The organism is Peribacillus sp. NPDC097295, from assembly GCF_044761665.1.
Classification (GTDB): Bacteria; Bacillota; Bacilli; order Bacillales; family DSM-1321; genus Peribacillus.
This window is the reverse complement of the sequence record NZ_JBIWCW010000006.1, coordinates 124,852-182,522: the sequence shown is the minus strand read 5'-3', so window position 1 is coordinate 182,522 and position 57,671 is coordinate 124,852. Positions and strand designations below refer to the sequence as shown.

52 protein-coding genes and 4 pseudogenes (1 of these 56 running past the window's edge) are annotated in these 57,671 nt (G+C 36.4%); 39 read left to right on the top strand and 17 right to left on the bottom strand.

The window, feature by feature from the left end:
- Positions 1–1,005 carry the 3' portion of a DNA integrity scanning protein DisA nucleotide-binding domain protein gene (locus ACIQXN_RS12990; protein WP_402966971.1) on the top strand. Its footprint begins 699 nt before the window's first position, so only the last 1,005 of its 1,704 coding nucleotides appear in the window; the start codon falls outside the window, past its left edge; its stop codon occupies positions 1,003–1,005.
- Between the two features lie 115 nt (positions 1,006–1,120).
- Here ACIQXN_RS12990 and ACIQXN_RS12985 read toward each other — a convergent pair whose 3' ends face one another.
- The 5 genes and pseudogenes from ACIQXN_RS12985 to ACIQXN_RS12965 form a co-directional block, all read right to left on the bottom strand.
- Positions 1,121–1,858, bottom strand: coding sequence for a tyrosine-type recombinase/integrase (locus tag ACIQXN_RS12985; RefSeq protein WP_402966969.1), 738 nt, complete (start codon positions 1,856–1,858; stop codon positions 1,121–1,123).
- A 3-nt stretch (positions 1,859–1,861) separates the two neighbouring features.
- Positions 1,862–2,050 (bottom strand): tyrosine-type recombinase/integrase, encoded by a 189-nt coding sequence (locus ACIQXN_RS12980; protein ID WP_402967133.1) that lies wholly within the window; start codon positions 2,048–2,050, stop codon positions 1,862–1,864.
- Positions 2,051–2,257: 207 nt separating this feature from the next.
- Positions 2,258–2,575: a DUF771 domain-containing protein gene (locus tag ACIQXN_RS12975; RefSeq protein ID WP_402966967.1), complete on the bottom strand. Its 318-nt coding sequence runs from the start codon at positions 2,573–2,575 to the stop codon at positions 2,258–2,260.
- Positions 2,576–3,673: 1,098 nt separating this feature from the next.
- Positions 3,674–4,371, bottom strand: a pseudogene (locus tag ACIQXN_RS12970) (DUF3987 domain-containing protein).
- 13 nt (positions 4,372–4,384) lie between these two features.
- Entirely contained in the window at positions 4,385–4,645 is a 261-nt protein-coding gene (locus ACIQXN_RS12965; protein ID WP_402966965.1) for a DUF3987 domain-containing protein, read from the bottom strand.
- Positions 4,646–5,212: 567 nt separating this feature from the next.
- On the opposite strand from ACIQXN_RS12965, the gene ACIQXN_RS12960 reads away from it, so the two are divergent.
- From ACIQXN_RS12960 to ACIQXN_RS12940, 5 genes and pseudogenes are all read left to right on the top strand, one after another.
- The gene (locus ACIQXN_RS12960; protein ID WP_402966963.1) at positions 5,213–5,953 is read left to right on the top strand and encodes a hypothetical protein; all 741 of its coding nucleotides are present in this window, start codon (positions 5,213–5,215) and stop codon (positions 5,951–5,953) included.
- 31 nt (positions 5,954–5,984) lie between these two features.
- A complete protein-coding gene (locus ACIQXN_RS12955; protein WP_402966961.1) occupies positions 5,985–9,227 on the top strand; it encodes an NACHT domain-containing protein in 3,243 nt (1,080 codons plus the stop codon).
- 154 nt (positions 9,228–9,381) lie between these two features.
- Positions 9,382–9,549 carry an AbiU2 domain-containing protein gene (locus ACIQXN_RS12950; protein WP_402966959.1) on the top strand — a complete coding sequence of 56 codons (168 nt, stop codon included), beginning with the start codon at positions 9,382–9,384 and terminating at the stop codon, positions 9,547–9,549.
- Positions 9,550–9,866: 317 nt separating this feature from the next.
- Positions 9,867–10,451, top strand: a pseudogene (locus ACIQXN_RS12945) (recombinase family protein).
- A 307-nt stretch (positions 10,452–10,758) separates the two neighbouring features.
- Entirely contained in the window at positions 10,759–11,262 is a 504-nt protein-coding gene (locus tag ACIQXN_RS12940; RefSeq protein WP_402966957.1) for a hypothetical protein, read from the top strand.
- Positions 11,263–11,350: 88 nt separating this feature from the next.
- Here the strand turns inward: ACIQXN_RS12940 and ACIQXN_RS12935 are convergent, their stop codons facing one another.
- Together ACIQXN_RS12935 and ACIQXN_RS12930 are read right to left on the bottom strand one after the other, a co-directional pair.
- The gene (locus tag ACIQXN_RS12935; protein WP_402966955.1) at positions 11,351–11,806 is read right to left on the bottom strand and encodes a hypothetical protein; all 456 of its coding nucleotides are present in this window, start codon (positions 11,804–11,806) and stop codon (positions 11,351–11,353) included.
- Between the two features lie 118 nt (positions 11,807–11,924).
- A complete protein-coding gene (locus tag ACIQXN_RS12930) occupies positions 11,925–12,293 on the bottom strand; it encodes a DUF1878 domain-containing protein (protein ID WP_402966953.1) in 369 nt (122 codons plus the stop codon).
- A 558-nt stretch (positions 12,294–12,851) separates the two neighbouring features.
- Between ACIQXN_RS12930 and ACIQXN_RS12925 the strand changes: the two genes are divergently transcribed.
- Positions 12,852–13,769, top strand: a complete 918-nt coding sequence (locus ACIQXN_RS12925) for a DNA/RNA non-specific endonuclease (RefSeq protein ID WP_402967131.1) — start codon at positions 12,852–12,854, stop codon at positions 13,767–13,769.
- Between the two features lie 450 nt (positions 13,770–14,219).
- On the opposite strand, the gene cyoE is transcribed toward ACIQXN_RS12925, so the two are convergent.
- Entirely contained in the window at positions 14,220–15,119 is a 900-nt protein-coding gene (gene cyoE, locus ACIQXN_RS12920) for a heme o synthase (RefSeq protein ID WP_402966951.1), read from the bottom strand.
- Positions 15,120–15,559: 440 nt separating this feature from the next.
- Between cyoE and ACIQXN_RS12915 the strand changes: the two genes are divergently transcribed.
- Positions 15,560–15,706 (top strand): SDR family oxidoreductase, encoded by a 147-nt coding sequence (locus ACIQXN_RS12915; RefSeq protein ID WP_402966949.1) that lies wholly within the window; start codon positions 15,560–15,562, stop codon positions 15,704–15,706.
- A gap of 570 nt (positions 15,707–16,276) precedes the next feature.
- Here ACIQXN_RS12915 and ACIQXN_RS12910 read toward each other — a convergent pair.
- A complete protein-coding gene (locus ACIQXN_RS12910; protein ID WP_402966947.1) occupies positions 16,277–16,555 on the bottom strand; it encodes an RNA polymerase sigma factor in 279 nt (92 codons plus the stop codon).
- Between the two features lie 429 nt (positions 16,556–16,984).
- Entirely contained in the window at positions 16,985–17,896 is a 912-nt protein-coding gene (locus tag ACIQXN_RS12905; RefSeq protein WP_402966945.1) for a DMT family transporter, read from the bottom strand.
- Between the two features lie 404 nt (positions 17,897–18,300).
- On the opposite strand from ACIQXN_RS12905, the pseudogene ACIQXN_RS12900 reads away from it, so the two are divergent.
- From ACIQXN_RS12900 to ACIQXN_RS12860, 9 genes and pseudogenes are all read left to right on the top strand, one after another.
- Positions 18,301–19,256: pseudogene (locus tag ACIQXN_RS12900) on the top strand (sugar kinase).
- A gap of 76 nt (positions 19,257–19,332) precedes the next feature.
- Positions 19,333–19,464, top strand: a pseudogene (locus ACIQXN_RS12895) (ureidoglycolate dehydrogenase); the annotation flags it as partial.
- Positions 19,461–20,480, top strand: a complete 1,020-nt coding sequence (locus tag ACIQXN_RS12890; protein WP_402966943.1) for a zinc-binding alcohol dehydrogenase family protein — start codon at positions 19,461–19,463, stop codon at positions 20,478–20,480. The pseudogene ACIQXN_RS12895 and the gene ACIQXN_RS12890, both read left to right, overlap by 4 nt.
- A gap of 11 nt (positions 20,481–20,491) precedes the next feature.
- Positions 20,492–21,112, top strand: coding sequence for a bifunctional 2-keto-4-hydroxyglutarate aldolase/2-keto-3-deoxy-6-phosphogluconate aldolase (locus ACIQXN_RS12885; RefSeq protein WP_402966941.1), 621 nt, complete (start codon positions 20,492–20,494; stop codon positions 21,110–21,112).
- Between the two features lie 12 nt (positions 21,113–21,124).
- A complete protein-coding gene (uxuA, locus tag ACIQXN_RS12880) occupies positions 21,125–22,201 on the top strand; it encodes a mannonate dehydratase (RefSeq protein WP_402966939.1) in 1,077 nt (358 codons plus the stop codon).
- Positions 22,198–23,034, top strand: a complete 837-nt coding sequence (locus ACIQXN_RS12875) for an SDR family oxidoreductase (protein ID WP_402966937.1) — start codon at positions 22,198–22,200, stop codon at positions 23,032–23,034. The genes uxuA and ACIQXN_RS12875 overlap by 4 nt, the downstream gene beginning before the upstream one ends.
- Before the next feature lie 145 nt (positions 23,035–23,179).
- A complete protein-coding gene (locus ACIQXN_RS12870; protein ID WP_402966935.1) occupies positions 23,180–24,181 on the top strand; it encodes a LacI family DNA-binding transcriptional regulator in 1,002 nt (333 codons plus the stop codon).
- A gap of 147 nt (positions 24,182–24,328) precedes the next feature.
- Positions 24,329–25,573 (top strand): MFS transporter, encoded by a 1,245-nt coding sequence (locus tag ACIQXN_RS12865; RefSeq protein WP_402966933.1) that lies wholly within the window; start codon positions 24,329–24,331, stop codon positions 25,571–25,573.
- Positions 25,574–26,065: 492 nt separating this feature from the next.
- Positions 26,066–27,082 carry a zinc-binding alcohol dehydrogenase family protein gene (locus ACIQXN_RS12860; RefSeq protein ID WP_402966931.1) on the top strand — a complete coding sequence of 339 codons (1,017 nt, stop codon included), beginning with the start codon at positions 26,066–26,068 and terminating at the stop codon, positions 27,080–27,082.
- 147 nt (positions 27,083–27,229) lie between these two features.
- On the opposite strand, the gene ACIQXN_RS12855 is transcribed toward ACIQXN_RS12860, so the two are convergent.
- Together ACIQXN_RS12855 and ACIQXN_RS12850 are read right to left on the bottom strand one after the other, a co-directional pair.
- Positions 27,230–28,480, bottom strand: a complete 1,251-nt coding sequence (locus ACIQXN_RS12855; protein WP_402966929.1) for an MFS transporter — start codon at positions 28,478–28,480, stop codon at positions 27,230–27,232.
- A gap of 82 nt (positions 28,481–28,562) precedes the next feature.
- Complete coding sequence (locus ACIQXN_RS12850; RefSeq protein WP_402966927.1) at positions 28,563–29,300, bottom strand: SDR family NAD(P)-dependent oxidoreductase; 738 nt, start codon at positions 29,298–29,300, stop codon at positions 28,563–28,565.
- Between the two features lie 141 nt (positions 29,301–29,441).
- On the opposite strand from ACIQXN_RS12850, the gene ACIQXN_RS12845 reads away from it, so the two are divergent.
- Entirely contained in the window at positions 29,442–30,329 is an 888-nt protein-coding gene (locus ACIQXN_RS12845) for a LysR family transcriptional regulator (protein ID WP_402966925.1), read from the top strand.
- A gap of 328 nt (positions 30,330–30,657) precedes the next feature.
- Here the strand turns inward: ACIQXN_RS12845 and ACIQXN_RS12840 are convergent, their stop codons facing one another.
- From ACIQXN_RS12840 to ACIQXN_RS12820, 5 genes are all read right to left on the bottom strand, one after another.
- Positions 30,658–31,578 (bottom strand): VOC family protein, encoded by a 921-nt coding sequence (locus ACIQXN_RS12840; RefSeq protein ID WP_402966923.1) that lies wholly within the window; start codon positions 31,576–31,578, stop codon positions 30,658–30,660.
- 13 nt (positions 31,579–31,591) lie between these two features.
- Positions 31,592–32,554 (bottom strand): fumarylacetoacetate hydrolase family protein, encoded by a 963-nt coding sequence (locus ACIQXN_RS12835; protein ID WP_402966921.1) that lies wholly within the window; start codon positions 32,552–32,554, stop codon positions 31,592–31,594.
- Positions 32,555–32,702: 148 nt separating this feature from the next.
- Entirely contained in the window at positions 32,703–33,455 is a 753-nt protein-coding gene (locus ACIQXN_RS12830) for an MFS transporter (RefSeq protein ID WP_402966919.1), read from the bottom strand.
- A gap of 62 nt (positions 33,456–33,517) precedes the next feature.
- The gene (locus ACIQXN_RS12825) at positions 33,518–33,919 is read right to left on the bottom strand and encodes an MFS transporter (RefSeq protein ID WP_402966917.1); all 402 of its coding nucleotides are present in this window, start codon (positions 33,917–33,919) and stop codon (positions 33,518–33,520) included.
- A 285-nt stretch (positions 33,920–34,204) separates the two neighbouring features.
- Positions 34,205–36,031, bottom strand: a complete 1,827-nt coding sequence (locus ACIQXN_RS12820) for a helix-turn-helix domain-containing protein (RefSeq protein ID WP_402966915.1) — start codon at positions 36,029–36,031, stop codon at positions 34,205–34,207.
- 353 nt (positions 36,032–36,384) lie between these two features.
- Here ACIQXN_RS12820 and ACIQXN_RS12815 point away from each other — a divergent pair, with 353 nt between their 5' ends.
- From ACIQXN_RS12815 to ACIQXN_RS12715, 21 genes are all read left to right on the top strand, one after another.
- Positions 36,385–37,584 carry an acyl-CoA dehydrogenase family protein gene (locus tag ACIQXN_RS12815; RefSeq protein WP_402966913.1) on the top strand — a complete coding sequence of 400 codons (1,200 nt, stop codon included), beginning with the start codon at positions 36,385–36,387 and terminating at the stop codon, positions 37,582–37,584.
- Positions 37,585–37,672: 88 nt separating this feature from the next.
- Positions 37,673–38,623, top strand: a complete 951-nt coding sequence (locus ACIQXN_RS12810; RefSeq protein ID WP_402966911.1) for a VOC family protein — start codon at positions 37,673–37,675, stop codon at positions 38,621–38,623.
- A 20-nt stretch (positions 38,624–38,643) separates the two neighbouring features.
- On the top strand, positions 38,644–39,495 hold the full coding sequence (locus ACIQXN_RS12805) for an alpha/beta fold hydrolase (RefSeq protein WP_402967129.1): 852 nt from the start codon (positions 38,644–38,646) through the stop codon (positions 39,493–39,495).
- A 49-nt stretch (positions 39,496–39,544) separates the two neighbouring features.
- Positions 39,545–41,038 (top strand): FAD-dependent tricarballylate dehydrogenase TcuA, encoded by a 1,494-nt coding sequence (gene tcuA / locus ACIQXN_RS12800; RefSeq protein ID WP_402966909.1) that lies wholly within the window; start codon positions 39,545–39,547, stop codon positions 41,036–41,038.
- Positions 41,039–41,049: 11 nt separating this feature from the next.
- Entirely contained in the window at positions 41,050–41,907 is an 858-nt protein-coding gene (locus tag ACIQXN_RS12795) for an alpha/beta fold hydrolase (protein WP_402966907.1), read from the top strand.
- A gap of 22 nt (positions 41,908–41,929) precedes the next feature.
- Complete coding sequence (locus ACIQXN_RS12790; protein ID WP_402966905.1) at positions 41,930–43,138, top strand: acyl-CoA dehydrogenase family protein; 1,209 nt, start codon at positions 41,930–41,932, stop codon at positions 43,136–43,138.
- Positions 43,139–43,159: 21 nt separating this feature from the next.
- Positions 43,160–44,113, top strand: a complete 954-nt coding sequence (locus tag ACIQXN_RS12785) for a VOC family protein (RefSeq protein ID WP_402966903.1) — start codon at positions 43,160–43,162, stop codon at positions 44,111–44,113.
- A 15-nt stretch (positions 44,114–44,128) separates the two neighbouring features.
- The gene (locus ACIQXN_RS12780; protein WP_402966901.1) at positions 44,129–44,596 is read left to right on the top strand and encodes a flavin reductase family protein; all 468 of its coding nucleotides are present in this window, start codon (positions 44,129–44,131) and stop codon (positions 44,594–44,596) included.
- A 10-nt stretch (positions 44,597–44,606) separates the two neighbouring features.
- Entirely contained in the window at positions 44,607–45,377 is a 771-nt protein-coding gene (locus tag ACIQXN_RS12775; RefSeq protein WP_402966899.1) for a 2-keto-4-pentenoate hydratase, read from the top strand.
- A gap of 9 nt (positions 45,378–45,386) precedes the next feature.
- Positions 45,387–46,274: an acetaldehyde dehydrogenase (acetylating) gene (locus ACIQXN_RS12770; RefSeq protein WP_402966897.1), complete on the top strand. Its 888-nt coding sequence runs from the start codon at positions 45,387–45,389 to the stop codon at positions 46,272–46,274.
- Entirely contained in the window at positions 46,271–47,272 is a 1,002-nt protein-coding gene (gene dmpG, locus ACIQXN_RS12765) for a 4-hydroxy-2-oxovalerate aldolase (protein WP_402966895.1), read from the top strand. The genes ACIQXN_RS12770 and dmpG overlap by 4 nt, the downstream gene beginning before the upstream one ends.
- A gap of 162 nt (positions 47,273–47,434) precedes the next feature.
- Positions 47,435–48,400, top strand: a complete 966-nt coding sequence (locus tag ACIQXN_RS12760; protein WP_402966893.1) for an SMP-30/gluconolactonase/LRE family protein — start codon at positions 47,435–47,437, stop codon at positions 48,398–48,400.
- Positions 48,401–48,515: 115 nt separating this feature from the next.
- Entirely contained in the window at positions 48,516–49,466 is a 951-nt protein-coding gene (locus tag ACIQXN_RS12755; RefSeq protein WP_402966891.1) for a VOC family protein, read from the top strand.
- Positions 49,467–49,489: 23 nt separating this feature from the next.
- Positions 49,490–50,272, top strand: coding sequence for an FAD synthase (locus tag ACIQXN_RS12750; RefSeq protein WP_402967127.1), 783 nt, complete (start codon positions 49,490–49,492; stop codon positions 50,270–50,272).
- Between the two features lie 12 nt (positions 50,273–50,284).
- Positions 50,285–51,154 carry an isocitrate lyase/PEP mutase family protein gene (locus ACIQXN_RS12745; RefSeq protein ID WP_402966889.1) on the top strand — a complete coding sequence of 290 codons (870 nt, stop codon included), beginning with the start codon at positions 50,285–50,287 and terminating at the stop codon, positions 51,152–51,154.
- Between the two features lie 17 nt (positions 51,155–51,171).
- Complete coding sequence (locus ACIQXN_RS12740; RefSeq protein WP_402966887.1) at positions 51,172–52,584, top strand: FAD-dependent oxidoreductase; 1,413 nt, start codon at positions 51,172–51,174, stop codon at positions 52,582–52,584.
- A gap of 18 nt (positions 52,585–52,602) precedes the next feature.
- Positions 52,603–53,337 (top strand): SDR family NAD(P)-dependent oxidoreductase, encoded by a 735-nt coding sequence (locus tag ACIQXN_RS12735; protein WP_402966885.1) that lies wholly within the window; start codon positions 52,603–52,605, stop codon positions 53,335–53,337.
- 19 nt (positions 53,338–53,356) lie between these two features.
- Complete coding sequence (locus ACIQXN_RS12730) at positions 53,357–53,803, top strand: GlcG/HbpS family heme-binding protein (protein WP_402966883.1); 447 nt, start codon at positions 53,357–53,359, stop codon at positions 53,801–53,803.
- Positions 53,804–53,807: 4 nt separating this feature from the next.
- The gene (locus ACIQXN_RS12725; protein WP_402966881.1) at positions 53,808–55,187 is read left to right on the top strand and encodes an FAD-dependent oxidoreductase; all 1,380 of its coding nucleotides are present in this window, start codon (positions 53,808–53,810) and stop codon (positions 55,185–55,187) included.
- 139 nt (positions 55,188–55,326) lie between these two features.
- Positions 55,327–56,634 (top strand): MFS transporter, encoded by a 1,308-nt coding sequence (locus ACIQXN_RS12720; RefSeq protein WP_402966879.1) that lies wholly within the window; start codon positions 55,327–55,329, stop codon positions 56,632–56,634.
- Between the two features lie 105 nt (positions 56,635–56,739).
- Positions 56,740–57,597, top strand: a complete 858-nt coding sequence (locus ACIQXN_RS12715; RefSeq protein ID WP_402966877.1) for an aspartate/glutamate racemase family protein — start codon at positions 56,740–56,742, stop codon at positions 57,595–57,597.
- The last annotated feature ends 74 nt before the right edge of the window (positions 57,598–57,671 follow it).

Genomic DNA, 57,671 nt, shown 5'->3' with positions numbered 1-57,671 from the left:
GCTGAGTCTAAGGGGGGAATACTAATTGGAAAAGTAAACAGTGAATATATAAATAAATTAATTGAATTTAAAGAGCCTATTAGTTTGAAACAGCATCGTACTATAAGAAAACTATTAGAGATGACTAATGATGAAGTTTATTTGTTATCAGACGGTGATACAGTGTATGGATTAGGAAAATTATCAAACTATGATAAAGCAACAGAAAGTATTTTTATTATTAAATTTGTAAAGCATTATTTATGGCAATTAGTAAATATGGATGAAGTATTAATGGAAGTAGAATATGGTAATCCTAAATTACCGATTGAAAAGATTGATTATGACCAATTTAAAGATACTTTTTTTAGAATCTTTAAAGATGTTAGTGATGAAAACATCCAAACAGTATGGTCAACTATTATAAGTGCCTCTAAACAAAAGCATGGAACGATGGTTGTTATTTCAAGTAATGCTAAAGAAGAAGCTACGAGATTGGGGAATCAATGTCTAAAAATAAATGAAACAATAATAGATTCTAACTTAATTGAATACGTAACATCCATAGATGGAGCTATATTAATCAATCCAAATGGTGAATGTGTAGCGTTGGGTGTTATATTAGATGGTGTAGCATCAAATAATGGGGATATGTCTAGGGGCGCAAGATATAATTCGGCAATAAGATATTTAGAAACTCAGCAAAACGATTGCTTAATAGTGGTAATTTCTGAAGACGGATATATCAATTTAATTCCTACTATGAAGCCCAGAATTCCTAAAGTGAAAATAGAAACGTTGATAGAGAAGTTAAGGGAATTGAATAGACAAGAAATAGTGGATATAAAATGTTTTAATTTAACGATGTCTGAATTACAAGCGTTAAAATTTTATCTTTTAGAAGAAGACTGTAATGAAATAAATGATATATTTCCAAAAATTCAAGAGAAAATGCAGACAAATATAAAAATAGTATATGAAGAATTTCAAGTTAATGCTTATATGAATGAGTCATATTATTTATAATATATATAGTAAGAAAAATATCTGAAGTAACTAAGTGGCATATGATAAAGGTCTCTTAAAGAATGAATCTTCTTTAAGAGACCTTTTTTTATTAAATTCAATTAGTAATTAAACATTAATAATAAATTGAATTTAATTTTAAAAACTCATTTTTGAAAAGCGATTCATTTAAATGCACATAATATTTCTCTGTCGTCTCATAACTTTCATGCCCCATCAAATACTGAATTGCTTCTCTAGAAATTTTAAGCTTCACTAGGTTAGTTGCATAGCTATGTCGTAATTTATGACATGTAATGCGCAGAATATTTAATTTCGAAAGCAGCAGGTCTAAGTTGTCATTATAAGCGCTATTACTTAACGCTTGAGCGTTTGTACCATGTTTATAAAATAAGCGACCTTCCTTATTACTTGTATATTCAGGTGAACTTTTATATGTTTTGAGTAATTCAACAAGCTGATCAGATAGCGGCAAATAACGTTTTTTTATGTCACCCTCATTTTTATAGCGTAATGGATCTTTCAAGCTTGTAAATCCATCGCCCTTCACATAGTCCCACTGTCGATGGATATGAACTAAGTTTTTCTCGAAATCGATATCGTCCCAGCAAATTGCACATAATTCACCGTATCGAGTCCCAGTTAATAAAGGAATTAAAATCATCAATTTCAACTTCAAATCAATTTTAGCATTGTACATAAATCGAGTGAAACGCTCGTATTCATCGGTCGTTAAGTATTGTTTAATAGCCATTGATTTCTTACCGGTTACAGTTACATCGGTAGTAAAGTTAGAAGTAATGAGCTGGCCTTCAAAAGCTGATTTTGCAAACTCGCGAATGTGCTTATGCATTTTTTAATTTGTCGTTTGATTTAAATAATCAAATGTTTTTAAAAACTCTTTATAAGCTTCTTTCGTAATATCTTTTAAGAGAGTATCTTTGAAATGATTTTCAATTTTCCCCTTTGTATTTATATATGCTTGAATAGTTTTAGGATGAAGATGCAACTTGTTTTCATTCATCCACTTCTCAAATGCATTGATAAAGGTACGTTTTTTTCATAACCGACCTTTAGCAATTTAAGTCGCTTTTTTTCTTCCTTAATCTTTTCTTCAACTTCTTTTGCGTCTATAATAGCCCACATAAGCGAACTGGTGGGTGAGGGTAGTTGCTCACTGAGAAGCCATATGATGTTACTTTGCCATGCTTATTTTGTCGTGCAATAATACTCGCCATTTTGAAATACTCCTTTATTTAAAAATATCCTTGAAATTGTCTTCTAGAAACTTCGCCATTTTCTTCGCTTGGAATGACCATACTTCGCCTTTTCCTTGAGGATAATAGACAAATCCATTAAGTCGTGAATCTAGTTTTTTGCGGAATTGAGATTTATATAAAATATGATCTTTAATCCATTCCTTTTTTTTATTAAACCGCTTTTCTAAATCGCGCATTGTCCAATAAACGCCTTCAAGTTGTAATTCTTTCAACTGTTCATACTCGACCCTTGTAATTAATACCGAATCTGTTGGAATAGGGATTGTTAAGTTTACCGTCATCTGTTGCATAAGTTACACTCCAATATCTTCATAAATTAAGAATCTAAATAGATTTGAAATATAATAGCCGATGATTTTTAATATTTTAAGGTGCATTTGAAAAAAATATTAAAATTATTTATTGGTTAATAATGCGGAAGCAACATAATGATGAAATGGAGACTTATCTTGTAATATTTGTGCGGCATAAGTGACACGCACAATAGATAGTGTGACGTATCCAATTGGATTTATAGGTGAAATGTTTGAGGTCAATTCTGTTAAAGGATAATAAGTAGATAAATGAAAACGTTATTAAATCAAGGTTTGTATTTTATGCGGCACAATCTAATTGAATTGCCTTTGGATTTACTTGATTGTGCGTATTGATGCGAACAATTGTGCAGCAGAAGTAATCCGCACAAATAACGTTTGAACTAAATAATATGTAATTTAGATGTTAAATGTAATATATACATAATTTGAATTGATATATTAAGAAGGTCAGAAAGAGTACTAAGATGGATCTACCCCTATTAATATCAACGTTTTAGTTAGTACATAGATTTATACTAAAGCGTACTAGATTACCTAATTTCATTGCAGAAAAATTACGAAAGAATATTTAATGATGGGAGAGCCGCTGGGGTAGTACGTTGAATGTGCCATTGAAAGTAGGAGGGAAGCCTAATATCTCAAGGTTTTTGCGGAAGATATATGTTGAAATTAAAGCCCACTAATTAATATGTAGCTACGTGAAAACAAGAGTAGTACCACATTATGGCACCAAAAATGGTACTGTAATGAAATTTGATATTACTGAGCAAATGAAGTTCTCGGAGGTTTTGTGGTTATAAGGAAAGCTATAGTACTGAATATAGAACTACAAATAGAACTACAAATAGAACTAAATCTATTACTCTAATGATATTTGATTTTATAGAGCTTACAAATAGTTAAAATAAAGATAAATTTAAAAAGCCTCTTAAAATGCTCTGACTTACCTTGTAGAATATTTAAAACAATTTACAAGGAGTTTCATACATGAAAATACAAAATGTAATAGAAAAATTGAATCAAGGAAAATCAATTACAGAAATGACGAGAGAATTAAAGCTTCAAAAAGAGTTATTTACGTAGAATTTGTCCTACGAATTTGCCTCCCCACTCCTTCAATTGCTTCGAAAAAATGCCGTCATGTAAATACTCAGCTTCTATAGCTGTGGGGAAAATATTTAGTTCTTTTATAGCTTCTTGAGATAAAAGGAGAGCTTTATTTTTTTGTTTTAAGTTTAATAATGAAGTGAGTAATTGTGAATAATCTTCTTTAATCTTTTCGTTAATAGGAGTACCTATATCACACTCACGATATCCAATCCCATCAAAAGGAATAGAGAAAAATCGTGGTATTATACCTCGATCAACTAGCTTTGCAGGCGTATTTCGAATGACTGCTGGTTGGGCTGAAATACAAATAGTAAAATTGGACTTTCTAAACGTTCTCCATCACGTGTAATACGGCTAACTCGTAAAAGCTCCCCGTTATAGCCCTTTAAGTAAATAGCCATTTTCGATTGGTCTAGACGATCGAATTTTAGTTTCCCGAACAAATCGCCTTCACTAGACATAATAGCTAATTGCTCATTATTATTCTTTAAATCGCGTATTAATGCTTCTTCTGTAAAGGCGTCAGCAATGACAATCGGCTCTGATTTTACTTCTAATTCTTGTTGTTCATTACGTAATCCTTCTAGTACTAATAGAAGCTCTTTTTTGCCGCTTTTAAGATATTCATTTTCAAGCTTATCAAAGCGTTTTTCGTTTATTTTTAATTCAAATTTATTTTTTATTATCAGACTGTACTTGTTTCATTAAAGCTGTTTCGTAATCTTTAATTGGAGCAGTCATCACTTTAAATACAGGTGATTTTCGGCTTGAAGATGGCAATAAGGAAGCCAAATATAAGTTTAAAGGCTCTTGCCAACCATCCCAAGGTTGAATAACAAATTTCCCTTGTACAGCTGTTGAAAGCGCCCCTAAGGCACAAAATGCTGCTAAATCTAAAGGCGTTTTATTGAATTCTGAAACGGCTAAAATCATTTCCTGAAATTCTTTAGAAAAGATAGAGACGTTAAAGTTTGGTAAGTTGTATTTGTCGAACTCGACAGGTGTTTCCCAGTGATGCTGTGGTACTTCAGGGTTGGCTGCATGATAAAGCTCATAAAATAGTTGCGTACTTTTTCCGATATTTGATTGTGGATTTTCTTGGTTTTTAAAAATACTTGTTTGTTCATTTTTTTTCCTCTTTCGATAGTAAAGTTTTGTTTGTTAATTGTTTTTTGATCAAATCGATATTTAAATTGCTTGTTAGAATTCCTCATTTCTTACGATTTGAAATAGTATAGCTTTTGATTTCGCTCGTTTGAATAGGGTGAAGCAAATTTTTTATATTGGATTAATCGATTAAATAGAGTCCTAGATTGTTTGTATAAAATTCTTTATTTCTTATGATTTGAAATAGTATAGCTGCAAGTTTTTTATATTCGAAGAGGGAAGAATAAATAATTATAACTTATTTTGGTGAATGATTTATACATCATTTTTATGTATAATTTTGGATAATAACTAGTTTGAAGAGATTCTAATTTATTGGAGGTATCTAGTATAATGCAAGGGATTTGTTATTGGTGTGGTAAGACCGCAGTGTCTATGGAACATGTTCCTCCTAAGTGTATATTTCCGGAAGATAAAGATATAAAAGATTTTTACAAAGATAGTTATAGAAAAAATTTAATTAAAGTTCCTTCATGTGACTTACATAATATTGAAAAATCTAGCTTGGACGAGTATTTAATGGCTACATTAACAAGTAAAGTTGGAAATAATTGGTTAGCTTTTATTCAAACAAAAACTAAACTAAATCGAACTCTCTCCCGAAATAAGAATTTATTAAATGTTAAACATAGTAAGATGATAGATCTTGGGAATAACATGTTTCCTGTTTCTATAATTGAGATAGATAATAAAAAATTAGCTTATGCATTTGAAGCAATAGCTAGAGGTTTATATTTTTATGAAAATAATAAGCCATATAAAGGTGAAATAAGAGTTGTTTCGGAAATATTCAATAATGAAGATTATAAAGAGGCTATGGATTTTACTAATAAAACAATCAATCTAATTGAAAAAGAGGCTGTTGATTGGGGAACAAAAGTTTTAGGTGAAAATCCCAAAATATTTACGTATCAATTTAGTCCAGTTGATGGATTCAACTGTCAAACACTTAAATTATGTTTCTTTGAAGGTATCAAAGTTTATGTGATTTTAAATGGTATGTCTGAAGAAAATAGACTTAAATATCAAAAAAGCTTCGAATTTATTCGAAAAAATTGTATTAGATTAAATTGAGATTTTAGATAGGCATAAGGGGATGTTCTAATTGAAAACTGCGAAAAATTCTATAATTGGTTATTCATATCAAAAACTTGTGGCTTTTTATATTTTAGCCCTAATGGATGTAGAAAAAGAAATTCTAGGAATAGAAATAGAAGCTGATGTGGAACACAAATTTGATGATTTAGTAATTATTAATAAAGATGCTACTAAAACGTTTTGCCAGATGAAAGATTTTAAAGAAGTAAGAGAATCTGATATTACCGTAAGTGATGGAGTAGCAAAAATAAAATCTAGTCCACATGCAACCGCAGCTACAGAAAATATTATTTTTGTTAAGAAAATCGATATAGAATCTAACTCGGAAATATTAGGTTTGCCAAGTTATTTGATTGACAATGTTTACATAGTTTCTTTATCAAGAGAAGAAATTAGAGCAAAGTTGGAAGAACTTTATGAAATAGATTTACCAAGGATAGCACTTCTAGAATCATTTTTTGAAAAAAGATTTGATGACAGAGAATTAGTAATTAGTCTTTATGAATTACCTACTTTACAAACCTATTCTAATCAATTAGTGGATCCTACTATTGAAGTGGGCGAGTTCCATCTTTCTAATCAAAAGACTTTGTTTATTGAGGGAAAGCCCGGTGTTGGAAAAAGCCATTTGGTAAATAATTTGAAAGTAATTGGAGAAAAAATATTCTATAGATTTTGGATATCTAATCAGGACTATGATTATCAAAATAGATTACGTTACAATAATTTTATAGGTAATTTAATAAAGGAGATTTTTAATAAGCTAGTTAAAAAGGATAGTGCTGAAATTGCTGCTGAATTAATAGCAAATAATACTACTCTAATTATAGATGGGCTAGATCATGTAGAAAATTATAATCCATATGAATTAGATAAATATATTCAATTTATAGAGAGTATGGAACATAGAGGCGTTAAGGTAGTCATACTTTCTAGACCATTAAAATATAGTGTTAAGTGGGAAATATATAGATTGCAAAATTGGAATTTTGACCAAACGTGTATCTTTTTGAATGAACAATATCATTTATCTGATTATTTGTTATCTAAAGAAATATTCCAAATAACTCAAGGTTATCCAATTTTAGTGAAGTTTGTAGCGGACTCTTATAAAATCAATAAAAATATACCAGATTTACCTCAATTAGAAACTGTCAATGAATATTATGATGTCATTACAGAGAAGTACAGTAATAAAGAGACTCTGGGATTGTTCCTAACATCTAATTCATATTTTATGAGATCAGAGATAGATACTTTAATAGGACCTTTTTCAATGTTTATTAATCAGATAATAGATGAGCATCCTTACTTATTTGAAATCAAGTTAAATAGGATATCCTTATTGCATGATAGTTTGAATACTTATTTAAGAATGTCTTTATCTGGAAATGCGAATATTGAACGATTTGCGAATGATATTAAATATAAGGTATATGAATCTATTATGTCGGGGGAAAAACAATTTATAAATAGATATTTACATTTTAATTTTGATGTAAAGGAACAGCTACAAATTACAAGAACATATGCAGATATTCATTTCTTTGATAACTGGGTTAAAGGAACAGTTGATATAGAAGCGGTTCAGGAGTTTTACAGTCAACTGAGAGTTACACTCGAAAACATTATCCCTAATGAATTAACAGTAAAGAATTATTATGATTTTAGTTTAATTGTGAATATTTTAGCTAGGGATCACATCTCTAATTTAAAACAGTTTTTATATATTTATATTAATTCCTTATTATTTAATGGTTACACAGAAGATGATATTACAAGTACCGGTTATCTTTTTGGGATGTTATTTTTTGTAAAAGAGGGAAATTACTCTTCTTTAGAAATAGCTGAAGCTAATAATCACTACGATACTACAAATTTTTATTTAAACATCATGGAAGAACTTGAAGTTGAGGATGAATATTTCAATATATTAGAAGCTAATGTTGATTTTAACAAGGTGAAACTGTTATTAAGTGAGAGTAGTGAATTAGATTTTAAGAATTTATTAGAAAAAATATGTGTAGCCCTTTATATTAATGAGGTTCCAAAAAAATCAGAATTTGAGATATGGAAGAAAAAAATACATGATTATATAGATCAGGAAGAAGATATAACTTTATTTATAAGAAAAATTTTTAAAGAATATGGTCATCGGGAACTATTTATTCAATCCGTGCTGGTATCTATAAAATACAAATTAAAGACATTAGGGTTATTAAAAGAGGAAAATGAATTTTTAAATCTTTCTTTAGAAGAATTTACCAGTCATTACAAAGAAGAAGATTCTTTTCAATTAATAAGTTATATAGAAGATTATTTAAGGCTAAACCTATTTTTGAAAAAATATATAGATATGGACTCTATTTATAAATTATTTACGAGTTATTATGCAAGGAAAGATTATACAGTCCATAATATTTGGAAGCCATTAATACTATTTCAAAGAAAAGGATATTTGAAAAACGAAAAAAGTGTTGAAATAATTAAAGAACTCCAATCTAAATCAGAAAAAGGAATAAGGCATATTCTTGATTACTATGTAGATAATTTAAATAATCAAGAGTTTAGTTATTTTATTAAAGAAATATATTCGAAGGATGAAGGTTTAAACTTGGATATTTTTCAATTAACACCCGATAAAATAAATGTGCTGAATTTTGAACTTGTCGAGAGAGAGTTTTTTAAAACGTTGCGCGCACATAACTATAGTAAAACTATTGAATATCACGAGTTAAATAATATCTTATATTCAATTTATTCAGATGAGGTATTAAGAGTACTAGAAAAATATCAATACAAAATATGGGTACAAAATAAAAGCTTCAATATTGGAGATTTTAAGGGGTACGAAGGAATTTTTCAAATAACTAACAAAAGAGATTCTAGTGACAATAGTGATATGGTTGGCAATTATGAAAAGGGTTATTTAACTAAACAAGATATACAATTCGTTATCAATGAGGGTCTATTACCAATAGAAGTAGCTAGTTTACCAGATGGATTTCATAACGCCTTTAGTGAGTTAGAATTATATCGACATTTTAATCAAGAAATACTTTTAAATAATGTGCAGACTATTTTACATGCAGCAATATGTAGTAAGATTTATAGTATAGAAATGCCTTCGAATTTATTTGAAATGGTAGGGAATGTACCTACTTTTTTAGATGAATATATTCAAGCAGATATAGATTATAATGATATATATATAAGTTTTGCTAAGTTTATTTCAATATCAGGGATATAATTATTTGAAAGTTCTTAGTAAAAAGATGTTTAAAAATTGAAGTAATTAATAAAAAGTATGGAGTGATTATGTGCAATCTGAGGTAATAAATCAGTTTGAAAGTGATTTGCATTTTTTGTAAGGAGAATTATATGAAATAAATAGTTATAGATTATTGCATAAACATTTATTAAACAAAACCTCTGATGAAGCATTTCTCAGAGTTATGAATAAGGCTCCTGCATTTTTTCAATTAACAATAAATTCATTTCAATATTCTACTATAATGGGACTAGCTAGATTATATGAACCAGCAGGTAGAAAGAGCCGTAGCATTTTTTAACTGTTAAATTTTATTGAACAACATCATACAAAAATTTTCTTAAATGATATTGAAACAAAACGTAAATTAGGAAGGGAATCTGATATAAATTATAAAGTTGTCAAATCTTTTAAGGAAGATTTAAGTAAATTAGACTCAGTTATAAGTAATTTAATAAGCTGGAGAGATAAATCATTTGCACATCATACCGTTTTGCATATTTATTTAATTGCTTTGAGATGGCATTATTAGTACTACTTGTGTTAATTGTTGTACCTTTCATCGTGATAAACAAGAAATCATTCTCTTGCTCATAAAAAGTTCGAAGTTATGGATATATTCGTGTATCGACCAAGGAGCAAAATTTAGACCGACAAGTATGAAGCATTAAAACAATATTTATCAAATGAAAAATATGTATACAGCGACAAGGCAAGCGGAAAAGATATGGAACGTGATGGATTACAAAATCTGCTCAAAGCAATGAGTGAAGGCGATACATTGTATATCAAATCCATTGACTGCTTAGGAAGGAACAAGGAATTGATTAAACAATACCTTGAATATTTCAAGAGTGAAGGTATCAGAGTTAAAATCCTTGACTTGCCAACAACAATGCAAGATGTTCCAGAAGGTCAAGAATGGGTATTTAATATGATTAATAATATAATTATTGAAGTATATACGTCTATGGCGGAACAAGAACGAAACAATATTAAGCAAAGACAATCGGAAGGAATAGAGTAGCAAAAGCAAAAGGGAAAGATTTAGGTCGACCAACAATACAACTACCTGAAACGTGGGATATATTATACAAACAATGGAAAGCGCGGAAAATCACTGCCGTACAATTAATGAATGATGTTGGAATGAAGAAGGGAACTTTCTATAAAAAAGTAAAAGAGTATGAACAATTTAATTAAATACCAAACAATAGGGTGCCAAGAATCGGACTCCCTTTTTTGTTTGCTCAACAAAGCCCCTAGGATCTACTTTTTATTTGAATAGGGGCTGAAGGACCAGGGACAGGTTGGTAAGTAAAAAGATTTTCCCAGAAGCAAGAATTTGAAAAAAGAGTATCCCCGCCCCTGCCTTATAAAAAAATGTGTTTAAGATGAAAGGACCAAGATAACATCTGTTGACAAGAAAGGTACCTAATCAACTTTTTTGTGTGAAATTTGTTGATAAATCATGATTGTTTTTTGGTATTATAATAAGTGGGGTGATAGAATGACTTGGCAAGATTTCGTTGATATTGTAAGTAATATTTTTAGTAACAGTTTGATAGCATCACTGCTCGGGGTAACAGTTGGTGGATTCATTACATATATTGTTCAAAGGCGTAGTATCGAAAAACAACAACAATTTGAACGTGAAAAAATACAAAATGAAGAACATAAAAAGAATCAAGAGATTAAAATTAGAGCTTACAACAAGATACTGCATTTAAGTAGTGTACATATTATTAGTGAATGGGACCATCACAATGGACAAACTGAATTGTACAGCGATAAATTTATAGAACATATTCAGCCAATTTTATATGAAATTTATCATTTATTAGATAATGACACAGCAAAAGATTTTGATTATATTGATGGTATACATGAAAGAATGTCCTATGATGGGGCCGAAGAAGAAGATAAATGGTTTTTAGGTGCTGCCTATGCGAGAATTATATCTAACATTCGAAAAGAATTTGGGAACATAAGAAATAGCCGTTCGTCTACGTGATGAGCGGTGTTTTATTTACTTTATAGGAATAATCAATACAAAATAAAAACACCAAGCTCGGTCACTTGGTGTTTTATCAATGTTTAATTTATTTAGGTTCAATACTTAAAACGTCTATTTTAGCTCTAATAAGTCTACTATCTAATTTTTTTATGAATTGTTCATCAATTTCATTAGACTCATTAGCATTTTTGATTTCTTTTATTAATTTTCTTGCACTACTTATATTTTTTGTAGATACCTCTGTGAGTCTATCTTCTTTGAAACTTGGCATTCTAGGTTCGTCAACCAACATTCTATCCAAATATGTATAATCTACTGTTTGACCATTTAATAATTGTTTTTTTATAAAGCTTAATTCTAATTCCACCAAATCTAAATATCGCACCATTTGTTGTATTTCTTCGCTTAATTCTTTTTTCCAATTTAATTCTTTGTCTTTTTTATTAAATTTACTTGTAACTAAAGAACCTGATACATACCCTGAAATTAAACCAGTACCTATTCCTATTACAATACTTAAAATGATATCACCTGTGCTCATATTATCACCTCCAACTTATATCATACGACATTAGTATTGGTGTTTCTACCAAATAATAGAACTGTGCATATATAAAGAAAAATCGCACTACGTGTAAGCAGTGCGACCAAGTAGGGTATTAAACTCTACTTTTTTTACTCATGTAACTTTGAAACTTTGGATCTTCGCGGTACAATGCGACAAAAACTTCTTCCCAACGTCTTTCTTCATGCAATTCTTTTGTAATAAATTCAACAAAATGATAATTTCCATGAAGGTGTGGCACAATTTCAAACATTTCCGATTCAAATTGGTGACTAAACACTTCTTGCTTTTCACCAATTTTCTTACGGTAACTTTCAAATAAATCGCCAATCGCTTGGTTTTCATTAGCTGTAATATTAAATTCGAATAAAAGTCGGTCATAAGGAGTATTTGAAAATAGCAGTTGTTGTCTATATTCAATAAAATCTAAACGGTCTTCTAAACTCATTTCTGGTCTGTTCATATATAACGCCTCCAATCTAGCATTTATTATATATTTTACAGGAAAAAATATCTATAAATATCATTCCGAATAATTACCATAAGCTTTTGATTCCATATATTTATGTCCTGACAGTTCCGCAATAGCTCTAATCAATTTTTCTGTATGCTCAAAATAGAATATTTGATATTTGTTCTTAGGATTTTTCTTTGTGTATTCCTTACTCCATATATTAGTATTTAAACAATTTAATTTTTATCATCGTGGTAATCCCTATTTAGGCCTGTCATAAGGTTCTTCTATGTTTTTTTTTGCGTGGAAAATTATCCTAAATCACACTGACGGAAATAATTTTAGCTGAGTATGTGAATTTGTACGTGAGTTATCGGGTGAATTGTACAGAGGAAAAGAAAAATAGAATAACATTATGTGATAAGATACAATTAAATGTTTTTAAAGTTATTAAGTTATTAAGTTATTAAGTTATTAAGTTATTAAGTTATTAAAGTTATTATACTATTATAAGGAGTCCTAAAAGTGAAAAGGATAACAAGTTATTTAGCATTACTTTTAACGATTATGTTTATGGTTGGTTGCACGAACGAAGAACATGCAACCATTACAGAAGGAGATACAGATTCACAAGAAGTAACCACAGTCAATCCTGATGAAAATAGTATAAAGGAAGAGACTATCAATACGGATCTTGACGGATCCATAGTTGAAGAAACAACAACCGAACCAAATGATGAACAGTTCTCAGGATACAAACGTATTGAAATTGATGGTGGTGATTTGTCTGGACATCGTGAACCCAACGTCGTCGTTGATATTGGCTATGGGGACCGTGAATATTGGGCATTTACTAATGAATATGGGCAACTAGTACGTGTCATTGCTGACGAAATCACTTTACAAGATGACCGTAACGAACCTGTAACATCGTCTGGAAGATACTATTCGGATGAGGCGAAAGTTCCAGGTGTCGAAAGCGATGTTCTAGATGAAGGACATATCATCGCTGATTCACTCGGAGGGGTATCGAATGCATATAATATTACCCCACAAGATAGTACACTTAACCGCCATGGTGACCAAGCTTATATGGAGAACGCGATACGCAGTGCAGGTGGAGCCACTAATTTTGAGTCGATTATTACATATCCAAATTCGAAAACGCAGATTCCTTCACATTATCAATACACCTATACTTTGAGGGGCAACAAGATTGTTGATTCATTTGACAATGGAAACCCTGATGAAGTAAATGCATCACTCGGTTTAACAGGCAGCAAACCTTCTAATTCGGATAGATCAAATAAAAATTCAACGAGTTCCAATAAAAACGGTGATATTTCTAGTGTTGATACTAACGGAAATGGACAAGTTACGATTAAAGAAGCAAAAGAAGCAGGTTTCAGTATGCCCATAACGAGGGATCATTGGTTATACCCCTATATGCGTGATACCGATAATGACGGTATGGTAGGTGAGTAAGCACTTTTGAGGTAAAGTATTTGATGAAAGGACATTTTTGATATTGGCAATTTGCAAGTGAGCTGTACAGGATCAACTTAAGGTAATGGTGATATCATTTATAAAATTTATACGGTGAAAATATAATTGTTTTTCACTGGCAGAAGGCTTTAGTCTAGTAACTTCAATGCAAAAGGGCGATTTTTTAGTACATAAATTCAATAAAAATAAACGGGGTTGTCCTAAAAGTCATTATCCTGACTTTTGGGACAACCCCGTTTTTTATTTTACCTTATTGATTGTAGTTCTCTGTGTAGACCATATAACAGATGAAACTACTTCATATTATCCACCTGTTTATTTATTTCTAATAAATAACCTTTTTTTAAGTTCTTTCAAAGAATCAAGTCGGTATACCAAACTAGAGAACAAGTTAACTCGACCATATAGAAGTATGTGGGTAAAGTACAATCATTCAAATGCGTTTAAAATTAACCCGATTGAAGCATAGATAATTACCGTAAAGTAGATGACCATCATGTGTACTAAGGAAAATATAAACATTTTATTTGCCCAAATTTTCATTTCGGTTTTACGTTGTCCGAATAAGCTAAGCCCTAACCAAATTAGGCCTAAGATAAGTGAAATTAAAGTGAGACCTAAGCTTAGTGGTAGAAATAAAAAGCTGGATAGCACCAATAAAATCAAATAGAAGTTGGTTTGAATATATGTCCGTTTTCCACTTTTGACAACGGGAAGCATTGGAATATTTGCTGCAGCATAATCTTTTTCCTTACGGATGGCAATCGCATAAAAGTGAGGCATTTGCCAAATCACCATGATTAAAAACAACGCCCAGCATGCTGGGTGCCAAATATCTGGAGCGACTGATGCCCAACCGATTAAGGGAGGCATGGCACCTGAAATACTCCCAACTTCCGTATTCCAGATAGTATGGCGTTTAGTCCACATTGTATAAGGGACAACGTAGAAAAATACCCCTAAAAAACCGAGTAATGATGCTAATGGAGAGTTTAAGTACAACAAAATTAACCCGATCACTAGTAGTAAAATGGCAGCTACTAGAACTTTTTTAATCGATATGGCACCTGTAACGGTCGGGCGAACCTTTGTACGAGCCATAATGGCATCAATATCACGATCGTAAATGTTATTGAATGCACCAGCTGCGGCTATAACGGCAGCTGTTCCTAAAAATGCAAAAACTACATTCCAAACGTTATCTACAAAACTGTATTGATACGTATATAAAGCGAGCATTAATCCTGCTATCATTGGAATAAGATTTGACTTAATAATTCCTGTTTTAACTACTTGAGCCCATAAGGTCATCTGTGATTGCTTTTTCATTGTATTTTGTAGCTCCTCTTTTATTCACAAGAACTAATATAACCTATAAGGTTAGCTAAATTCCATCATAATATTGCTTTTCTACAATCATTTTTAATTATATCATGTCTGTGTCTAATGAGTTAAAAATATAGATGAACTTTATCCATTTCTTTGTTTTACTGTATAGATTGCTTACTAGGGGTTAGCGGAACGAAATGATATCGACAAAAATACATATTGATATCCATTGGTATAGAATGTGCACCTAGTGACTTCTTTAAAGTAGTAATCGTAATAAAGGTAACGAAATAAAGAGAGATACTGTCAAAACTAGCCACGGAATTGGGAGATAATACAATCGCTCTCAAATTAGATGTTGCAAGTGAAGAGAACTGGGTAGAAGTTGTAGGGAAAAAGCTGGCGTAGGTTCTATTGTTAAAATTTCATCAGTAGATGGTTTGGTAAGTGCTCCAACTGCCATCGCTTATAGTGCTTCTAAACATGCTACAAAATGTGCTGCTGCAGAGCTTGGACCATACAACATCCGTGTGAATTCGGTACATCCGGAATCATTAAAACTCTTATGGCCGACCAACAGATGTTGAAGAATATCAAAAACAACTTGAACAAGATATTCCTCCAAGAAGAAGAGCGGGAGTAAAGGAAGTATCTAATTTAGTTGTGTACCTTATATCTGATGATTCTAGCTATTCGACTGGAGTTAATTTGTAGTAGATGGTGGAATGATTTCTGACCTATAAAAAGAGTGAATGATTATGCAAGCGAATTTTCAGATGAAATCTTTAAATCTTATTGCATATTCCCATTTGACGCAAGCAATTCTGAAGTGGAGTTGTGCTTTATTATGTTTTTAGGACTAATACTACCATGTAGCTGGTCCAGTTGAAGAAAAGAATAGTTTGTATACAAACAAATTATCACGACACGTTCTAAAAAATTCAAAAGGGTTAGGAATCAAAATACTTCCTAACCCTTTTTTCTGCAAACCAAAGGTCTTGTTGTTTGATGGATTTAATTTCCTAAGTGAAATGTTATATTATGCAAATATATTCTTTTTTTCAAAATCGAAAAAGTTCTGTTGAATCTACATAAAATCGATTTAATTTTATGGATGAAGAGAATATGGTGAAGTAGAGGAGACATTTGTGCGATTATTATTCCTTTTTAAGATAACGTTGATAATATACATGATTATAAACGACTCTTTTCATGAGAAAGGTAGATATCTTCGTGTCGCTAGAGGCCTTAAAGTATTGAGGGGAGTCCCACAATTCTTTAAAAACTTCTGAAATTAAGTTTTCTGAATATATCTTAGATCCATTCAGTTTTAAGGCAATACTCTTTAGCATATTTTCATGATCAGAGTATAATTTCCTGAAATACTCAGTATCTTTATCTAATAAATGAGTAACAATTTCATTTTTTGTATCCAATATAACACCTCATTTCTATGCTGCTATAGGCAATATGTACCCTAGTTTTATAGAAGGAAAACGTAATATCATAAGTAACAGAACTTTATACAGAATAAGGTTTAAGAAATTAGTATATTTGCAGCTAAAAAAGCCAACAAGATCTCATAGAATTTTGTTGGCCTTTTATTAGGTATAATTAAGTTTTTTCTTCCATTTTTCTATAGAGAATAAACTAGGACGGTATGACTATACTTCCAATGATAATTGTACGTCTCCTTTTCTAAAAGGTTGCTTCGTAATGACTAGGTGGAATAATCTTTTCCTTTTAATCTATAATTTCATATTTTTTTAACAGAACAACAAGTGATTGGCAAGAGACTCTCCGATTTAAGCCGGAGGGAACAGAACCTGGATTTGTATAATCAATTTATGATGAGCAGCTAGAAACTACATATCTTTATTTTTCCGGCGAAGTAACCATATTTCTAATGCTCCCGATCCAAGTAAAACTCCTGTAACAATGAAGATAAGCCCAAAAAAATGTGCTGGAACTATTGCTTCATTCAAAAGAATAGCCGCGCCGACTAAAGAAAAAAAGGTATTGAAATTTAAAAAGATAGAGGACTCTGCAGCTCCAACCTTTCCAATGATATAATTATAGGTCATATGACCTATTCCGGTAGCAAAAACCGCTGAGAAAAAGAAAGCTACCCAGATAGAAAAAGAAGCAGATGAGATTGAAGCTAAACCATGTGGTTCCTTCCAGAGGCTAATGGCAAATAGAATAAATGACCCAATTAACATCATGTAACCCGTTAATAGCCGAGGGTCCATCGTTTTTGAAGCTTTATAAATCAGGATAAAACTTAGCGCTTGTGAAAGAATGGAGAGTAAAATATCAAAATCACCTAGATTAATAGAGTGGATGCCTCCGCTTCCCGCCAAGACCGTAAAACTTACACCAAGAGCCCCGCAAATAAAACCTAGAACCCGAATGAATGTAAGTTTTTTGCGAAAAATCACCATAGAAAAAATGGCTGTCAATAAAGGTCCCATACCCAAAATCAATCCTGTATTCGTAGCTGAAGTTTTTGTTAACCCTTCTGCCAAAAAGTAATGATGAAAAACGACACTCAAAAGGGCTCCTCCAAAAATATAAAAAACCTCAGATTTTTTAGGTAGACGAATGAGACCAAGAATTCCTAGAATTAAAAAGACTATTAAAGATGCTGTAAAGATTCTTATAGAAGTAATAGTCACAGGTTGAATGTGTTCAACTAAAATTTTTATAACAGATACGTTGAAACCCCAAGTAATCATGATTCCAATAAGTAAAATGTAGGTTTTAAAATAACTCATATCAAAACAACCCTTCAAACTTATTTAATAATTGACCTATTATACAACTTTTTTTTAAAAAAAGTAAAAATGATAATTTCTAAAAACTGAAGATGAGTACGTTATTTGTTCCAATCAAATTTTTACTAATAATGGATGTCTATACCTAATATATAGGTGGGTGACTCTAAACAATATTAAGATATCTTAACACTTAATGTAATCTGAAAAATTAAAATTAAAATAAAATTGTAAATAGTCTTATTTTTATAGTTGTTTTTGTAAGTGCTTTCATTTAGAATTCCATTATAAGGTTACAAAACCGGTTTAGTAAAAAACTAAACCGGTTTTGTAGGACAAGAATTAGTGGATATGATCAAATCTATTACCCTTTATTTGTGAATGTTCAATAAGGAGGTATTGTATTGCTAGCAAAATTTAATATTTTTACATTGGGTGACGCCATGATTACGTTAAATCCGGAAGAAACTGGACCTTTAAGGTTTGTAACCCGCTTTGAGCGTAAAGTAGAGGAGCTGAACTTAATTTTGCCATCGGTTGTGCTCGGCTTGGTATGCATGCAAAGTGGCTAAGTAGATTGGGCGAAGATGAATTTGGCCGGGTGATTTATAATTTCGCTCGAGGAGAAGGTGTCGATGTGAGTGATGTTGTTTATGTAAAGGAATATCCAACATCATTAAATTTCAAAGAAATTCGGGAGGATGGCTCAGGAAAAACCTTTTATTATCGACATCAGTCACCTATTTTAACGCTTAATCCAGAGGATATTACAGAAGAGATGTTTGCGAATATTGATCTTGTCCATCTTACGGGTGTTTTTTTAGCTATTGACACTAAAAATCTAGATATAGCAATGAGAGTGATTGAAATTGCAAAACAAAAAGATATCCCATTATCATTTGATCCGAATATCCGCCTAAAACTTTGGTCTATTGAAGAAGCGAGGTCTGCTTTTATGGAAATTTTTCCATATACTGATATTTTACTAGCAGGTTCAGATGAAATCCGATTGATTATTGGAAATGACTCTGAAGAATCATTGGAGAAATTCGCTACCGAAAATAAGATTGGCCAGCTTGTCATCAAGGAAGGAGCAAATGGTTCAAAAGTGTACGCAAAAAGTGTTTGGCATAAAAAAGAAGCCTTCCCTGTAAATCCGGTAGATACGGTTGGTGCAGGAGATGGTTTTGATGCCGGATATATTTACGGATATCTCAATGATCTATCTATCGATGCTAGATTGACATTTGCAAATGGAGTGGGGGCTCTTGTCACAACTGTATCGGGTGACAACGAAGGATTACCGTATTTAGATGAGGTATGGGCTTTTATAAAGAACGAAGCTGTTATTGAAAGGTAAAGTGGTGAACGAACATCCTTCCTGTAGTCCCTTTTTAAAGGGAATGAGAGTTATACGAAATCTCCAATAGGCCGCACCGGCGCCGGGGTTTGATCGAGTATATGTGCCGGGTGAAATTGAACAAATTCATGAAGAAACAAACCTTAAAAATGGTATGACGATAGCGTCAAGTGTATACGAATTTCTTACGAAAAAGGTGAAGTTATGAAAGCGGTTCAAGTAAGAAAAGCAAATGAACTAGTCATTCAGGAAATAGAAAAGCCTAGGATTTCAAGCCCAACAGATGTCCTTTTTAAAGTGAAAAGAGTCGGGATTTGTGGATCTGATATGCATATTTATCATGGAACAAATCCACTTGCCACACTACCGCGTATTATTGGCCATGAGGTGGCAGGAGAAGTAATGGAAATTGGTCAAGAGGTATCTGACATTAAGGTGGGAGATCACGTTGTCATTGAGCCCATCCGTTATTGCGGAGATTGTTATGCTTGCCGTAAAGGTCGGCAAAATGTCTGCGAAAAGTTATCCGTTTTTGGTGTACATGAAGATGGTGGGATGAGGGAATGGTGTGTTCTCCCCGAGAAGCAACTACATGTTGTGGATGCTGATTTAGCTTGGGAAGAAATAGTTTTAGCTGAACCTTATACAATCGGTGCTCAAGCGGTTTGGAGAGGTGAGGTCGAGAAAGGTGATACGGTCCTTATCCAAGGAGCAGGACCTGTCGGAATCTTTATATTAAAGATGGCCAAGCTTCAAGGTGCATCTGTAATGATTACGGATTTAAGTGAAGAGCGCCTGGCATTTGCTAAAGAGAACGGGGCAGATGTCATCGTACTAGCAGGTAGTGAAAATGTTCGACAACATGTAGAGGAATGGACGAACGGCGAAGGGGCTAATGTTGTCATTGATGCAGTGTGCTTACCGATGACTTTTGAATTGTCTTTCGATGTGGTTTCTACAGCGGGACGAATTGTCGTGCTTGGTTTTGATGAGCGTACTGCAGCTATTTCCCAACTTCCAATTACCAAGAAGGAAGTATCAGTAAAAGGATCTAGATTGCAAACCAATCAGTTTCCAAAAGTGGTTAGTCTGTTAAATGAAGGGGAACTGCGCCATGAAGGTTTAGTTACACATACATTTTCGCTTGATGACGTCCAAGAAGCATTTAATTTTGTTGAAATCCATCCAGAACAGGTTAGAAAAGCGATCATTGTATTTAATTAAGGGGTGAGAAAATGGATAAATATTCAATATTAAATAAAATATTTGAAACAAAAATCGTAGCTGTTATTCGTGGCAATGATGCACAGGAAGCCATAAAGATCTCTAAAGGAGCTGTGGAAGGAGGTATACAGGCAATTGAACTGACATATACCACCCCACAAATAGGAGATGCCTTTAAAGAGTTGCAAGACATAGATGCACTTCTAGGAGCAGGAACTGTATTGGATTCAGAAACTGCACGCCATGCAATATTAGCCGGAGCTAAATTTATTGTGAGTCCCTTTTTTGTCGAAGATGTTGCGTTGCTTTGTAACCGATATGGCATTCCGTATATGCCTGGATGTATGACAGTCCGAGAAATCGCAATGGCTTTTGAAGCGGGTTGCGATGTTATGAAATTATTTCCGGCAAACAACTTTGACCCTTCTTTCATTAAATCCGTACATGGTCCGCTACCCAATGTGAAAATCATGCCAACTGGAGGTATAAACTTGGAAAACATAAATGCTTGGTTGGAAGCAGGAGCAGTAGCAACAGGAATTGGAAGTGACCTGAACAAAGCCTATCAGATGGGTGGTTATGAAGCAGTAGTAGAATTAAGTAGTAAATACATTCAAAAATCAAAAAAATAATGGAGGTGCATGATGAATATTACATTTAGGTGGTATGGAAAAAACAATGATACTGTAACCTTGGAACAGGTTAAACAAGTTCCTGGAGTGAAAGGTATTGTATGGGCACTGCACCAAAAACCAGTTGGCGAAGTATGGGAAAAGGAAGAAATACAAAAAGAAATCGATTACATCCAATCTTTTGGCTTCCATACGGATGTGGTAGAGAGTGTAAATGTTCATGAATCAATTAAATTAGGCAATGATGATCGTATGGTGTATATCGAGAAATACAAAGAGACAATTCGAAACTTGTCAAATTTCGGTGTGAAAGTAATTTGTTATAATTTCATGCCGATATTTGATTGGACTCGGACAGAAATGTTCCACCCTTTAGAAGATGGCTCAACCGCATTATTTTACGAAAAAGCAAAAGTCGATACATTAGAACCAAAAGAATTAATTCGTACAGTTGCAGAAGCGTCAGATTTAACATTGCCAGGGTGGGAACCAGAAAAGATGGACCGAATATCAGAGTTATTCGAGGCATATAAAAGCGTTGATGAAGAAAAACTCTGGGCGAATTTAGAAATTTTCCTTAAAGAAATTTTACCAGTTGCTGAGGCTTGCGGCATTAAAATGGCAATCCACCCGGATGATCCACCATGGTCCATTTTTGGATTACCACGAATCATCACTGGAGAAAAGAGTTATGAAAAATTGATCTCGATTTCGGATTCACCATCGAATGCGTTTACGATGTGTACAGGCTCGATGGGGGCGAATTCTGAAAATGATATGGTTCAAGTAGCTAAAAAATATGCGTATCGTGCTCCATTCTCGCATATCCGTAATGTGAAAATCTATGAAAATGGTGATTTTGTGGAAACATCGCATTATACACAGGATGGATCGATTAACATACAGGGTGTTGTTAAAGAATTGAATGAGCAAAATTATACTGGCTATGTAAGACCCGATCACGGCCGTCACATTTGGGGAGAGCAATGTCGTCCTGGATACGGTTTATATGATAGATCTCTTGGAATCATGTACTTACTTGGGCTATGGGATGCATATGAAGCTACAAAATTAGGAGGACGATCATGATTCCAATCCATGAAAACTTAACAAACAGAGTAGCGGTAATTACTGGCGGCAGTGGTGTATTATGTTCCAAAATGGCTATAGAATTAGCACGTCACGGTGTCAAAATAGCTATATTGAACAGGACGAAAGAAAAAGGTCAAGAAGTGGTAGATCTCATTGAACAGAAAGGCGGCACCGCCATATCCATAGTAACAGACGTTTTGGATAGAAGTTCACTAGAATGTGCAAGAGGGGAAATTAAAAAATTGTTTGGACGAGTGGACTTATTAATTAATGGTGCAGGGGGTAATCATCCTGATGCCATTACAGATCCTGAGAGATATGGGGATGAAACCGAAGGAAAATCTTTTTTCGATTTGGATGAGAATGGATTCTCTCGAGTTTTTGACAGTAACTTCATTGGTACATTTTTGGCCAGTCAAATTTTCGGGAAAGATTTACTACAGGCGGAATCGCCAGCTATCGTAAATATTTCTTCCATGAGCTCCTACTCTCCTATGACTAAGGTTCCGGCATATAGTGCAGCCAAAGCTTCGATTAATAATTTTACAATGTGGATGGCTGTTCATTTTGCGGAGGTTGGTTTACGGGTGAATGCGATTGCTCCAGGTTTCTTCATAACGAAGCAAAATAGAGATCTATTGCTTAAAGAAGACGGTAGTTTAACTACAAGATCCCATAATATTATGACTGCAACACCGATGAAGCGCTTTGGTCAGCCTGAAGATTTACTTGGTACGTTATTATGGCTTGTTGATGAGTCCTATTCGGGTTTTGTAACAGGAATAACTGTTCCTATAGATGGAGGTTTTATGGCCTACTCAGGTGTGTGAATCGAATATTATCTTTAAAATAATGTAATAGTCATTATTGGTAGGGGAAATGTGTTTTCGGTATATTATATTTCTATATATAATAAAACATATAGATGGATAGTGATAACCAAAGAAATGATTACACATGACAGGAATGAATGAATTGAAAGCCATTACAATTACTGATGTCGCCAAACATGCAAAAGTATCGAAAAGTACAGTTTCCCAATATTTAAACAAACGCTACGAGTATATGAGTGAAAAAACGAGAAAAAAAATCCATGAGGCCATTGAAGAGCTGAACTATCAGCCTAATATTCTAGCACGTAGTTTAAAACAAAAGTCTACCTTTACTGTAGGAGTAGTGGTTGCTAATATTCTTCATACATTTTCAACTCAAATTATCCGTGCGATAGAAAACTATTTTTATAAACACGGATTTCATATTATTGTATGTAATGCAGATGATAATCCAGAGAAGGAAAAAAATTATATAGAAATGCTAAGAGCAAAGCAAGTTGATGGGATTATCATTTTCCCCACAGGGGATAATCTTGATTTATATAAACATATGAAGAGTGATCAATTCCCAATCGTATTTATGGACCGGTCGATAGAAGAGTTAAATATTGCGACGGTTATGCTTGATAATCAGCTTGCGTCTAAGTTAGCGGTTGATTGTTTTGTAGAAAAAGGGTATGAAAACATTGCGATGATAACGACTTCTATATACCGTAATATCAGCCCACGACTTGAACGGATCAAAGGATACAAAGAAACTCTTGAATCACATGGCATAGCATTTAATCATGATTATATTAAAGCTGTGAATGCAGAAGAAATTCCTACTGCCCTTTCAGAATTTTTCGAATTAAAAATACCGCCACAGGCCATATTGGCAGGAAATGATATTGTGCTTAATGAAGTTTTACTATATTTAAAAAAACACAACATGAATATTCCAGATGATGTTGCAGTTATAGGAATTGACGAAGTCCCATACGCAAACTTCTATACACCAACTATAACGACTATTAATCAACCAGCAATTGAAATGGCAAACCAGGCGGCTGAGTTATTGCTTAGTCAAATCAATAAAACTGGTATAGAAGATACAAGTGTACATCGTTTGAAACCAAGTCTGATGTCAAGGGATTCTTGCTAGCTATTAGACTTCAAGTGGAAAAGTTAGCACTTTTCCACTTGAAATTAACTGAAATGAATCGTAATTTTTCGGAATTTTTAGAATATTTTACGGTAAGTGAAAACGTTTTCAAAAATAAAAATTTATAATTTCATAGGGGGGTTCAATATGTTTTCTAAAGGTAGAGGAATGGTCATTCTTTTCTTATTCTTAGCGGGTGTAATAAACTATTTAGATCGGTCTGCATTATCCATCGCAGCCCCATTCATTCAAGATGATTTAACTTTAACAGCAACTCAGATGGGGATTATCTTTAGTAGTTTTTCTGTTGGATATGCCATCTTTAACTTTCTTGGTGGAGTAGCATCTGATAAATATGGAGCAAAGCTAACACTTTTTGTGGCAATGATTGTTTGGTCCCTATTCAGCGGTGCACTTGTATTGGCTGTAGGATTTGTAAGTATGATTATTATTCGTATTATGTTTGGGATGGGAGAAGGGCCTCTCGCATCTACAATCAATAAAATGGTGAATAACTGGTTTCCATCCAATCAGAGGGCCTCGGTTGTTGGTCTGACGAATAGTGGGACCCCACTTGGAGGTGCGATTGCGGGACCAATAGTTGGTTTTATAGCAATCTCATATGGATGGAGAGTTTCATTTATAGCTATCATGGTGATTGGTCTAATATGGGCTATTTGTTGGTGGAAATTTGCCAAGGAGAAACCAAAAGAATCAGTTGATGAAGTAAATACAGGAAAACCATATGTAGCGGCAACGACAGAAGGAAAATTGAAATTTACCTTTTATTTAAAGCAAAAAACTGTATTATTTACAGCTCTTGCATTTTTCTCTTATAACTATATTTTGTTTTTTTTCTTAACATGGTTCCCAAGCTATTTGGTCGATGCACGCGGATTAAGTGTAGAAAATATGAGTATCATAACAGTGATACCATGGATTTTCGGGTTTATTGGTCTTGCATTAGGAGGATTCATATCGGATTATTTCTATAAAAAGTTTGCTAAAAAAGGGGTTTTATTCTCACGTAAGCTTGTGCTTGTTTCATGTCTATTCCTGTCGGCGGTTTGTATCGGATTTGCGGGATTAGTATCGACAACATTGAGCGCTGTTACACTGGTAGCACTTTCAGTTTTCTTCCTGTATTTGACAGGTGCTATTTATTGGGCAATTATAAATGATGTTGTAGACCCTGATAATGTTGGGTCGGTTGGTGGATTCATGCATTTCCTGGCCAATACAGCTGGAATTATCGGGCCCACTTTAACAGGTTACATTGTTGATACATCTGGAACATACACCGTTGCATTCTTGCTTGCAGGTGGGTTAGCTGTAATTGCATCGCTAGCAGTCATTCGCTTTGTACGCCCGATTGTAAAACCTGTGTTATAGATTGATAGCATAGAAGTGTCTCCCATTGGCATTTTGAAATGAGGACACTTCTAATTGATAATCTTGCAAATAGTTTCTTGGCTTTAATGGATTCTATTTCATATTTAGAAACATGATTAACACGATACCGATAGCTTCTTAAAGGCCTTGACTGAAGTGAGAAAAGATTACAGCGCAAGTTTTCTTAAGGTGTAAGAGCAATTATATGTTTATTAATATAGGTGATAATATCTTTTAATTCGTTATTAGGGACCTGCAAAAATATATCATAATAAGGAGCACAATTGTTAAAGGAAGCTTGCGGAAGACAACTTCATTTTTAGTTGCTTCAGAATATATGCGTAGAAGTTACTTTTCAATTATTGTCGCTTATCTAAATAAGGAAATCTCACAGTTATTTCCGGTTAGGTGAGTCTAACAAGCTTAAGACGGAGTTATTCTCTAAAGTACCTCTTATAGTACATATAAAGCATAAAAAAGGAGTGTCATTTAATGAAAAGTATTGTATGTGAGCAACCTTATCAATTTAAAATGACGGAGGCTGAAAAACCTGTTCCAAAACTTGGAGAAGCTTTAATTCGTGTGCGACGCATTGGAATATGTGGAACGGATATTCACGCTTACGAGGGAAATCAACCATTTTTCACCTATCCGCGTATACTGGGTCATGAACTTTCTGGATATATCGAATTCATTCCGGAAAATGTTTCCGGACTAGAGGTTGGCGATCAAGTTTCAGTTATACCATATATGGAGTGTGGAGAATGTATTGCGTGCAAAAGTGGAAAAACGAACTGTTGTACGGATATGAAGGTGTTGGGAGTACATAAAGAGGGGGGAATGCAGGAATGGATTGTGGTTCCTTATAATCATTTAGTAAAAACGGAAGGCCTTACTCTTGACCAATCAGCTATGATAGAACCATTAAGTATAGGCGCTCATGCGGTAAGAAGAGCTGCAATTAAAGAAGGAGAATTTGTACTTGTTATTGGTGCAGGACCAATCGGCTTAGGAGTAATGGCTTTTGCTAAAGAAAAAGGTGCGATAGTGATTGCAATGGATGTAAACGAAGAGCGCCTAACGTTCGCTAGTAAATGGGCAAACGTTGATTTTCAGTTGAATGTTATGAAGCAACCGATGGAGAGATTAGCCGAGTTGACTAATGGAGAAATGCCTACAGTTGTATTTGATGCAACAGGTAACGCAAAGTCGATGATGGAATCTTTTAAATACCCTGCACATGGAGGGAAATTGATATTTGTAGGCTTAGTTAAGTCTAATATCACCTTCAATGATCCTGACTTTCATAGTAAAGAGCTTACATTAATGGGGAGTCGGAATGCAACTCGAGAAGATTTTAATTATGTAGTGGATACGCTAAATAAGGGGACAATAGATTTAAGTCTGTATATTTCACATCGGACTAGTCTTGGTGAATTGATTCCTCAGTTTGAAAAGTGGCTAACCCCCGAAGCTAAAGTCATAAAGGCTATTGTTGAGATAAACTGAAAGTATACAGTCAATCCAACAACTTAGGTGAGATAGCAGTATTTCATTTTAAATCCTCTTTAAAATTGGATATAAAGATTGAGGGGAAAAGATTCCATTTGTTCAAGAAAGCCTACAAGATCTCATAAGATCTTGTAGGCTTTTTAATTAGTTATAATTAAGTTTTTTCTTCCATTTTAAAGAAATTAAGCTAGAAGAAATCGTAATGATAAAGAGTACAATTACAATAATGAATACTGTATAGTAAGAACCTGTTGAATCGAAAATGTAACTGAATAATGTTGTACCAAATGCCACACCTAACGTAGAAGCTGACATGATTGTTGTATAGATCGATGCGTAATCACGCCCGCCGAATACTTCGCGAATTACGACTGGGGGAAGTAAGGTAGACCCTGAGAATCCTATACCAAATAGTAAGGCGCCAGTATAAAGCATACCTATTCCGAATGAATCAGAAATAAGTAAAGCGACTACACCTAGCATACCGCCCCCAATTCCAATAAATAGAGCTGCTTTAACTCCCAATTTATCGTTAATGGCACCAAGCAGGAATTTTCCACCTGTTTGACCAATCGTCACACAAGTTACACCTGTAGCCGCCATTGCAGCTGTGAACCCTACGGACTGTACAAAGTTTGGTACATGGAAGCTAACTGTCGAAGCCAGTCCGAAAAGTCCTGTGAATAATACAACCAAATAGAATGCTGGAGATTTCATTGCTACGCCTTTCAAGACACCTGATTCAGGTTGTTGTTGCATAGTGGCAGTAGTATCATCGACTTCATCTGCGCCATAAGCAGTCATATTTAGTTGTTCTGGCTTTGAACGAATAACGAATAGAGAGAATGGTAAGATCAAAATGGCTACGATAACACCTAATGCCATATAGGTTGAGCGCCAGCCAATTGACTCAATCAAGCCACCGGTAATTTGAGCGAAAATAGCACCACCAATTCCCATGAAAGCCATAGCGATACCTAAAGAAGTACCAGCTTTTGCTTTAAACCAATTGTTCATGATTAAAGGAATTGAACCGTATATTAAGAATGTGCTACCAATCCCTAATGCAATTCCTGAAAGATAAAATGGGAAAACAGAATGATAAGTACCCATTAAACCAAATGCTACTGCATTAATTATCCCCGCAATGGTTAATATATAACGTATGTCAAACTTGTTCAGTATTTTTCCAGCGAAAGGCAGTAAAATGGTAACGGTTAAATACATTAATGATGTATATAAGCTAATTTCAGAAACCCCTACATTAAGGTCTTCTGCTACTGCGCGGTATAGTAAACCTGCACAACTAACGATAATTCCAACACTCGCGGCGTAAATTGCAGCACTTGCGACCATAATCCACCAAGCGTAGTGAATTTTACCTTGTTTTTTCATGATGTCACCTCATAAAAGTGGAGAAACAAGCGTCATTGCTTCTCCACTTTATATATAGTTGAGTAGAATATTAATTTAATAATTATTGAATGGTAAATCCGCCATCGATAGGTACAGCTGTACCACTTATGAATTTCGCTTCATCCGAGGCTAAAAATACAGCTAAATCAGCTACTTCTTCAACTTGTCCAAATGAACGAGTCGGTACTAAATCCTTAGAAATACCAGCCAAAACATCCTTAACTAAAGGTGTTTCAATTGTTCCTGGACAAATAGCGTTAATTTTAATGCCATAGCGTGCATATTCAGAAGATAAGTGCTTAGTATAACCAATTACACCATGTTTTGTAGCGGTATAAGCAGCTCCACCTTTACCTGCAACTAGACCAGCAACAGAAGCAATATTTACGATGGAACCAGTACCACGTTCAATCATGCTTGGTAATACAGCATTCGAGAATTCGAAGACACTTGTTAAGTTAATATTTAAGAAGAAGTTCCATTGATTTAATGTCGTATCTAATGATTTAGCATATTTATCAAATACACCTGCATTATTAACCAAGACATCGACGGGGCCGAATGTATCTTCTGTTACTTTTACGCAATTTAAAATATCTTCGGTTTTCATAACGTTTACTTCAACTGCAATAGCTTCCCCGCCCATTGCCTTAATTTCTTCAGCTACAGATTGTGCACCTTCTAAATTTAAATCCGCTACAACTACTTTTGCCCCTTCTTTCGCAAAACGGATAGCTTCCCCTTGCCCCATACCTGATGCGGCTCCTGTAATAATCGCTACTTTATCTTTTAATCTCATATCAAAAACCCCCATATTTTTTGTTCACAATTTGTTCACACCTTAGTGACAATTACATTCTATACTTATTCTGATATAATGAAAAATACCAATAATCTATTTCCATATAACTTGTGGTTATAAGGAGTAGGGAGTGAATTTATGGACCTAATTAAATTAAGATACTTTTATACAACAGCTAAATTTGAAAATGTGTCACTTGCCGCTAAGGAGCTTTCGATTTCGCAACCAGCCTTAAGCAAGGCGATTACTAATCTCGAGTCGGAACTTGAAATGGATTTATTTTTCCGTAGTGGCAAGCGGATTTCATTAAATGAAAATGGCAAATTTTTATTTAAACGCGCTGAGCGCATTTTCTCAGAAGTTCGTCATTTAGAGCGTGGATTAGAGGAAAGACGAGGTGAAGGAAGTGGGAATTTGTCGATTGTAACAACACTTCCTTATACATTTACAAATATCATTGACCAATTTTTTAATGAATATCCAAATGTGAAATACCAGCAAGTACCATTATCGAAAGAGAATTTACAACAATTTACTGAAAATGGAAAATTCGATGTATGTATTACCACGGAGGAAATTCACAATCCGAATGTTGAATGGGTACCATTGTTTGAAGAAGAGATTTTTCTAACCGTACCCAAGTCATACAAAGAAACAAAAACAGGAACAATTAACTTATTGGATTTTAATCACCTACGATTTATTGGCTTAACAAAACAGTATAGTTTTCGTCAATTCACAGACCAATATTGTAAATCCATAGGATATACACCGATTTATCAAGTAGAAGTAGAAGAAGCGACAACTATTTTACAACTTGTTAAAAATGGACGTGGAGCAGCCTTTACACCTGAAACAGCCGTTAATTTATATGACAGTAAACTAAAGCACTTAAAAATTGAAAATAAGAAGTTTACCCGTACCATCGGCTTATTAAAGCATCGATATTTATATCCTACAAAAATTTCAGAGGCTTTCGTTGAACATTGTCATCATTATTTTCAGGAATATAATAAAGATAAATGAGGTCAGAGCCTGAAATGGGATACATTATGAAGAAGTATCGAGAGTGAGATAAAAGTTATTTGGTGCATTAATAATGGAGTGATGGCAGTCGCTTCCGTAGAAGATGTGGTTCTTCAATATTCAAAGAGAAAAAGAAGACTAGATATAACGAACCTAGTCTAACATTCTTAAAAACAAGCCTGAAATGAATTAGCACATGAACATGAGCTATAAGAAAGGAAAGTAAAATATCCATTTTGCTTTTCTATTAGTTCCTTGGTTCTATTATTGTGAGTGTAACTGAGGTAAATAGGAAACCGTTTTCATTTTTGGTCGTTTCACCCGAGTCTCAATGCGGTAAAAACTGTTTTGGCCGATCCATTTTCCATTCTTCTACTGATGGCAAAATATCACTAAATTGAGTTTCCCAGTACTCGAAGGACTCCCATTTCTTAGGATGCAAAGGTCTCTCTTTATGCCAAGGACGTGGCTCCATAATGTTTAGTTGTGGGATATATTTATCCATATCTGTATATAGTTCGATTACATGTTTATCAGGATCCAAATGATAGGAGGCAATATTATGTCCAGCCGTATGACGACTGGGTCCCCAAATGGTAGATATGTTGTGTCGCATTAGAATGTCGGAGCTAGCATATTGATGCCCGGGGTTCCGCAATTGAAAAGCGATATGGTGCATATAAGACTTTTTCCCTTGAATGATATTCAAGGTATGATGATCTTCATTGCAAGTTAGAAAGTTTGCTACATCTAGGATTCGATCTGTCTTATGAAATCCAAGGATCCGATGATAAAAGTCAACATTCTTAGGCGCATCTTTGACACTAATAGATAGGTGGCCCAATTTAATCGGTATAATTCCGACTTCACTATAACCTGGTGAACTATATTCCATTTCATGATAGAGACAAATTTTATTACCATCTGGATCTTTTAACTCGAGTTGTTCAACTACTCCAGGTTGTTTATCATGTACAAGTTCACTAAATATCCCTTCTTCTCTTAAAAGGTATTGCGCATCCTTTAATTCCATCTGTGCATGGACCTGCCAACCTATCCCTTCCATGAAGCTATATTGGCTAGGGTGTATGACAATATGATGATGTTCGAAACCATTGCTAATATAGACCGTCCCATCTTCAGCCTGTTCAACGACTTTGCATCCTAGTACGTTTGTATAATAATTGACCAGTACTGCAACATTTTTTGAAAAGAACGTTACATAGCCTAGCCGGAAAACTGGAATCATGAAATCCCTCCTTTTATTTTACAGGTATTGCATGTGAAATTTTATTTGTTTGAATGCCTAAGTCAATGACATTGTCTGTGCTTTTGATGGAAAGACGTAAAACATCGCCATTTTGTAAATAGCCATTGTCTTTTTGCGTATCGATAAAATAAGAGATTTTATCTTCATGAGGGATTGTGTTATCAAAAATATATTGGATGATGTTTGCATTTAAACGTAAACATACGCCACCTGGTGTTCCTGTAAGCACGAGATCTCCAGTTTTTAAATTGAAGATTTCGGACATTTCACTTAACGTTTCTGTTGGTTTGAATAGTAATTGATCAGTTATTACATGTTGACGCGTTTCCCCGTTTACTTCTAGGTGCAGAACAAGTTGATAAAGGTATTGAATCTCATTTTCTTCTAATAAATAAATGTATGGCCCGACCGGACAAAATCCTCGATAGCTTTTCCCTTTGAACCATTGTTGTTCTACAATTTGAACGTCTCGTGCAGACAAGTCATTAGCGATAACAAAACCAGCAATATAGTCTTTCAGATTTTCATCTGTAACCGTGGTTTGTTCAGTTATATCTTTATTCATGATCAGACCAAGCTCAATTTCATAGTCTAATAGTTTTACATGTGCTGGACAGATTATATCAGCAGTTGCAGAAGTTAATGTACTAGATGCTTTAGTGAATAGTAAATTGTATGGGGGTTTTAGTTTTGTAAAACCCGCTTCTTCGCGATGTACCCCATAGTTGGTTCCTTGGCAAAAGATATTGGCATCTTCCGTTACTGGTGAAAGCAATGTGATTTTTTCATGAGTAATGATTTTTCCAGTTGTTTTTGCATGTTGAATGGCGTCATAACCATTAGTTAATAATTGATTTAATGTTTGCGCCTCATGCTCAATAATTCGAATGACTTTTTCTAAAACGCCCCAATGAATTTTAGATTCATATTCAAAACGCAATAATTTAATGCCCATAGTAATTTCCTCCTTAAAGTTATTAAATTAATTATAATGGTAACCCTTTACAGGGAACTAGCGTGATACTTATTGAAATCATCAATGAAGTTAAATGAAAATAATGAATCTGTTCTTAGGAGGTTTATATACTTAGAGGTTATTCTTATTAGATGACGTCTGTTGAATTAGAAGTCTCATAATCTGTTTGGACGGATCCTTTTTTAGCGAGTGATGTAATCACCAACCAAATAATGGCTAGAGCCAATAAACCAATGGCAGCAAGAAATAGTGTAAAACGGCCACCTTCTTGCCCAAATGAATGTAAAGTTAGTTGATACATGAAAGGGCTAATGATTGCGCCAAGACCTTGTGCGGCAACTGCAAATCCAACGAAAGAAATGCCCTTTGCTAAATTCGAAAGATCCGAAATACGTGCCAATACACCGGGAATCACAATTCCTAGGCCCATACCTCCAACTAGACTAGCCATGAATATGAATGTTAAGTCTTTAGCATAGAAACACCACAAGATTCCAAAAGCAGTCAATATAATCCCGAATGGAATGTTGAAATGAGGCCAAAGTTGGCGAAGCCGTCCAAAGAAAAAACCTACTAATAATGTCCCGAGTGTGAAAAGTGAAATAGCTAGACCTGCTTCTGTTGCGCTACCTAGTTTTTCGGCTTGAATAATAACCGAAATGTTCGTCACATAGCCGAATACCAAGGCTGTATAAAAAACTTGTCCTAGCGTAAAGCCATAAACTGTTTTAGATGCTGAAAATAGAATTTCTTTCAGAGAGGCATTCTCCACTTGAGTCCTTTTGGGCTCTGGTAAATATAAGAATGTAATCGCCAAAATCCAAATAGGAAATAGATAGACTAAGAATCCAAATTGCCAGTTGTAGGCGTCAGCCAACATACCACCAGCCACTTGAAAGAATACAGCACCAATACAGGCAACAGTTGATGTGCCCAGACCAATCAGAGTATCTCTTTCACGACCATTAAAGAAGCTTGATATGATATCAATGATAATGGTAATGTTATACCGACACCAAGCCCTAATAAACCGCGGAATGCAATGATTATAAATAAGTTGTCAATGAAGAATGGCATAATTCCCCCAATAATAAACAAGAGGAGTCCGGTAAAAAGAAGGGTCCTTTTTGAAAACGTATTTGCTAATTTTCCATAGAACAAGGAAGGGAAAATCTGAAAAAAACCAGGAATTGTAGCAATGAGCATCACGACGAAAGGGGGGAATTCAGGAAAGGCCACGATAAGATCTGCCATAATGGAACCTGCTACACCTGCGGCAACATCCTGGAAGGCGATTAGAACGATTAAAAACTTTAAAAAAGTAACGTTTTTTGTCTTTGCCATAAATAAAGACCCCCAAATTTTTTATTCATTTTTAAATAAATGCCGTGCAATGGCTTCGATAGTGAATATGACTCCCTTCTTAATAGTTACTCAAGATGATAGCATAGAATCTTACATTCAAAATCAATGGTTTTTAATCAAAAGTAGAGCCATTTTACGAAAAAAACACTTATTAATTCAGAATAATTAAAAAATTAAAGAGCCTTTTATTTATAAAACTAGAACTTTTTATGTCGGAAGTAATTTGATTTAATCTTGAATTCAATAAAATATATTTGTTTTATGTCAATCCATTTCAATTTTCCCTAAGATAATAAGGGATTTCAAAAGTAGCATAAGTTCAAATGAATGAGTAGAACTTCTTAAATCTTTATTGAGCATTTCTTCGATTTTTTGAATTCGATAGACTAGCCCACTCATTGATAAGTTTAAATCAAGCATGGTCTGTTGTAAGTTGCCGTTGTTGTTTAAGAATGCATAGAGCGTTTTTAAAAATTCCTCTCTTTTGTGTGCTTTTAGGGCAAGAATAGGTGAGAGTTCTTTTTCCGCAAGTTGGATAATTGTATTCATATTGACGGGATTAATGATGGACCCCATAATACTCGTATTTTCAAAGTAAATAAGGTTAGATTTCTTATCGATATTTAATGATGTCATTGCCTGTTGATTGGCTTCAGGTATATCTTCGATGGTATGAAGGGAACGACTTAAACCAACACGAAACTCATAACTTTTAAATGTTCGATGTAAGTGTTTTAAAATATTGGTTAGAAGTTCATGGGTCTTTTCTTTTTTTGGAAACAAAAAAGTGATTTCTTGTTGGAATTCCGTAATGAAAATTTGAACTTGGTGCATTTCCAAATAGGTTGTAAAGGATTGAATAATCTTATTCATCAAGGTGGAATCTTTAACGATGATTCCTTTTTTTATAATCCGTAAATTGCCAATATAGAAGTCTTCGTTTAAATCGATTTGTAACAAATAACTGCGAGATAGCATGTTACTTTTTGATATATATTGCTTCTGTAATAGTTGCTCAAAGAAATATGCCTTAATATTTTCTATAGCTTCTAAGCTTGATTTTTCATTTAAATAACATAAGGCGATGGCAGTAGCCGATCGTTGTAGAAAGTTCATTTCATCCTTTCGCGGTCCTTCCTCACATGAATAAAGAAAAGAAATATAGCCTATGATTTGTTTTTGAACCGTTATTGGACTGATTAAGCGAATGTGTTCTGTGCAATCAATTTGAATTGAATGCAAAGGCTCAATATGTTTCATTAAGATTTTCCCTGATTTAGTCTGAGGCATTTGATTAGCAAAATCAGTGGCTACAGCTTCTAATTCAGGTTCGGTAATTCCAATTGAATGGAGTGTATTAAAATTCAAATCCTGAATAACAACAGGAACATTTATATTTTCATGAATCGTCTCTAATATTTGTTCAATCGTCATTCCCTGAGAAATACCAATTGTTAAATCGTTATGGAAAGAGGAAACTTTTTCAGTTTGTTTTTTTTCGAGAAAAAGTTGTTCGTAGGTTTGATTCAACACATCAATCATTGGCGCTTGATGTGTTTTTTGTAATTCTTCCTTGGTTTTTTCATCCCAATGTTCTATCATTCTCATTTCAAAAGCGCAGTCATCATCACCTTTAGCTCTGCAAGTAATTTCAACAATATAAATCTCTCTCTTCGTTAAATAGGAAGTATAACCACTTGCATATCCTGCTAAGGTATGACAAATACAAGAATCACTTTTTCCAAAATGATTCGTATGTTCATATATTTCATAAGAATTGATCCAAATTCCTTTTGCATACATATATTTAACGGTATCGTCAGGATTAAGTTCTAAAATTCTATCAGATATAACATCAGTAATCTGGCCAGAATTTAAATGATAACCAGAAGCACAATCTAATTTTTCACGTAAACTAAGTGGTCTCTGTTCGACCTCTTTTGCATGAACGACACCGATATTCCAGCCATAACGCCTTAAAAAAACTTTAGCGTATTCCAAGCCTAGATATTCAATCAATTCTTTGCGAAGTAGACCAAATGTACCTGATGTTGAAAATAATTCTTTATCGACATATCCTGAATTCGCCATCATAGAATCCTCCCCCAAAAGTTTACGGTTCCATTCAAAAAAAATAAAGCGCTTTCACAAAACATTCTAGCAGAAATAAATGGAAAATGTAAACTTTATGGGAATTATAACCCATATAATCAGAAATTGGTTTTATGGTTTTCAAATACCTTTAAATGGGTTGATTTCCTAGGTGATTGGAAGAATCTTTTTATGTAAAGAATAACTATTTATGACTTTATTGGAGAAATGTAATCGAATAAAATTAAACAGTTTTTATTAGAATTCATCATGAAAATTCAAGACATTTCACTAAAGTTTATTAGCTAGCAGTTTGATATATTAGAAATTAATTAAGCAAAGGAGTTGGATATATGACAATCACCTTGAATGAAAAAGAATTAGAAACGATTCATAAAGCTAAGCTAATAGCTAACGATATTCGCGATCGAGTAAAGGAAACTGAAACTCTCCGTCGTATTCCAAACTCTACCATCCAACAATTAAAAGATCATGGTATTTTCAAGATGCTGCGACCAGCCAGATATGGTGGGTTAGAAGTTAATATCCAAACCTATAGCCAAGTTATTTTAGAAATATCGAAAGCATGCGCTTCTACAGGTTGGGTTGCTTCTTTATGTGCCATTCGTGAAATGATGGTAGCTGAATCCTTCAGCGAAAAAACACATCTGGAAATTTTCAGTGGGGATCCGGATGACGTGTTGTTTGCAGGAGTGTATGAGCCCCGTTCATGTACTGTTAAGAAAGTTGAAGGCGGTTACATAGTGGAGGAAGGGCATTGGATGTTCTGTTCGGGCTCACTGCATGCTACTTGGGGTTACTTCGGCATGTATTTAAAAGATGATCTCGGAAATATTCAGGAGCAACTTTTGATGACGTTGCCATTCGAGGAGTTAGAAGTGGAAGATGATTGGTTCACTCTTGGATTACGTGGTACGGGCAGTAATGCGGTTCACATGAAGAATGTATTCATACCGGAACATCGGTGTACGTCTTTTGTCAATGTATTGGATGGTCATTTCCAATCGGAGCACCTTCGAGACAATCCACTATATAGTTCGGCATTATTCCCTTGTCTCATATTATCTTTAGCATTACCTGGATTAGGTGTGATGCAAGAAATGCTACGTCTGTTCCATCAAAGTTTACCTTATCGAACAGCCCAACATATGGGTGTCAAAATGATTAAGGATGCAGCAAGCACTCACAGCATCCTTGCCGACGCAACATTAAAAGTGGAAACTGCCGAAATCTATTTAATGAATATAGCAAAGAGCATTGATAAATGGGCGAATAAACTAACAATCATGCCAAAATCTGAACGTCTAAAGATACTTGCTGATATCGGTTACAGTAATCGTCTATTGAACGAAGCGATGCAAGAACTTCTATCCATCGGTGGATCTGGGTTTGTATATGATGGCAATCCGATGCAACGTTTAATTCGCGATTTCATAACTTTACACTCACATCGTTCATTGTCGCCAGTAATCACGCTTGAGAATTTTGGTCGTCAATTATCGGGATTAGAACCGAATGCAGTCCGCTATTAAATAGATTTTTAGAATGTAGATGAGATGGTAGAGGGGTAGTTGATGATTTTCATGTTTCTAACATGAAAACCGTAAGGAGGTATTAGATGTGAAACCACAAATTGCAAAGTTAGGTTATGTAGCTTTAGAGTCATCAGATATCGAAAAATCGGTTATCTTTTTCCAAGATGTTATTGGACTAGAGTTAACAGAAAAAGTACAAGATACCTATTATTTTAGAGCTTGGGGCGATTTTCAACATCATACATTATCTATTTCACCAGGTGAGAAAGGAAAAGTGACATACATCGCCTTTCGTACAAAAAGTTCAGAAGATTTGTACCTTTTTAAAGAACAACTTGAAACGAAAGGTTATAGCATAGAGCGTGTAGCAGCGGGAACGACTCCAGGCATTGGGGAGGCCTTTCATTTTGTAGCACCATCGGGTCACAGGCTAGAGTTGTATTACGATGTTGAAAAAGGAGAAGTGGACGACCATCGACGATCCGTGCTGAAAAATCAAACATACAAGTCTTGGGCAAAGGGAGCTTCACCTCGTCGTCTTGACCACGTAAATATCCATACAAGTGCTCCAGGGAACAGCGCTTTCGATTTCTTTGTAGAAGAACTGGGCTTCCGAATCAATGAGTGCATTGAAACAGAAGAAGGCAGGTTGTTGGCTGGATGGATGAGCGTGACACCTCTAGTACATGACGTAGCACTCGTAGCACATGATTCATTGGAAACGCCGGCCCGCTTCCATCATATCTCTTATTGGTTAGATAGTTCGGGAGATTTGATGAGAGCGGCAGATATATTGAAAGAAAATGGCCTTCAATTCATTGGTCCCGGAAAACACAGTGTTTCACAAGCTATTTACCTATATGTCATTGACCCTGGAAGTGGATGTCGGGTGGAGCTATTTACTGGAGGCTACTTGATTTTCGAGCCAGACTGGGAAACGGTTGTTTGGCGACCGGAAGAAAGAGCATTTGGTAACACATATTGGGGTGACAGTATTACAGGAAATGAACTTATTGTACCAACGATAGAAGCATAAAGGAGGAATGAAATGTGACGATGACGAGAGAAGGAAACTCAATTACTTCGAATCACATTAATACAGGCAAATATACGACTTGGATGAATGAAACAGGCAAAAAAAATAATGAAACGATCCTATTTTTACACGGTTCGGGTCCGGGTGTAACATCCATTGCGAATTGGAGCTACGCATTAGCGGATTGTGCAGATACATTCCACTGCTTGGCACCCGATCTATATGGTTTTGCGAAAAGTGACCATCCCGCTGAGCCCTTGAAGAATCGTCAAGCTTGGATGGACTGTTGGATCGAACAAGTGATGGAAATTCTCGATTACTATGGTTTAGAAAAGGTTCAACTAGTCGGGAATTCACTTGGTTGTTCTATTGCGCTGGAACTATTGTTAGAATATCCGGAGCGATTTGACCGCATTGTTTTAATGGGACCTGGTGGTACACCTAATACCAAGTTAAGTCTGGAATTGGCCCGTGCGAAGTCATTTTACGATAGTCCTTCCAAAAAAAGATTACAGCAAATCATGGGTTGGTTTGTATACGATAAAGAACTGATGCAGCCAGTTATAGATGGCTTGACAGATGACCGGTTTGAAAATGCGATGCGAGAAGAGGTAAGTCGTTCTAACAATTCCATTTTTTCAACGGCGGCAGTTCCCATTCCAACTGTAGCGCTGAGCCGCATTAAAAATCCCATTCTTCTTGTACACGGTAGAGATGATAAAGTGTGTTCGATTGAATCTAGCTATTACTTAATGGAATATCTTGATGATGCGCAATTACATGTTTTCAGTCAATGTGGACACTGGACGCAAATCGAAAAGAAAGGACAATTCAATCATCTTATCCAAGAATTCTTTAATGGGCATTTATAACCTCTTATTAAAAGGCTTATAAAATAGGTAGATAATAGGAGTGAAAAGAATGTCGGAAATAACGGATATCGTTGTCATTGGAGCTGGCAATGCTGCATTATGTGCTGCCATTGCAGCAGCTGAAGAAGGAGCAAGTGTCACGATTTTAGAAATATCATCCGAGGAAGAAAAAGGTGGTAACACAGCCTATACACATGGCTCCATTCGATTCGCCTATGAAAATGGTGAACAAGTCCGTTCCCTATTACCAGACATGACGGATGCGGAGTTTAATAGTATTGACTTCGGTACTTATACGAAAGAGCAGTTTTTTGATGACCTTGCCATTATGTCGAACTATCGAACGGATTACGATTTGGCATCGATCATGACAAAAATGAGTTATGATACCGTTCGTTGGCTCACTGAACATCATGTTAAATGGATTCCAATTTACGGTCGGCAGGCCTATAAAACGGAAAATAAGTTTATTTTTTGGGGAGGAATGGTCATTGAGGCCGTGGGTGGAGGAAAAGGATTGGTCGACGCTCTCCACCAAGAAGCACTACGACTGGGTGTGAAAATTCACTATGAAACAGCAGCAATCGACCTTCTAACTACAAACCGCAATATTGAAGGAGTACTAGTGCGTAGCGGTGATCAAGAACGGTTAATTTCCTGCAAGGCCGTGATCTTAGCATCCGGTGGATTCCATGCCAATGTGGCGATGCGGACACAGTATTTAGGCCCCGGATGGGATACGGTTCATACAAGAGGTTGTAAATATAATGTCGGTGATGGTCTACAAATGGCAATGTCACTTGGAGCGCGTACGACTGGCAATTGGTCAGGTGCACATGCAGTTTGTGGTGATCGTTATCTTCAAGATTATAAGGAAGGTTTTCAAAAGTTAAGTTTTCCATTTGGGATTATGGTGAATCAACAAGGCCGGCGTTTTTTCGATGAAGGAGAAAACTTCCGTAACTATATTTATGCGAAAGTCGGTCGGGAAATTCTAAAGCAACCGGGACAGGTGGCATGGCAAGTCTTTGATGCAAAGGTGAAGCCCTTTATCCGAGAGGAATACAATGGTCGCCATATTACAAAAGTGACGGCCAATACACTAGAAGAGTTAGCTGACAAAATGGATGGTATTAACAAACATGAATTTTTAAAAGAAGTGGAGAATTTCAACGCTTCCGTTTCTGATGTGGCTTTCAACCCCAATGTTCTAGATGGCAAGAGTGCTGTCGGATTGGCTGTACCAAAATCGAATTGGGCCAATACGCTAGATGAAGGACCCTTTGAGGCCTATGAAGTGGCTTGCGGAATCACGTTCACCTACGGAGGGTTAAAAATCAATAAACAGGCACAAGTGATACACAATGACTTCACTGCCATTGAAGGGTTATATGCAGCCGGTGAAATCGTAGGTGGGTTGTATTATGATAACTACCCTGGTGGTGCTGGCTTGACTTCCGGAGCTGTATTTGGAAAAAGGGCAGGAGAACATGCCGGGCGATATATTCAAAGGTTTAAAAAACAGAAAATTAAGAATTATTAGGAGGTATGGATATGACGATCAAACAAAATAAAGTTAAAACGGGTGAATTTGAAACGTATTTTCATGAGGGTGGTAAGGAACATGAAGAAACAGTCATTTTCATTCATGGGTCAGGTCCTGGAGCTAATGCAAAAGCCAACTGGCAATTTGTCTTAGAAGAATATGCACAAGATTTCCATGTTATTGCACCAGACTTAATCGGCTTCGGCGATACGGATCATCCTGAAATTTATCCGGAAAATGGTGTGCAATGGATGTCGATGCGAGTTCAGCAAATTCTGGATTTGATGGATGCATTGCAAGTTAAAAAAGCCAATTTAATAGGGAATTCTCTTGGTGGTGTAGTATCTATGTATTTAAATATGCAGGCACCGGAACGCTTTGGGAAAATCGTATTAATGGGAGCGGGAGTCCTTTTAAAAGAGCCTACTCCAGAACTGATGAAACTTTCTAGTTTCCATCTAGATCCGACAAAAGAAAATTTAAGGAACTTATTAAGCTGGTTTGTTCATGATTTGGACCGCATGAAAGATTTTGTGGATCAGGTAGTAGATGAACGTTTTGCTATGTTCCAACGTCCGGAAATTCTTCGCTCTTATCGAGAGAACTTCACCAAGTCTTCGTTGACAGAAATGCTTATTCCGCAAACTGCACTTGAACGGATGGAGAATGAGTTTTTATTGATACATGGCTACTACGATCGTTTCGTGCCATTACAAAGTAGTCTATATGCACTTGATCATTTGCCAAATGTGGAATTGCGCGTCTTCAAAAAATGTGGACACTGGGTAATGATTGAACAACGAGAAGAGTTTTTACATGAAACGAAGCATTTCTTTACCAAAGATAAAGTTCAAGTGGAAATTTAAATGATTGAAAGGAGGGATTTAGATGAGTGAAACAATAGTGAATATAGAAAACGTCAGTGAGATGCTTATTGAAAATGCACGTTCATTACGAAAAGAGTTACGCGACGCTACCCTAGAAATCGATCAATCGAGTGCATTACCTACGAAAATCGTTGATTCCATCCGTGACAAAGGACTTTTGAAAATTCTTCGCCCGAAAATGTTCAAGGGGTATGAAACGGATATGCGTACGTATTTTGATGTTGTAACAGAAATCAGCCGTGGTAATGCTTCGGCAGGCTGGTTTGTTTCGCTTAGTAATATTCGGGATTACATGATTTCGTATGCGTTTGGTCGAAAAGCACTGATGGATATTTTTGGACCTAATCAAGATAGGGATGTTGTCTTAGCTGGGAATTTCAAACCCATTCACATTGATATTGAAAAAGTAGATGGCGGCTACATGATTAAAGATGCTAAATGGCCATTTGTCTCCGGTTCACCATATGCGGATTGGTTTTACTTTGGTGCGCCAATTGATGATGGCAATGGCGGCGTTGAGATGGCAATCCTAGTAATTCCTAAAGAAGATGTCACAGTTTTAGATGACTGGGACGTTGTGGGTCTTCGGGGATCTGGTAGTAACAGTGTTATTGTGAATGATGTATTCATTTCGGAACATCGTACGTCATTGGATCGTCTTGCGCAGCAAGGACATTATGTTATCGATGAACTTAAGGATAATCCGCTTTATCGCACACCGTTTGTACCATCGTTAACTTTGTCCATCGTGGCACCGGCTTTGGGAATCGCGCTTGGTGGCTTTGATTTGCATATGGAGCGCGTGGCAAAAGCGGGAATCGGTAATACCTTCTACAACAAAATGGATGAAGCGGCAGTGACGCATCTGCAAATTTCTGAAATTGATATGAAACTGGAATGTGCACGAATGTTACTGGAAAATGCCATTGGAAATTTAGATGGCCATTCGACAAAAGGGCAAATTTTTACACAGAAAGAAAGTATCCGGATAAAAGCGCAGTTTGGCTATGCTAATCAATTATGTAAGGAAGCATTCGATTTGATGTTAGCTGGATCTGGATCCATTTTCGCCTATAACAACAATGTATTCCAAACATTTTATCGTGATTTCATCACCATGCATTTACATGGTTTCATTACACCGTCAAGTTTATTAGAGACATATGGCCGGGTTATGTGTGATTTAGAGGCAAACACATACTTTGCATAAATTAGATAAGGGGGAAAGGGTATGAGTAAAGCAGAAATTTCAAAATTGGGTCATTTTGGGTTAGTAAGTACAGATTTAGAAAAATCACTTTGGTTCTTTAAAGAAGTGGTTGGATTAGAGGAAACTGATGTAATGAATGGCGTCCATTACCTTCGGGCATGGGGAGACTTCGAGCACCATACATTGTCGATACGTGCTGGAGAGGAAGCTTACTTAGATCACATTGCCTGGCGTACAAAGCGTCGTGAAGATGTCGATTTATTTGCTGAGCAACTCGAAAATAGCGGTATAGCCATCGAATGGGTAGAAGAAGGAACCGAAAAAGGACAAGGAAAGGCATTCCGTTTCAAACTACCAAGCAATCATACTTTTGAAATCTATTACGATATGGAAAAAACATTAGCTTCTCCAGAAACACGTTCTGTGCTAAAAAATCAAACACATAAATCTTGGAACAAAGGTGTGTCTCCACGCAGAATTGACCATGTAAATCTATTAAGTTCATTGCCTGCGAATGAATTGGTAGACTTCATGCAAGAACACCTAGGATTTAATCTCCGTGAATATGTAGAGGCGCCAGATGGTACGTATGTAGGAGCTTGGATGAGTGTCACTCCATTGGTCCATGACATAGCCTTTAGCTTCGATCCAAATTCACCGTCAACACATGAAGTCCATCATATCGCTTACTGGCTAGATAATGCACAAGATTTATTGAGAGCGGCAGATATTTTAAAAGAAAATGGAATCTTCTTCAAAGGACCTGGAAAGCATGGTATCTCACAAGCCATGTATATATATGCCATTGATCCCGGTAGTGGCGTTAGATTGGAGATTTTTACAAATGGCTATTTAATTTTTGAACCAGACTGGGAACCAATTCGTTGGTCGGTTGATGAAATGGATATCGGTTTCACGTATTGGGGAGATCAAATGGATGCGAATACAGAAAATAATCCAACCATTAAAGCATAAAGGAGGGGAATCTGTATGGACGATCGTTTATTTCGAGATACAATGGGGAAATTTTCGACAGGCGTGACAGTGATCACAACAAAGCATGATGGCAAGGTGCACGGGATGACGGCTAATGCTTTCATGTCCGTATCCCTTAATCCCAAATTAGTTGTTATTTCAATTGGTGAAAATGCTCGCTGTCTTAACAAAATTCGTGAAAGTGGCCAATTTGGAGTCAATATATTAGCCGAAGATCAGCAAGAACATTCGATGATATTTGCCGGTCAGAAGAAGGGTGAAATAGATATTGAATTTGGTACATTGGCTGGGGTTCCGGTGCTACCAGGTGCTTTAGCCCAGATTAGCTGCGAAGTGGTTTCTTCATATGTTGAGGGAGATCATACATTATTTATCGGTAAAGTGCAGGATATTCTCTTGGAAGAAAAAGAACCTTTATTATTCTATTCAGGGAAATACTACTCACTGCAAACTGTCGTATAGGGGGGGAACCATGAACATTCAAACAGCAAGCCAGGCATTACTAGATGCTGAAAAAAACAAGACACCTATTGAACCTTTTACATCCACAACTAAAATCTCGGTAGATGATGCATATCATATTCAACTGCTGCAGATTCAAAAGAAATTGGAAAGTGCTAATTTGGTAGGCATGAAAATCGGGTTGACAAGTAAGGTCATGCAGGACATGTTCGGTGTGGATTCACCGGATTTTGGACATATTTTGAACAATATGGTTTTCGAGAATAATAGTGTTGTATCCGTTTCGAATTTTATCAGTCCAAAGGTAGAATTTGAAATCGCCTTTATATTAAAGGAAGATTTGCAAGGCCCCAACATAACGGCGGAACATGTTTTACAGGCAACGGAAGCGGTTGTGCCGGCAATAGAAATAATCGATAGCCGGATAAGAGACTGGAAATTCCGTTTTGAGGATACGGTTGCTGATAATGGTTCATCGGCCGGTGCCATACTTGGTGATGTATATTCCCAACCAACAATGGATGAGTTGGCAAATATTAAGATTACCGCTATGAAAAATGGTTTGGTATTCGATGAAGGAATTAGCAATGCGGTCATGGAGAACCCAGCAAAGGCCGTGGCCTGGCTGGCGAACATGTTAGCAGCCTATGATATTACATTAAAAGCAGGACAATTTATTCTTTCAGGTGCAATCACAAAGGCTGTTCCCTTTGTATCGGGAGATGTATTCGAAATAGATTATGGCCCATATGGCCACATGAAGGTAACTTTTTCAGACTGAGGTGACAATATGGAAAAACTAAAAGTGGGAATTATCGGTTCCGGCAATATTGGAACAGATTTAATGTATAAAATTGAACGCTGCGATGCATTGGAAATGTCGGTCATGATCGGTATCGATAAGAATTCAGAAGGCTTAAAACGAGCAAGGGATCGAGGTTATCATACGATTGAAAATGGGATAGAGGGGTTGAAAAATCAGCTGGGTCTCGTTGATATCGTTTTCGATGCAACAAGTGCTTACGCCCATGCTGAAAATTACGAGGTAATCAAATCCGCCGGTAAAAAGATGATTGATTTAACCCCGGCAGCAATCGGTCCTTTCACAGTCCCGCCTGTTAATTTAACGGAGCATTTTGATAAAGATAATGTCAACATGGTGACATGTGGTGGACAAGCGACGATTCCCATCGTACATGCCATCAGTCGTGTAGTAGCTGTAGATTATGCCGAAATAGTTGCCACGGTTGCGAGCAAAAGTGCAGGCCCTGGCACGCGAGCTAACATCGATGAATTTACACGTACGACATCTCGTGCAATCGAAGTCGTAGGCGGTGCTAAAAAGGGTAAGGCCATCATAATCCTTAATCCTGCTGAGCCACCAATCATTATGCGAGATACGGTTCATGCCCTTGTTTCAGAAAAGGGAAAGGAAGAGGAAATCATTAGCTCCATTCGAGCTATGGTCCAGGAAGTGCAGGAATACGTGCCAGGCTATCGTTTACGTGGAGAACCTATTTTTGAAGAAAATAAGATTTCTGTATTCATAGAGGTTGAAGGGGCAGGCGATTTCTTTCCAGCCTTCTCAGGAAATTTAGATATTATGACCGCAGCGGCTGCGCGGGTGGCTAATGAAATGGCGAAGAGTATGTTGGCTCAGGGAGGGGCGGTTTCATGAGGGATGTTCATGTGTTGGATGTATCATTACGGGATGGCAGTCATTCAATGAAACATGCTTTCACCGAGCAGCAAGTAAGAGATATTGCAAGAGGGTTGGATCAGGCAGGAGTGGAATATTTTGAGGTTGCTCATGGTGATGGGCTTGGCGGTTCCAGTTTACAATACGGTTTTTCCTTGGTAGATGAACTGAAACTCATTGAAGCGGCTGTCGATGAATGTCAGCAGGCAGAAGTAGCCGTACTTTTAATACCAGGAATCGGTATTAAGGAAGATATAAAAGAGGCGGTAAAAGTTGGGGCGAAAATGGCCCGTATTGCAACGCATGTAACGGAAGCGAATATAGCTGCACAACATATTGCCATGAGTAAGGAATTAGGTTTAAAAACAGCGGGCTTTCTAATGATGGCGCATATGGCACAAGTCGATGTCATTGTAGAACAGGCGAAATTGTTCGAGCAATACGGTGCGGATATCATTTACGTGACCGATTCGGCAGGGCATTTGTTACCGAATCAAGTGACGGAACGCATCCAAGCCTTAAAGCAGCATGTGCACTGTGAAATCGGCTTCCATGCACATAATAATATGTCTTTAGCGATGGCGAATTCACTAGCAGCTATTGAAGCAGGAGCTACATATATTGATGGTTCTCTACGTGCGCTTGGGGCCGGTAGTGGCAATACTCAAACAGAAGCTTTGATTGCTGTTTTAGATCGTCTCCATATTCAAACTGGTATTGATTTATACAAAATCATTGATACGGCAAATAATACTGTAGCGCCAATCTTGCCGAGACCGCAAGAAATATCGGGTTCAAGCCTTATGATGGGCTATGCGGGAGTATATTCGAGCTTTTTACTTCACACTGAAAAAGCTGCAAGACAATTCCAGGTAGATGAACGTGATATTTTAGTAGAACTAGGAAAGCGCAAGGCAGTTGGGGGTCAGGAAGACTTGATTTATGAAGTAGCACAGCAATTGCAGCACGCAAAGTAAATACACTCTCATAACGTAAGAAAAGAAAGAGCTAAAGACTCTTTCTTTTTTTACAATTTACTCCATTTGAACTCTATCCGTTTTTCCGAGCAAGTTCACCCTTGTGAAAACTAGTTTCAGTATCAGAAGGGAATATAGGATAGCACGATATTGAAATAGTGGGTGATTATAATAAAAAAATGTGGAAACTACCGCGCGAAATTTGGAGATGGGCCGATTTGGCATGAAGGATATGGTTTAATTTGGTTGGATATTGCGGCAAAGAAAATCGTTACGTACAACCCGGATACGGAGCAAGAAAGTGTATATGATGCATTTGGTTGGATCAAATCTATAGTGCCAGCAGCGGATGGACAGTTTATTGGCATTTATAAAGATGGTTTATATTATTTGAATTTTAAAAAAGGTATTAAAATGCCTTTTGCCAAACCAGAGGGACTCAATGATATTCACTATTTGAATGATGGAAAGTGCGGACCGGATGGACAGATTTGGGTAGGCTTGTCGGACGGTTTTTTTAAACGGTTCAAAGAATCACCTTATACAGCATTGTCACATTACCCATTTGAAAGTTCCAAGTTGTTTAGTATTGATGCTGGGGGAAATATTTCAGTGAAGCTGGAAAATATAACATTTTCAAATGGCTTGGATTGGAATCGCAAAACCAATAACTTTTATCATATTGACTCCTCTAAGCACCTTATTTTCCAATATCAGCTGAAAGAAAATGGCGATATTCATTTTGAAAAAATCGTCTACTCCTTTGAAATGGATGAAGGTTTCCCTGATGGTATGGCAATCGATGCGGATGGAAACCTATGGGTAGCTTTATATAAAGGTGGTGCCATAGCAGCTCGCTTAAAGAAACCGACGCGAATTGTATGTATCTGTCCTAAAAAGATGGAGGTCATTCAAGAGATTGAACTGCCGTTATCACACGTGACCTCTTGCACAATCGGTGGTGAAAACCTAGATACCTTGTTTGTCACGACTGCCTATGAACCATTACCTGAGGACAAGGTTAAGCGGGAACCTCTTGCGGGATATTTATTAGCTATTCCGATTGAACAACGAGGAGTGGCAAACTATCAGTTTATTACCAATGAGGATAAAGCGAAAATTCGGTAGTTCTTTATGGAAAAATGATTGAATTTCAGATAAATGATTCGTAGTTTTCAATAAAAAAAGTTTGTAAAATGAAAGCAATGCTAATCGAATTTTCATACAGGAAGGAAGAGGATCATTGAAACCAGAAATTGCGAAGTTAGGACATGTTGCATTAGTTACGAGCGATTTAAATAAATCACTATTCTTTTTCAAAGAAGTGATCGGCTTGGAAGAAACTGAGGAGGTAAATGGTGTTCATTATTTACGTGCATATAGCGATTTTCAACATCACACATTAAGCTTGGAAGCTGGAGAGGAAGGCTATGTGAAACATATTGGCTGGCGTACAAAAACAGCAAAATGCGTTGAAAACTTTAAGGGAATATTGGAAAAACACGAAATGGCCTTTGAAGAATATCCAAAAGGGACAACAGTTGGAATTGGAGATTCTATTCGGTTTAAGATGCCGAGTGGTCATACATTTGAACTATATTATGATGTTGAGAAGCCGAAAGCAATAAATGGAAATGCATCGGTATTAAAAAATCAGGTGTATCAATCATGGCGAAAGGGTATTTCACCTCGACGCTTCGATCATGTGAATATTCATACGTCTACCGATGTAAACGCTTCCTATGAATTTTTAACGAATGTTTTAGGCTTTAACATGCGTGAATATATGCGCGGTGATGATGGTATCTTAGCAGCTTGGTTAAGTGTTACATCATTGGTTCATGATGTTGCTTTACTAAGGAAAGATACATTGCCAACTCCGGCACGGTTGCATCATATTTCCTATTGGTTGGATGATTCACAAGATATCTTACGAGCAGCGGATATTTTAAAAGAGAATGGATTGCAATTTATCGGCCCAGGAAAGCACGGTGCAACACAAGCTATCTATCTATATGTCATAGATCCAGGGAGTGGTTGTCGTGTCGAGTTATTTTCAGGGGGGTATCTAATTTTCGAACCGGACTGGGAGCCGATTGAGTGGACATTAGAAGAACGATCTTCCTGCAATACGTATTGGGGTGACACAGTGCAGGATAAGGAACTGAATAATTTAACTATTGAAGTTCGCTAACGTATGGAAGGTAGGCAAGAGTGATGAAAGTGATTCTTGTAAATGAACAAAATCTATCATTTGTTCAATCTAATAGTTGTTTAAGTGTAATGGCATTAGGTTTTTTTGACGGAGTTCATAAGGGGCACCAACATGTGATCACAAAGGCTAAAAAATCAGCAAAGCTAAGAGGACTTCCTTTAGCGGTCATGAGTTTTTTTCCACATCCCAAAACCGTATTTTCAAATCAAGAAATCGATTATTTAATGCCAATGGAGCAAAAAGTACAACAATTAAAGATACTGGGTGTAGATATTTTCTACATTGTGGAATTTACAAAGACATTTGCATCTCAAACACCGAAAACATTTGTGCAAGAATATTTAATCAACCTACAAGTGAAACACGTGGTAGCTGGTTTTGATTATACGTATGGAGCAAAGGGTGCGGGAACGATTCAGACGATTGCAGAGCACAGTGAACAACTTCTATCCGTGGATGCCGTAGAAAAATATGAAATGTATGGTACTAAGGTAAGTTCCACTTATTTACGAGAACTTTTACGAAAAGGGAAAGTAGAAACGATGACTGCTTTACTCGGAAGACCTTATCAAGTCCAGTACCATTTCCATGAGGGTTTGAAAGCGCATTATACGCTCCCGGATGAAGGTAGTTATTATGTTTCCGTGTTGATTGGAAAGCGGGCCATTTCCCAAGTGGTGCATGTGTTTGATCAAAAAATACAATTCAATCAAAACTTTCATTTTCAGGAATCTACAATTGTTTTTCATCAGAGTGCCGCACATGACTTACAAGTAACTAGTTAAAGGATGAAGTACATGCTTAAGACAGAAAAATTTTATCAATTATTACAGCAGCAAGAAACGCTTTTATTACCAGGCGCATATGACGGTATGACAGCTAGGATATTAGAAGAAGCGGGTTTTGAAGCGATTTATGTGACAGGAGCCGGCATTGCCAATGGGCAACTTGGTTGGGCGGATGTGGGGTTAACGACGTTGACGGAAATTGCACAGGTTGTTTCTTGGATGGCCGATATCACAAAGGTCCCTTTAGTGGTAGATGCAGATACTGGATTTGGAAATTCTATTAATATGCAACGAACTATAAAAATATTAGAAAAGGCAGGGGCCGCTGCCATTCAAATTGAAGATCAAGTCATGCCAAAGAAATGTGGCCATTTTAATGGTAAAGAAGTGATTTCTCAAGAAGAAATGATAGGGAAAATACATGCAGCTCTTGATGCGCGTCAAGATGAAAAACTGGCAATCATTGCACGTACGGATGCACTGTCTGTTTTAGGTTTTGATGAGGCAATCAAACGTGCTAATGCGTACAAAGAAGCTGGTGTTCATGCCATTTTTATCGAAGCTCCACAAGAATATGAACAAATTGTAGAAATCCCAAAATTAGTAACAGGCATTCCACTTATTTTGAACTTGGTAGAAGGGGGAAAGACACCTCTATTTTCACAAACGGAAGTACAAGAAATGGGTTATCGCGTTATGCTTTGTGCCAATACGGTTTTACGTGGTGCAATTAAAGGAGTAAAAGATGCGGTGAACGTTTTAAAGCAAGAGCAGTCACAGAAAAATATAGCACCATATATTTGCTCATGGGAGGAACGACAAGAATTATTTAAATTACATGAAATAAATAAAATGGAAGAAAAATATTCTGAAAAGTGAGAAAGTGGTGAATGCACATGGATGAAGTAAATTATGATCTTGTTATCGTTGGTTGTGGAGCAGCTGGAACAGCAGCTGCTTTAGCGGCAGCGGAAGAGGCAAAAACTCAAAACCAATCACTCTCTATTGCAATTTTAGAACGTGCGCCGTTTGAAAAACGGGGAGGGAATACCCGTTGGACTGCTGCATATATGCGAATGGAAAACATTGATACACCGGCACCTAATTTGGTGGGTGACATGCGTGATTTTTCGGATAATTTAATTGATATCGAATATGCTGAAACATTGGAAAAAGAGGCCGGGCCAACGTTACGATGGGTGGAATCCAAGGGGGTTGAATTTGACTTCTTACCTACAATGTTTTTAACCGCTTCGCGGCCACGCTTGTTACCAGTGGGTGGAGGTAAAGCAATTATTGATACGTTAAGTTTACGCGCTCGTGCTTTAGGTGTTGAAATTATATATGAGGCTACAGCTTGGGACTTAACCCTTGATGATACAGGAGCTGTAAACGGACTACATGTACGTGTATCTGATGGCAGTAGCATTTACTTGAAAACTAATGCCGTAATTTTAGCGGCAGGTGGATTTCAAGGCAATAAAGAAATGATGGCTCAATATGTGGGGAGAGATGCACACAAAATCCCCCCGGTTTCAGAAGGCGGCTTGTTTAATAAAGGAGAAGCTATTCGAATGGCGATGCGAATTGGTGCAACAGGAAACGGACAGTTCGATTCTTTTCATGCAGAGCCGGTAGACCCTAGGAGTAGTCGTGAGGAAGCGGCCGTTATGTTATTTCCATACGCAATTTTGGTGAATCAAAATGGTGAACGCTTTACCGATGAGGGTGTATCGACAATTGATGAGCAGTACGAAGAAGTAGCACGCAAAATCTTTTATACATGCGAAAATCATGTTGCATATATGATTACAGATCAAAAGATGTATACGATTCCAAATTATGAAGAGGCCTTACAAACCGATAGGCCACCAATTGTTGCGAATACCATCGAAGAGTTAGCCGACAAAATCAAAGTAAATCGTGAAAACCTTGTGCAAACGGTAGATAATTTTAACGCTGATTGTCCGACTGGGGAATTCACCTATGACAAAGTAGATGGTTTAGCGACGACGACATTAGCTTTAAATAAATCAAATTGGTCTATTCCCATAAATGAGGGGCCTTTTATTGCTTATCCCATACATTGTTGCAACGTATTTACAAACGGCGGACTTGCAACAGATGTCGAAGGTCGCGTGTTAACAGGTGACGCAGTGCCGATTCCTGGTTTATATGCTGTTGGTGAAACATCAGGTGTTTATTATGGAAAATATCCAGGCGGTACATCCGTATTACGCTGCTTAGTATTCGGACGTCGTGCGGGTAAACATGCCGTGTCGTATATAGATAGCTATCAAACGATTTAATGAAGGAGGAGGTCTTGAATGGAACTAGAGGGAAAAGTGGCGCTTATAACAGGTGCCAGTAAAGGGATTGGGAAAGAAACCGCCATTTTACTAGCTTCCTACGGAGCAAAGGTGGCCATTTGTGCGCGTCATCTGCAGGAATGTGAAAACGTGGCAGAGTTTATTCAAAACACTTATGGCACCAAAGCAATTGGCGTTTCATGTGATGTAGCGAATGAAGAGGAAGTGGAAGCGGTTGTAGAGAAGGTTAGGGAACAACTTGGGACGGTAGATATTTTAATTAATAATGCGGGAGCAATGCTCTTAAAACCTTTTACTGAAACATCGACTTATGAGTGGCAAAGGATGTTTGATGTGAATGTACATGGTCCGTACTATTTCTGCAAACAAGTTGTAAAGGAAATGAAGCAAAAAAATGATGGGGTTATTGTGAACATTTCATCTATATGGGGTACTAAAGGTGGTCCGGATCGCAGTGCTTATATCACTTCAAAACATGCTGTAATCGGTTTTTCGAAAGCATTGGGAGAAGAATTAAAACCTTATGGCGTGCGAGTGAATGCAGTATGTCCGGGACCTGTCGACACGCAAATGACCGCAGCACTAGGCGAAAATATCAATAAGGCAGGATGGCTGCATCCCATCGATATAGCCTATGTAATTGTGGATTTAGTTTTACCAAAGAGTAAGGCTATATCGGCAACTTCTGTAGAAGCATTTGGTGCTGGTATGCCAGTTGGAATTACAAAATAATGAAATGGGGGATTTTATAATGACAGAATTGAAACAGGTATACACACAACAAACAATTACATTGGATTTGGCTAAAGAGATACTTAAAAAGTCAGAAGAGAAAGGGAAAGAGTTAGGCATGAACTTTGCGATTTCTATCGTAGACAAAGCGGGAAATTTAAAGGCGTTTTCTGCTATGGACGGTACGCCTGTCTTGGCATTGGAAATCGCTCAAAATAAGGCATTTTCAGCAGCCGCTTATAATCGTGCGACACATGAATGGTATGATCGCTTGAAGGATGATCCACCATTAATGGCTGGATTAGTACATACAAATCGCCTTGTGGTATTTGGTGGAGGATATCCAATTCAAGTAGATGGTGAGTGCGTTGGGGGGATTGGTGTTAGCGGTGGGCATTACACGCATGATATGCAAGTGTGTGAAGCCGGGCTAAGCGTTTTGTTAGCAGCAACAAAGGAAGTATAAGGTAATGAACCAAGTAGATGTGATTATTGTCGGGGCTGGGATGGCTGGCCTATGTGCCGCACTGGAAGCTACCGAGCAAGGATTAAGCGTCGCTATCTTTGAAAAACAAGATACCATTGGGGGCAGCTCCCTTTTAAGCGGTTGTTTTATGGCCTTTGCGGGAACGGATTTTCAAAAACGTCTCGGTATCCAAGACTCAACTGCTAGTTTAATAGAGGATATGTTAACGGTTGGCCAGCATCAAAATGATGAGGCGTTAGTAAAAGCGTATGGAAACCATCAACTGGAAACATATAACTGGCTTGTAGCACATGGTATTCAGTTTCAAGATTGTCAGGCAGTAAGTGGCCATTCTAACCCAAGAGGACATACCATCATACCGGAGCAAGCAATTTACACGCTAAGGAATAAGGCAGTGGAAAATGGAGCTATCTTGTATTTGAATAGTCCTGTAAATCGATTGATCATCAAGGAAGATACAGTTAAAAGTGTGGTATATGAACAGAATGGTGAGAAAAAAGAATGCTTTGCCAATTCTGGTGTAATTTTAACGACTGGTGGATTTTCTCAAAGTGAAGAGATGCTACATTTATATGCCCCTCAATTAGATGGGACGATTCGCCTTGGAGGGACCGGGAATCAAGGAGATGGATTAAAGTTAGCCGCTTCTGTAGGTGCATGGTTAATAGATTTTCCGAATTTGAAAGGGACATATGGTTTTCATCCAAAATCGACTAATGAAGGAAAGCGCCAAGCCCATACATTCTATAAGGGTGGCATCATTGTAAATGAAGAAGGCAACCGTTTTGTGAATGAATCAATTTCTTACAAATTATTAGGCGATGCAGCATTACAACAAAAACAAAAAACCTTCCAAGTCTTTGATCAAGCAGTTATGAATGAAAGTGTAAAAAACGATGCCCTATATGATTTTGATTCTTTATATTCAGAAAATTTAATAGTGAAAGCAGATTCTTTAGAAGAGCTAGCTCTTTTACTCCAACTACCTACTGAAAGCTTAATCCAGACCGTCGCATCGTATAATGAGGGGATTGCTTCAGGAAAAGATGTATTTGGTAGAAGAACTTTAACTCATACATTTGGAACGCCGTTGCCAATTCAACAAGCACCATATTATGCCATGGAAACCGTTGCGGCTATGCTAGCGACATACGCTGGTGTACGGGTTAATACCAGAGCAGAAGTCATCAATCCATTCGATGAAGTGATTCCTGGTTTGTATGCGGCAGGTGAGATGGTTGGTGGATTCCATGGAGCAGGGTACATGACAGGGAGTTCTTTAGGGAAAGCGGCCATTTTCGGTAGAGTGGCAGCGAATCAAGCTATAAATAAGTTGAGGGATAAAAAATCGTTAACAAAATAAAATGCAAGCAGTTGTTCAGCATTCTTTTAAAAAATGGACGTCTGGATGAAGAGCCTCACAGGAGAAAGACCTTTACTGGTTTCGGTTATATAGAGATAATTAGTCTTTTGGAAAACCCATTCAGTGGGAGGGAATAGATATGAGCCAGAATATCAACATACAGGAAATAGAAAAAAGTACACTGAAGAAAACAATGGTAAGGATTTTGCCTTTTATTTTGGTTTTGTATATTGTTGCTTTCCTTGACCGGGTTAATATGGGATATGCTGCGTTAGAAATGAATGCTGAACTGGCGTTATCAGCCGAAATGTTTGGACTTCTATCAGGATTCTTTTATATCAGTTACTGTCTATTTGAAGTACCTAGTAATATGATTTTGCAAAAGGTTGGGGCAAAGTTTTGGATCGCTCGAATCATGATTACCTGGGGAATCATAGTCATACTTACCGGCTTCGTTCAATCGGCAGTGCATCTTTATATCTTACGCTTCTTGTTAGGTGTCGCCGAGGCAGGGTTTACCCCTGGCATCATTTTATATTTAACGTATTGGTTCCGTACCCGGGAACGTGGAAAAGCAACTGCAGCGTTTTTTGTTGCCCTCCCATTAGCTGCATTAGTTGGTGCACCGCTCTCCACTTGGATTATCGATAAGATAGCTTGGGGTGGGTTATCTGGCTGGAGATGGATGTTTATTCTCGAAGGTCTCCCTGCTGTAATGTTAGGTATAATTGTGCTGTTTTATTTGACGAATCGCCCTGCCCATGCAAAATGGTTAACGAATGAAGAAAAGACATGGTTGGAAGGGGAACTAGAAACGGAAAGAAAGTTAGCTGCAACACATAATAAAACTTCGCATAGAGGTATGTTGAAAGATTCGAATGTTTGGAAACTGTCAGTATTTAATATTGCAGGATTTGTATCTGTGAACGGTTTAAATTTCTGGATACCGACCATTATTAAGAATCTTTCTGCGTCCGGTACTTCAAACATGGAAGTCGGTTGGCTTGCGATGATACCTCCGTTGGTTGCCATACCTTCAATTTTATTTGTTGGTTGGAATGCTGACAGAACCAATAAGCATAAACAACATCTGGCGGTTTGTGTATCAATTGCTATGGTTGGCTTAATCGGATGTGCTTTTGTTACAACCATACCATTAATGATTTTAATGCTTTCAATAGCTTCCGCAGGACTATATGGAATTTCGGGTTCATTTTATGCTTATTTAACCTTTTTCTTCAGTGAATCTACAGCACCTGCAGGAATCGCTCTCGTAAGTACTCTGTCATCCTTGGGTGGTTTTATTGGGCCGTTGGTATTAGGTGTCTTAAATTTACAGCAAGGTATGCTAGTCATTACAGGGTTTATGCTTGTTAGTTTGCTGACGCTCATTACCTTGAATCAATATCATAGAAAGTTCACGATGAATGTTGGCGAGGAAGTATAAACCGGTAATACGACGACTTTGGAAGACTTTGATAGTAATAAAATGTAACATTCCCTTTTAGTAAATTGTAAACATTTACTACCATATATATATAGGAGGTAACTCATGAAAATCTGGCATCAAAGTCTAACCAGCATTGAATCAGTCATTCCATATCGGGATGCTGTTTTAAAACATATTGATCGTATAGCCCGTCCGGGGGTAGAGGTTGTGCTCCACGGAATGGAGAAAGAGACCTATCCAACGAATTATCCTGGACACTTTATTACTTATTCTTATCTACAAAACTTGCATCGTGAACAGTTTGTTCGCGCAGCAATAATGGCTGAAAATGCTGGATATGATGCCATGTTCATCGGTACAATTCCAGATGTGGGTCTGTTAGAAGCCCGTACATTGGTAGATATACCTGTTATCGGATATGGTCAAGCCTCCTTCCATATTGCTTCCATGCTTGGCGATCGAATAGGTGTTGTGAATTTCCTGGCTCCACTAGCAGATGAGCTTCGTCAAAATGCTGATTGGTATGGGGTGGGAGGGAAGCTCGGACCGATTGTTCAGACAGAGATTGGGTTTGACGAAGTACTGGCCGGGTTCGAAAACCCAGAGCCTGTAATAGCTTCGTTCAAAAAGGCTGCTGAAAAAGCCATTGCTGAGGGAGCAGATATAATCGTACCGGGAGAAGGACCAATGAATGTATTCCTAGCAACCCATGGAATATCAAGGATTGGGGATGTTCCGGTGATTGACTCTTTTGCCGCGGGGATTAAAATGTGTGAATCGTTAGTGGATCTTAAGGAGAATTCTGGTGTTTATATGACTCGACGAGGCTTTTACAATTCAAAACCGCCTGTAGAAGCAGTCGCAAGGCTTCGTGAACTTTACGGATTGGTTCCCGTACCTGATCATAGAAACGACCATGGGCTCCCGGTAAGAGGCGGGGAGAAAACAACTTTATCTTAAAACGTTTTAAGTTATAAATGATAGTGCATTTTTTCATGTGAAAAATTGCAGTTGATGAAACTGAATGATAAATA

Bases quoted from the DNA above. Each gene is read 5' to 3' on its own strand.
- ACIQXN_RS12835 (WP_402966921.1), bottom strand. From the start codon at position 32,554: ATGGGCATTAAATTATTGCGTTTTGAATATGAATCTAAAATTCATTGG.
- ACIQXN_RS12850 (WP_402966927.1), bottom strand. From the start codon at position 29,300: ATGAGATTAAAAGATAAAGTAGCGATTATTACAGGAGCCGCATCAGGT.
- ACIQXN_RS12975 (WP_402966967.1), bottom strand. From the start codon at position 2,575: ATGCAACAGATGACGGTAAACTTAACAATCCCTATTCCAACAGATTCG.
- ACIQXN_RS12750 (WP_402967127.1), top strand. From the start codon at position 49,490: ATGAAAGTGATTCTTGTAAATGAACAAAATCTATCATTTGTTCAATCT.
- ACIQXN_RS12865 (WP_402966933.1), top strand. From the start codon at position 24,329: ATGTTTTCTAAAGGTAGAGGAATGGTCATTCTTTTCTTATTCTTAGCG.
- ACIQXN_RS12935 (WP_402966955.1), bottom strand. From the start codon at position 11,806: ATGAGCACAGGTGATATCATTTTAAGTATTGTAATAGGAATAGGTACT.
- ACIQXN_RS12805 (WP_402967129.1), top strand. From the start codon at position 38,644: ATGACGAGAGAAGGAAACTCAATTACTTCGAATCACATTAATACAGGC.
- ACIQXN_RS12940 (WP_402966957.1), top strand. From the start codon at position 10,759: ATGACTTGGCAAGATTTCGTTGATATTGTAAGTAATATTTTTAGTAAC.
- ACIQXN_RS12725 (WP_402966881.1), top strand. From the start codon at position 53,808: ATGAACCAAGTAGATGTGATTATTGTCGGGGCTGGGATGGCTGGCCTA.
- ACIQXN_RS12740 (WP_402966887.1), top strand. From the start codon at position 51,172: ATGGATGAAGTAAATTATGATCTTGTTATCGTTGGTTGTGGAGCAGCT.
- ACIQXN_RS12965 (WP_402966965.1), bottom strand. From the start codon at position 4,645: ATGATTTTAGCCGTTTCAGAATTCAATAAAACGCCTTTAGATTTAGCA.
- ACIQXN_RS12830 (WP_402966919.1), bottom strand. From the start codon at position 33,455: ATGTTGGCTGACGCCTACAACTGGCAATTTGGATTCTTAGTCTATCTA.
- ACIQXN_RS12925 (WP_402967131.1), top strand. From the start codon at position 12,852: ATGTTTATGGTTGGTTGCACGAACGAAGAACATGCAACCATTACAGAA.
- ACIQXN_RS12785 (WP_402966903.1), top strand. From the start codon at position 43,160: ATGAGTAAAGCAGAAATTTCAAAATTGGGTCATTTTGGGTTAGTAAGT.
- ACIQXN_RS12770 (WP_402966897.1), top strand. From the start codon at position 45,387: ATGGAAAAACTAAAAGTGGGAATTATCGGTTCCGGCAATATTGGAACA.
- ACIQXN_RS12885 (WP_402966941.1), top strand. From the start codon at position 20,492: ATGGATAAATATTCAATATTAAATAAAATATTTGAAACAAAAATCGTA.
- ACIQXN_RS12890 (WP_402966943.1), top strand. From the start codon at position 19,461: ATGAAAGCGGTTCAAGTAAGAAAAGCAAATGAACTAGTCATTCAGGAA.
- tcuA (WP_402966909.1), top strand. From the start codon at position 39,545: ATGTCGGAAATAACGGATATCGTTGTCATTGGAGCTGGCAATGCTGCA.
- ACIQXN_RS12875 (WP_402966937.1), top strand. From the start codon at position 22,198: ATGATTCCAATCCATGAAAACTTAACAAACAGAGTAGCGGTAATTACT.
- ACIQXN_RS12795 (WP_402966907.1), top strand. From the start codon at position 41,050: ATGACGATCAAACAAAATAAAGTTAAAACGGGTGAATTTGAAACGTAT.
- ACIQXN_RS12720 (WP_402966879.1), top strand. From the start codon at position 55,327: ATGAGCCAGAATATCAACATACAGGAAATAGAAAAAAGTACACTGAAG.
- ACIQXN_RS12730 (WP_402966883.1), top strand. From the start codon at position 53,357: ATGACAGAATTGAAACAGGTATACACACAACAAACAATTACATTGGAT.
- ACIQXN_RS12860 (WP_402966931.1), top strand. From the start codon at position 26,066: ATGAAAAGTATTGTATGTGAGCAACCTTATCAATTTAAAATGACGGAG.
- ACIQXN_RS12905 (WP_402966945.1), bottom strand. From the start codon at position 17,896: ATGAGTTATTTTAAAACCTACATTTTACTTATTGGAATCATGATTACT.
- ACIQXN_RS12930 (WP_402966953.1), bottom strand. From the start codon at position 12,293: ATGAACAGACCAGAAATGAGTTTAGAAGACCGTTTAGATTTTATTGAA.
- dmpG (WP_402966895.1), top strand. From the start codon at position 46,271: ATGAGGGATGTTCATGTGTTGGATGTATCATTACGGGATGGCAGTCAT.
- ACIQXN_RS12985 (WP_402966969.1), bottom strand. From the start codon at position 1,858: ATGCATAAGCACATTCGCGAGTTTGCAAAATCAGCTTTTGAAGGCCAG.
- ACIQXN_RS12735 (WP_402966885.1), top strand. From the start codon at position 52,603: ATGGAACTAGAGGGAAAAGTGGCGCTTATAACAGGTGCCAGTAAAGGG.
- ACIQXN_RS12960 (WP_402966963.1), top strand. From the start codon at position 5,213: ATGCAAGGGATTTGTTATTGGTGTGGTAAGACCGCAGTGTCTATGGAA.
- ACIQXN_RS12780 (WP_402966901.1), top strand. From the start codon at position 44,129: ATGGACGATCGTTTATTTCGAGATACAATGGGGAAATTTTCGACAGGC.
- ACIQXN_RS12825 (WP_402966917.1), bottom strand. From the start codon at position 33,919: ATGGCAAAGACAAAAAACGTTACTTTTTTAAAGTTTTTAATCGTTCTA.
- ACIQXN_RS12815 (WP_402966913.1), top strand. From the start codon at position 36,385: ATGACAATCACCTTGAATGAAAAAGAATTAGAAACGATTCATAAAGCT.
- ACIQXN_RS12715 (WP_402966877.1), top strand. From the start codon at position 56,740: ATGAAAATCTGGCATCAAAGTCTAACCAGCATTGAATCAGTCATTCCA.
- ACIQXN_RS12845 (WP_402966925.1), top strand. From the start codon at position 29,442: ATGGACCTAATTAAATTAAGATACTTTTATACAACAGCTAAATTTGAA.
- uxuA (WP_402966939.1), top strand. From the start codon at position 21,125: ATGAATATTACATTTAGGTGGTATGGAAAAAACAATGATACTGTAACC.
- ACIQXN_RS12775 (WP_402966899.1), top strand. From the start codon at position 44,607: ATGAACATTCAAACAGCAAGCCAGGCATTACTAGATGCTGAAAAAAAC.
- ACIQXN_RS12790 (WP_402966905.1), top strand. From the start codon at position 41,930: ATGAGTGAAACAATAGTGAATATAGAAAACGTCAGTGAGATGCTTATT.
- ACIQXN_RS12820 (WP_402966915.1), bottom strand. From the start codon at position 36,031: ATGGCGAATTCAGGATATGTCGATAAAGAATTATTTTCAACATCAGGT.
- ACIQXN_RS12855 (WP_402966929.1), bottom strand. From the start codon at position 28,480: ATGAAAAAACAAGGTAAAATTCACTACGCTTGGTGGATTATGGTCGCA.
- cyoE (WP_402966951.1), bottom strand. From the start codon at position 15,119: ATGAAAAAGCAATCACAGATGACCTTATGGGCTCAAGTAGTTAAAACA.
- ACIQXN_RS12840 (WP_402966923.1), bottom strand. From the start codon at position 31,578: ATGATTCCAGTTTTCCGGCTAGGCTATGTAACGTTCTTTTCAAAAAAT.
- ACIQXN_RS12745 (WP_402966889.1), top strand. From the start codon at position 50,285: ATGCTTAAGACAGAAAAATTTTATCAATTATTACAGCAGCAAGAAACG.